Genomic DNA, 57381 nt, shown 5'->3' with positions numbered 1-57381 from the left:
CGCGGCCGTCGACAGAAATATCGCATCGGAGGCGAGCGTGTCGAACGGGCGCGCAGGCGAGGGCACGCCGATCAGATCGGGCGTGATCCGGCTCGCCTTGAAGACGTCGATGCCGAGAATGGGCAGTGCACCGTTGCGGCCGGGCACCGCGACGTCGAGCGCGAGCACGGGACTCGCCAGCGCCACCCCCGGTTCGTTGGCCAGCTGCGGATAAAGGGACTCGTCGATGAAAGGCTGCGCGCCGCGCACTTGCAGATCCGCTTGGCCGGACAGACTGCGCGCGGCCGCGGAGAATTCATTGAAGGCCGCGCTGTTGATCAATTGCACCGCATAGCCGAGCGCGACGCCGAGCGCGATCGTCGCGATTGCGACGAGTGCGCGTCCGCGATGGCTGCGCCATTCCGCGGCCAGTAGCCAGCGCGCGAGAACGCGATATCCGGGCGCGCGCGGCAGCGGCTGAAGGTCAGCGGCCATCGTCGGTCGAGCGGGCCGCGGCGTGCGCGATGTTCGCGGCTTTATCGCGCGCGGCATGCAATCCGCCGTCGCTCAGGATCAACACGCGGTCGGCCACGGCTGCCGCGGCTTCCGAATGCGTGACCATGATGGTCGCCGCGCCCGTCGCCTTGCTTTGCGCGCGGAACAGGCCGAGCACGTCGTGCGCGGTCGCGGGATCGAGGTTGCCGGTTGGTTCGTCGGCGAGAAGCAGCGTCGGACGATGCACGAGTGCGCGTGCAATGGCTACGCGCTGCAATTCGCCACCGGAGAGATCGCGCGGAAAATCGTCGCCGCGTCCGCCGAGGCCGACCGCCGCGAGCATGTCGAGCGCGGCGGCCGTCGGTAGATCATTGAGCAGCAGTGGCAGCGCGACGTTCTGCGCGAGCGTCAGATGCGGCAGCACATGAAACGCCTGGAATACGAAGCCGAGCTTCTGGCGGCGCAGACGCGTCGCGGCGTTATCGTCGAGTTGCTCGACCGGGCGTCCGTCGATCAGCACACTGCCGCTATCGGCGCGGTCGAGTCCGGCGATCAGGTTGAGCAAGGTCGACTTGCCGACGCCTGAGTCGCCCATGATCGCAACGAACTCTCCCGCAGCGAGTGTGAAGTCGAGCTGCGCGAGCACGATGCGGCCGATGCCGTACCGCTTGCTGAGGCCGCGGCATTCGAGTGCGGGTACTACGTCGTCGTCACGAAGCGCCATGCGAGGAGGTCCGGAAAAGGGGCCGGGCGAGGGGAGCTGGCCAGGCGAAATGAGTGTGCCTTGCCGCGCGAATTTGCGCAGCAGCTACCCGCGCCGTAACGCTGTTGTTCGTAAGGTAAATGGAAGATTCGCGCGCCTCGGTGGAACAAATTCAAAGCATCTTCATCTGAGGCGCTCAGCACGGTTGCCCCTGTTCGCCGGTCAATTTAGACCGCCACCACAAAAAAATTTTTTATCGTCGAACAGGGCAAATTCTTGTTCAAATGCGGGTCGTCGCCACTGGTCGAAAAGGACCGTCCAGCACGATCCGTTCCAGCCGAACCGGCCCCACAAACAGGCGATGTCTAAAAGCGGTCAACCTCCGGGTAATTGCGAGCTTTTGCAGCCAAATCATCCCGGCCCGCCAAGCCGTTTGTAGTCATGTGCAAACGCACATTTTGATGCGTTTTGCAAGCGTCCACGTCGCAACAATCTAATCCGAAGGGATTTCGCGGCTGCTGCGATGCAAAATTATTCTTATCTTGGTAATCTCCCACCCTCGGTCGGTCGGCTGCGGGTAAACGTGTAGCGGGAAACCCCTCCACGCGTCAATTTCAGCGCACTCCAACTTACATTTCTATTTCAATGCCTGCTGTTTTGGCGGCATTGACGCAGCGTTTTGTACTTCAAGTTTTGACAGAGCACATGCCATTGCCTCTCCTAAGTCTTCTCATCTGGATCCCAATAGTCGCCGGCTTCGTGGTTCTGCGCGCCGGGTCCGACGCGGCGCGTAATCGCACGCGCTGGCTCGCGCTGATCGGCGCGGTGGCGGGTTTCTTGCCGGTGATTCCGGTCGTGGCGAATTTCCGCAACGACGTGACCTCGATGCAGTTCGTCGAGAACGTCCGCTGGTCGCCGACGTTCGATATCGCATGGCATGTGGGAATCGACGGGATTTCGCTGTGGCTCGTCGCGCTGACCGCGCTGACGACGATCATCATCGTGATCGCGTCATGGGAGTCGATCACGCAGCGCACCGCGCAGTACTACGGCGCGTTCCTGATGCTGTCGGGTTTCATGCAGGGCGTGTTCACGTCGCTCGACGGCATGATGTTCTTCGTTGCATTCGAGGCGACGCTGATCCCGCTGTACCTGCTGATCGGCACGTACGGTCACAAGAACCGCACGTATGCGGCGGTGAAGTTCTTCTTCGTGTCGTTCCTCGGCTCGCTGATGATGCTGATGTCGCTGCTCTATCTGTACAGCCAGACGCACAGCTTCGACCTCGCCGTGTGGCGCGAAGCGCATCTCGACATGGTGCCGCAGACGCTGATCTTCCTCGGCTTCCTCGCCGCGTTCGGTGTGAAGGTGCCGATGTGGCCGCTGCACACGTGGCTGCCCGACGTGCACCTCGACGGCCCGACCGGCGCCGCGGTGATGATCGGCATGCTGAAGATCGGCGGCTACGGTCTACTGCGTTTCGCGCTGCCGATCGCACCGCAAGCGAGCCACTTCTTTGCGCCGATGATGATCACGCTGTCGCTCGTCGCGGTGATCTATTCGAGCCTGCTCGCACTCGTCCAAACCGACATGCGCCGCCTGCTCGCGTATTCGACGGTCGCGCATATGGGCCTCGTCACGCTTGGTCTGTTCGTCTTCAACCGCTTCGGTCAGGCCGGCGCAATCGTGCAGATGATCTCCTATGGCGTGGTGTCCGGCGCGATGCTGTTGTGCACCGGCATGCTGTACGACCGCACGAAGAGCGCATCGATCGCCGAATACGGCGGCGTCGCGAACACGATGCCGCGCTTTGCCGGTTTCGTGATGCTGTTCTCGATGGCCAACATCGGTCTGCCGGGCACGTCGGGTTTCGTCGGCGAATTCATGGTGCTGATGGGCGCGATCCGCTTCAACTTTTGGATCGGCGCGATCGCCGCGACCACGCTGATCCTGAGCGCGGCCTACACGCTGTGGATGTACAAGCGCGTGATCTTCGGCGCGATCGCCAATGCGCGCGTTGCGAATCTGAAGGACCTCGGCAAGCGCGAGTTCGCGCTGCTCGGTGCGTTGGCGCTGCTCGTGCTCGCGATCGGACTTAATCCGAAGCCGTTTACCGATGCGATCGATCCGTCGGTCGGCACGCTGCTCGCGCAATCGGAACGCTCGGCGCTGCCTTCTGACAACGTGCCGGCCGAAGCTGGCGAGCATCTGCAGGCGGCGGTGCCCGGACCGGCACCCGTCGCCACGCACAATCCGGGTTAAAAGAACAGAGCGCAAGAACCGTTGTCGCATCCGCGCGTCAGGATGCGGCGACGCTTTTGCGCTTTTGCGCGTCGCTATCAACCCCTTTATGAATGCATGCACGGTGGAGTACTGCGAACCCGCCGCGCGCCCAGCGGTTTTCCAGCGCTTATTTGAAGGGGCTCTTGCGATGCGTCAACTTTTCGATGCTTCGTTTTGAAGCGTCGCAAACGACGCTGGTGAATAGGGTGTGCGGGGAAATGCGGCAACGTGTCGCACTGCGGCGCGCTGCAATAGATCGTTGCAAATTCGAGTGTTTATTAGCATTCGATGCCCCCCTATTATGCGAGCGCTTATTACTGGAGAGCCGTCGAATGACGTTCGTTGAAGTCAAAAAAACGAGGCAGTGGATATGAAAGGACGGGCGCTGGGAAGGCCGGCAAGTTTCGTTTCCGCCAGCCTCATGTTGCTGCTTTCGGGTTGCAGCAACCTCGATATTCTGAATCCGAAGGGGAGTGTGGGACTGGCGGAGCGTGATCTGATCGCGACTTCGGTGTGGGCCATGCTGATTGTCGTGGTGCCAGTCATTCTGATGACACTGTTTTTCGCGTGGCGTTATCGCGCGTCGAATAGAAACGCCGAATACAAACCGGGGTGGACGCATTCCACCGCGATCGAAGTCGTCGTCTGGACGATTCCGGCGCTGATCATTTTGTTCCTCGCCGTGTTGACGTGGAAGAGCACGCATGAGCTCGATCCGTATCGTCCGCTCGAGTCGGAGGTCAAGCCGATCAACGTCGAAGTCGTCGCGCTGGACTGGAAGTGGCTGTTCATCTATCCGGACCTCGGTATCGCGTCGGTGAACCAGCTCGCGATCCCGGTGGGCACGCCGGTGAACTTCCGGATCACGTCGGACACGGTGATGAACTCTTTCTTCATCCCGCAATTGGGCGGCCAGATCTACGCGATGGCAGGTATGCAGACGCGCCTGCACCTGATCGCCGATCACGCCGGCGACTACGCGGGCCTCGCGGCGAACTTCAGCGGCAAGGGCTTCTCGGACATGAAGTTCCGTACGCTCGCCTCGTCGCCTGAAGAGTTCAACGCCTGGGTCGAGAAGGTGCGCGCTTCGTCGGACCGCCTCGACATGGACCGCTATCACGCGGTATCGGAACCGAGCGAAAAGGACCCTGTGCGGTACTTCTCGACCGTCGATCCGAAGCTCTTCAACAACATCATTGCCAAATACAACAACGGCAACGTCATCGACAACATGAAAGACGCCAACTGTGCGCCTAAGGGGTAACTCATGTTCGGAAAACTCACTCTCGATGCGATTCCGTATCACGAGCCCATCATCGTCACGGCGGGCGCCGGCATGGCCCTCGCCGCATTGGCGGTGCTCGGCGGAATCACGTATTTCGGCAAATGGCGCTACCTGTGGAGCGAATGGCTGACGTCCGTCGACCATAAGAAGATCGGTGTCATGTACATCGTCGTTGCGTTCATCATGCTGCTGCGCGGCTTTGCCGACGCAATCATGATGCGTATGCAGCTGGCGCTGTCGTACCTGAGCCCAGGTTATTTGCCGCCGCATCACTACGACCAGATCTTCACCGCGCACGGCGTCATCATGATCTTCTTCATGGCGATGACGTTCATGATCGGTTTGATGAACATCATCGTGCCGCTACAGATCGGCGCGCGCGACGTCGCTTTCCCGTTCATCAACTCGCTGAGCTTCTGGCTGACGGCAGTCAGCGCGATTTTGATCAACATTTCGCTGGTGGTTGGTGAATTCGCACAGACGGGCTGGCTCGCTTATCCGCCGTTGTCGGAATTGCAGTTCAGTCCGGGTGTCGGCGTCGACTACTACCTGTGGAGTCTGCAGATCTCCGGTGTCGGCACGTTGCTGACCGGTGTGAACTTCTTCGTGACGATCGTGAAGATGCGCGCTCCGGGCATGTCGTGGATGAAGATGCCGGTATTCACGTGGACCTCGTTGTGCGCGAACGTGCTGATCATGGCGTCGTTCCCGATCCTGACCGTCACGCTCGCGCTGCTCGGTCTCGACCGTTACCTCGGCATGCACTTCTTCACGAACGAAGCCGGCGGCAACGCGATGCTGTACCTGAACCTGATCTGGGCCTGGGGTCACCCCGAGGTGTACATCCTGGTCCTGCCGGCGTTCGGTATCTTCTCGGAAGTCGTCGCGACCTTCGCGAAGAAGCCGCTGTTCGGCTACAAGACGATGGTCTGGGCGACTTGCGCGATCATGGTGCTGTCGTTCCTCGTGTGGCTGCATCACTTCTTCACGATGGGCTCGGGCGCGGACGTGAACGCGTTCTTCGGCATCGCGACGATGGTGATCTCGATTCCGACCGGCGTTAAGGTGTTCAACTGGCTGTTCACGATCTACAAGGGCCGTCTGCAATTCACGACTCCGGTTCTGTGGACGATCGGCTTCATCATCACGTTCACGATCGGCGGTATGACCGGCGTGATGCTGGCGATCCCAGGCGCGGACTTCATGCTGCACAACAGCCTGTTCCTGATCGCTCACTTCCACAACGTGATTATCGGTGGCGTGCTGTTCGGCTATCTGGCCGGCTTCAACTACTGGTTCCCGAAGGCGTTCGGCTTCAAGCTGAACGAGAAGCTCGGCAAGGCCGCGTTCTGGTTCTGGCAGATCGGTTTTTGGGTCGCATTCACGCCGCTGTACGTGCTCGGCTTCATGGGCGCGACTCGTCGTCTGAACCACTACGACAACCCGGACTGGCATCCGTGGATGATCATCGCCGCATTCGGCGCGGTGCTGATCGCAATCGGTATCGCTTGCCAGCTGCTGCAACTGGTCGTCAGCATCCGCGATCGCAACAAGATGGAAAACCGCGACCTCACGGGCGATCCGTGGGACGGTCATACGCTGGAATGGGCGACGAGCTCGCCGCCGCCGGTTTATAACTTCGCGCACATCCCGGATGTCCGCTCGCTCGACGCGTTCAGCGAAATGAAGTCGCGCAAGGGCGGTGTCAAAGTGCCGGCGTATCGCGACATTCACATGCCGTCGAATACGTCCGCGGGTCTGCTGGTGGGGCTGTTCTCGCTGGTGCTCGGATTTGCAGCCGTGTGGCACATCTGGTGGCTTGCGATCGTTGGCCTGGTTGGCACCGTGCTCACCGTGATCGTCTACAGCTTCATGGACAACGACGGCTATTACATTCCGGCGGACACTGTCGCGCTGATTGAAGAGAAACGCAACGGCGGTGCTGGCGCCGTGGCCGGTGTCGGCGCAGGCGTCGGCAAGCAGGTCGCGCTGGAGGTGGACTGATGTTACAGAAGACTATTGCGGTTGAGCCGCATCTCGCGCCGGACCACGTGCCGTCGCACTCGGTGTTCGGCTTTTGGGTGTACCTGATGACCGACTGCATCATCTTCGCGGCACTGTTCGCAGTGTTCGCGGTGATGAGCCAGCAGTTCGCGGGCGGTCCTACCGGTAAGGAGCTGTTCGAGATTCCCGGCGTCGCGCTCGAAACGACGATGCTGCTGCTCTCGAGTATCACCTACGGCTTCGCGATGCTCGGCGCGCACAAGAACCGCAAGGGCGTGCTGCTCGGCTGGCTCGGCGTGACTTTCCTGCTGGGTCTCTCGTTCCTCGTGCTGGAATTGCGCGAGTTCTCGCACATGATCGCCGAAGGCGCGGGTCCGAGCCGCAGCGCGTTCCTGTCGTCGTTCTTCACGCTGGTCGGCACGCACGGTCTGCACGTGACGTTCGGCCTGATCTGGATGGTGGTGCTGGCGCTGCAGGTGCTGCGTCATCGCGACCTGACCGAACGCGACATGATCCGTCTGACGTGCCTGAGCCTTTTCTGGCACTTCCTCGACGTCGTGTGGATCGGCGTTTTCACCTTTGTCTATCTTGCGAGCGTGATCTAAATGGACCATAGCCATAGCGCCCATGGCGCACACTCGGAAGGCGGTCACGGCAGCTTCGGCAGCTATATGACGGGCTTCGTGCTCTCCGTCATTCTGACCGTCGCGGCATTTGCGATCGTGATGACCGGCACGTTGACGGGCCAGAGCGCGTTGTTCGCGATCGCGGGCCTCGCGGTCGTGCAGATCCTCGTGCATCTGGTGTTCTTCCTGCATATGAACGCGTCGTCGTCGCAGCGCTGGAATGTGACGGCGTTTGTGTTCACTGCGTTGACCGCGGTTATCGTGGTCGGCGGAACGTTGTGGGTGATGCATAACGTCAGTATGAACATGATGTCGCGCTAAGCGGATAATGCTTTAGCGTTAGCTTCGATAAAAAGCCCCGCAAGATTGCGATCTTGCGGGGCTTTTGCTTTGATGGCGGCATGACGAGAGAGAACCCAAAACCTTATGCGACAGACATATCAGACGAAGAATGGGGCTTCGTCTGTAACGTGACAATGTTATTGAGTGGACGATTGGTTTGTCCGATCAGCGAGAAAACGTAACGTTCCAATTCTTTGAGACGCTTGAGGTCGCGCAGCCTATCGATACAGTCGACTTGATTTTCAATCATGGTTTGCCGACGCGGTTTCGCGACACTCGCATGTGCGGTGAAATCGGCGATCTCGCTCCACTCAACGGGACAGGCTCCTGGTAACCGGCCTGAGCCGCAGACGGTTGCACCGGTATGCGTTTGTCTGGGTAGTATTGCAGTGATCGATTTTGCTCAGTGGCTTTCGATGCGCTGAAAAGGCCCGGTGTGTCGAGCTCGAGTTATCCCCGCAAGTGCACGATACCCCCGACACCCACCCGCAACCCCTCGAAACCAAGGACCCCCCATGCCCCACCTCAAACCCCTCGAATACGCCGACGCATCCCCCGAAGTCCGCGCCGTCTACGACGACATCAAAGCGACTCGCCAGGTCGACGACGTGAACAACTTCTGGAAGTACATCGCGCAGCATCCGCCGACCCTCGCGCGCACGTGGGACAGCCTGAAGGAAGTGATGGCGCCCGGCGCGCTCGATCCACTCGTCAAGGAACTGCTGTACGTCGCGGTCAGCGTGACGAACAACTGCGGCTATTGCGTCGCGAGCCACACGGCGGCCGCGCGGCGCGCCGGCATGACCGACGAGATGTTCGGCGAGTTGCAGGCGATCGTCGGAATGGCTAACGAGACGAACCGGCTCGCGGTCGGCTATCGCGTGCCGATCGATCCGGCCTTCGAATAAGAGCATGAAGCGCACGTTGCGGCCCGATCGTACCGACCCGGCCCGCAACGCATGCATGCTTGCGCCGTTGCGCGCAGCGGCGCGAGGCCTCGTGCTTACAGCGGCACGACCTTGATCGGCTCCGGATGGCAGACCGGGGTATAGACCGGCTCGCAGCCGTAGTGCACCGGATGGCAGGGATTGTAGGAGGGCGGGTTGTAGGAGGACGGCCCGCGAACCGGCGGTTTTTCGCCGTAACACGAAGGCGGGTATTCCGGCGAGTGGCACGAGTGGCCGCCGCGTACGGACTGTGCAGCTACGTGGTCGAGGTCGTCGCAGCGCGACAGGTCGGCAAGGGTCAAGTTGGACATGATGAATCTCCGGCAACGTTGGATGGGTAGCGAGCGCCCAAATGCTTTACGCTCGGGCGTTCCTGTTGCACGCACCATGCCATGCGGCGGGATTCAACGTCTGTACTGGCGCGAGCGCTGATCGACTGCCTCCGCGCAGTCGGTAACTGATCGTCGTTGGCCAACTTGCGGCAGGCCGGTGTCGTTCAGCCGCCAACACGTCGGCCGATCAGCGCTTGCTCCATCCGGCGAGCAACGCGGGTAGCTCGGCCATCTCCCTGAACACGTGCACCGCGCCCGCGCCATGCAGCGCGGTCGCGCTGCTGTGGCCGAGGTGCGTCGGGCAATAGCCGAATACCGTCGCACCGGCCGCGACGCCCGCGGTTGCGCCCGTCACCGTATCCTCGACTACCGCGCAGCGTGCCGGGTCGACGCCGAGTGCCGCGGCCGCGGCGAGATAGACGTCGGGAAACGGCTTGCTGCGCGGCATTTCGTGTCCGCTGAAGATGCGTCCTTCGAAGCAGTCGAGGAGGCCGGCCTTCACGAGCTGCAATTCGATCTTGATGCGATCCGCGCCCGACGCCACCGCAATGCGTCCGTTCAACGTTCGGTGCAGCGCGTGTACCGCGAAAGACGCGCCGTCGATCGCACGCAACTCCCTGTCGAGCGCCGCGTTGCGACGCGCGCGGAACTGCGCCAGCCACTCGGCCGTGATGGCAAAGCCGGTGTGCGCTTCGATCAGTTCGGCTTCGTCCTTGACCATCTTGCCGACGAAAATGCGCATCGTCTCTTCGACGCTCATATGCCAGCCGAGCTCGCCGAGCATTTCGGTGAGCACGCGATTCGTGATGGGTTCGGAATCGACGAGCACGCCGTCGCAGTCGAAGAGCACGGCGTCGAAAGGAAAATCGGCCATCGGGGAGGGTATGGATAGAGTTTGCTAAACCGGCAAGGATACCCCACCGGCTCGCGGGCCGCAGCGCGATGGCCGCCCGTCACGCGCGCGCAGTCATTCCCTGTACCCGTCGCTCAGCGTCTGCAGGAACGCGATGATGTCCCGAATGTCCTGGTCGTTCAGCGCGGGTTGATCGCCGAACTTGCGGTCGAACGGCGCGTCGGCGACATCGATGTTCGCGTGATACCGCGGCGGCAGATCGTCGTACTTGATCACCTTGCCCGACGCATCGCGTGGATAGATCTTGTCCGGCGCCGTGTCGCGCAGATTGTAGAAGTCCATCACGTGCTTCAGGTCGTGATACACGCCGTTGTGAAAGAACACCTTGCGTTCGGCGACGTTGCGCAGCGTCGGCGTGAGGAACATGCCACAGTACTGGGTCTGCTTCGCGAGGTCGTCGCGAAACGGTCCGCATATCCCCATGTCGAAGAACTTCGGGTCCTTGTTGATCGGAATCGCCGGATTGCGCGGCACACCCAATGCCTCGTATTGCGTATCGGTGAAGAGCGGCGGGAGGCCATCGCGGCTCGGCTGGCTCAGGTGGCAGCCCGCGCAATTCGCCTTGTTCTTATCGTTGAACAGTTGCAGACCGTGCAGTTCGGCATGCGTGAGCCGCGCCCTGCCTTCGAGCCAGTAGTCGTACTTGCTCGTGAACGCATGAAACGACGGATCTTCGATCTGATAGCGCCCCACCGCGAACATCGCTTCGGAAATCAGCAGGCTCGGGTTGTTCACGATGCCAGCTCCGAAGATCCGTTTGAACTGATCGAGGTAGCGCGTTTGCAGCAGCTTTCGCGCGACGTCGGCTTCGCTCGCGTTGGCCATCTCGACCGGATTCGTCAGCGGGCCGATTGCCTGGTTCTGCAACGTATCGGCGCGGCCGTCCCAGAACAGGCCGCCTTGCGGCACCATCGCCGGCGTCTTGGGCGCGGCGAGCGCGGTCTTCTGCGCGCGTTGCATGCCGGCGGCCTGCGAGGCGAGCTGCGTCATGTCGACGGGAACGTCGGTATCGCCCTGATCGGGGCCGATGCTGAACGGCGCCTGCCGGTACAGATATGCGAGCGATGGGGGTGGACGATAGCCGGCCTGGTCAAGATGCAAGCCGCCCCTCTGCACCGGCAACGCGTTATCCGGTCCATACGAATGCTGCGGCGAGTGACATGTCGCGCACGACTGCCGACCCGACGCGGACAGCGTCTTGTCGAAGAAGATCTGTTTGCCGAGCACCGCAACCGCACTGAGCGGCGCTTGCCGCGGACGCATCAGATGCACCGGATGCGGATTCGCACCGGTGATCTCCTCGACGATTTCGCCTACCGCCGGCGGCATCCACTCCGGATACACGAGTGCGTACGCGGAGAACGCGGCAAAGCCGAGCACGACAGTCGCTACGCTTCCCGCGAACAGCCGCAGCCACGCGCGGCGAGTGCTCGCGGAGTCCAGCAGCGGCGCTGGTGCAAATGCGTCTGACGGTCGGTTCATGACGTTGACGAATAGATCGAACGGATACTAAACAGCGACTTACACGTCAGCGGCACCCGCTCAAGTCGACGGCGGCGAAGACAGCTTCGTGCCGAGGTTTTCGTCGAGAAACAACGGCGCGGTGTTGCCCGTACCCGAGAAATTGAACATGTTCATGATGCTGCCGGCCGTCGCATCGAAAGAGCCGCCGCCGAGGCGCTGGCCGCCGAGCCAGTTGTCCTCGATGAAGCGCACCACCGACGCCTGCGTGATCGGCGTGTCGTCGACGAAGTTGACCTTCGCCCACGGCGACACGACGATGAATGGCGTGCGCGTCCCCGGCCCGCAGCGGCCGTTCACCACGTCGCCGTTGACGCCTTGCGGCTGTACCGCGCCCGCGGCCGTGCACTGGCCCGCCGCGCTGAGGTTGTCGCTGCCGGCCACCGTCGCGCCGCCCGCCGATTGCGGACTCGTCGAGTCGAACGACGCGCTCGTCGGCGCCTTGTAGCGGTGGTCGTACCAGCCGTCCGAATCGTCGTAGGCAATGATCACCGCGGTGTTCTTCCAGTCAGGCTGCTGTTCGAGGAAGTTGATCACCTTCGTGACGAACGCCTGCTCGTCGATCGGGTCGGAATTGCCCGGGTGGCCGTCGCCGATGGCCGGCGCCTTCAGGAAGTTGACCGACGGGTAGTTGCCGGCCTTCACCGCGGTGAAGAAATCGTCGGTGTCGTACTGGTGATGCACCGGGGTCGCGGAGTTATCGAGCGGATCGGTCGCACCGATCGCCGCCGTCGACGACGGCCGCGTATGCGCGAGGTTCGCCGTACTCGCGTAGTACTGGAACCACGCGTGGTGCTGCACGTAGTCGGCCTTGCTCGCGTTGAGCACCTGCGAGAACGTCGAACGCGCGCAGCCGGTCGTGCCGTTCGGGTTGACGGTCTGCAGATTGAAGCCGCCCATGAAGCCGCCCCACGTGATGTTCTTCGCGTTCAGCAGGTCGCCGATGTTCCTGTTCTTCGACGACATCGCGCCGGTCACCTTGCTGCCCGCCGCGATCGTGCAGGCGTCGCCGGTCGGGTCGAGATCGCCGATCATCGTGTTGCCGCCGGCCGAGTCGGGGATCGCGTTGGCCGACGTGCCGCCCGTCAGGATCACGCCGTTGTTCTGGCCGGACACGACTGCGAGTGCGCCGGGCGTCGACGGTCCGTAGGTATCCGTATACGCGTTCTGGTTCATCGCGAAGTTTTGCGCGTAGTTCCACATCGCGGTGACCGTGTTGCCGTCGAAGTAGCCGAGCACCTGGCCTTTCGTCGCGAACGCGCCGGTGCTGCCGGCGATCGTCGTGCCGGCCGCCGTGAACAGCGGGAACGAATCCATCGCGCCGTTGTTATACGCGAGCTGCTCGGCCGCGTACGCGTGATTCTGGCTCGACGTATTCGCCTGCGAGCGATCGAGGCGGAACGGCAGCAGGTCCGCGGCCGGCAGCCCGAGACCCGCGATCGCCACCGTGCCGACCGTGCGGCCCGCCGTGTTCGGCGAGCTCGCCAGCGCGTTCGGGTTCGATGTCAGCAGATTGTTGCTGCTGAGGTTGTTGACCGTCGGCGTGCCCGCGGCCGCGGTGAATTGCGGTTCGCCGACCGGGTTGGCCGCTTGCGGATAGGTGCCGAAGTAGTGATCGAACGACACGTTCTCGCCGAAAATCACGACGACATGCTTGATCGGCGTCGCGGTCGTCAGCGAGTCCTGCGCGGACACCGGGGCGGCCGGCGACGATGCGCCCGTGGTCGACGCCGCGGGCGTGCTGACGCTGTTGTTGCCGCAGCCGGCGAGCATCAGCATCGCAGCGAACGGAATGGGTAACAAAGCTCTACGGAACATGTGACTGACTCCAGATTCGACCTTCGCCGCGGAATATGGGTAGAAATGCCGTTGCTGTTACTGTTGTTGCCGCAATCAGGCTGCCGACGATTTCAGCAGTCCGCGATTAAAGATTCGAGTCGCGGACATTACGCCGGCTATCGGTTCCCATTCATCTCCCTGACTTCCGGTTCGCGCCGCGCTAATCGTGAAGCGCTTTCTTCCCGCCGCACTTTTTTGCACGCAGAGCGACGGATTTCCCCCAATTGACCCGTTGAAGCAGAAACGGGGCCACGCTGTCTCCGGCTCTTTTCGGTCCTATGGGAGAAAACGACATGATCTCTAACCGCATGAGTCGCCTGCTCGGTTCCACGCTGAGCGCCGCGCTGTGCTGTGCGGCCACGCTGACGGCCACACCCGCCTTCGCGCAAGTGGTGATCGCGCCAATGGCGCCGCCGCCGCCTCACGTCGAAGTCGTGCCCGCGCCGCGGGACGGCTACGTATGGGATCAGGGCCGCTGGCGCTGGCAGCATGGCCGCTATGTGTGGGCGCCGGGCCACTGGCAGCCGGTGCGCGTCGGCTATCGCTGGGTGCCCGGCCATTGGGCGCAACGTGGGCCGCACTGGCGCTGGATCGAAGGACATTGGGCTTGAGCGAGGCTTGCGATGAAAACACTCGTGATGATTCTGCTGGCGGCCTCGCTCGCCGGCTGTGTGGTCTATCCGGCACGTCCGGCCTATTACCGTCCGGCGGTCGTCGTATATTGACCGCGTACGTGATACCAGGCCGGATAGCGGCGTAGCGGCAGCAAAACCATAACAACACGACAGCTGAAGGAGCGGCGGCAAGTGAACGACGTTGATCCCGTGATGCGGCCCGCACGCGAACGCGCGCGCGTGACGTCGCGACGGAGCCGCACGCCTTGAGCGACGCGCCGCCCGATCCGGACGCCGAGCTGATCGCGCGGGTGGGCCGCGAGGAGCCGGGCGCGGTCCGCTCGCTGGTCGCGCGCAAGCTGCCGCGGCTGCTCGCGCTCGCCACGCGCATGCTCGGTGATCGCATGGAAGCGGAGGATGTCGCGCAGGAGGTCTTCGTGCGAATCTGGAAACAGGCGGCTCGCTGGCGCGAAGGCGAAGCGAAATTCGACACGTGGATGCATCGGGTCGCGCTCAATCTTTGCTACGACCGTTTGCGCGGCCAGCGCGAAGACCCGAGCGACGAACTGCCCGACACGGCCGATCCCGCCGCGCCACCCGACGCGCGGCTCGAAGCACGCGCCGACCACGCGCGCGTGCGCGCGGCGCTCGCCGCGCTGCCGGCGCGACAGCGCGAAGCGCTCGTGCTGAGCTATTACCAGGAAATGTCGAACGTCGACGCTGCCGCCTTGATGGGCGTCAGCGTCGATGCGCTGGAGAGTCTGCTGAGCCGCGCGCGCCGCGGTTTGCGCGCTCAACTGGCCGGCAGCGGCCTTAGCAAGGACAAGTCATGACGCCCGAAAGATTCCAACAGATCGTTGCAGCGTACGGCGCCGACGCGCGTCGCTGGCCGGAGCGCGAACGCGCGGCCGCGCTGCAGTGGGCGCGCGCGCATCGCGACGAAGCCGACGCGGCGTTGAGCGATGCGGCCGGCCTCGACGCATGGCTCGCCGCGGACTGGATCGAGCCGCCGAGCCTCGAACTGCAGCGTCGCATCATCGATGGCGCGCCAGCGCGACGCCCGGCCGCGCGCTGGCGTTTTTGGTGGTCGGGCGCGGCGGTGGCAGGCGTCGGGCTGCTAGGGGGCGTGGCTGGCGCGCTCGCGGTGTCGTTCTTCGTGCTGACCGAGAACGCGCCGGTCGTGCATGAATCCTCGTATCTGACTTCGAGCTTCGGCGGCAGCTCCGCCGATTGGAGCGGCGAATGAACGGGCGCTCGTGGAAATTTGCGCTGCTGGGCTCCGCGGTGCTCAACGTGTTCCTGCTCGGCGCGATCGCCGGCGGCGCGTATCAGTGGTTCGCCGCGCACGGTGCGAATCAGCCGGTGGCGCCGGACCAGCGCGCGTTGCGGTTCGCCGCCGAGCCGCTGTCGGCGCAGCAGCGGCAGGCGTTTATCGACGGCCTGAAGAACGCGCGGCGCGACGGTCGCCAGTATGCGCGTGACGCTCGCGAAGGGCGTCGCGAGGTATTGCGGTTGCTCGCCGCGCCGCAGTTCGATCGCGCCGCGCTCGATGCCGCGCTCGCGCGTACCCGCGCGGCCGACAGCAATCTGCGCGCGATGGTCGAAGCGAGCGTCGCCGATTTCGCGGCGACGCTGACGCCCGAGGAGCGCGTCAAATTCGCCGAGAGCTTGAAGCTGCGCGGGCAATGGCGCGAAGCGCAGCCCGCTCCGAACACGAAGAAGCCGGAGGCGAATGGCGCATCCGGCGAATAGAAAAATGCGTGCGGTGGCGACGGATTTTCGTGTGTCGGCCGTTTAACGGACATGCAGGCGTGTTACCTGCCGACGAGGATCGTATGGCCCACTCACCGAATCTGAATGCCGCGGCGATCGCACTGAACCGCTTCGGCCTCGGCGCGCGCGCCGACGATACGCCGCCAGCCGATCCGAAGGGATGGCTGCTCGCGCAGTTCGAGCAGTATCAGCCGCGGCCGGACGCGTGGGCGAACCAGCCCGATTCAATCGCGTTGTCGACGCAGCTCGTGCAGCAGCGCATGCAGATCGAGCAGCAGGCGAAACAGAAGGCGGGCGAAGAATCCAACTCGAACCAGAGTGCGAACAACCGCGCGACCAACATCGCCAGCAACGCGGCAGCAGCCAGCCAGACCGACGCGCAAGCTGCAAAGCAATCCGAGCGAAAGGCGTTTCGCGTCGAAATACTCGACATGTATCGCTCATCGGTGAATGCGCGAGTCGCCAGCGCGCTGAGCACTCAGACGCCATTTATCGAACGCCTCGTGCATTTCTGGGCGAACCACTTTGCGGTATCGGCGGAAAAGCCCGGCGTCGCGGCGCTCGCCGGGTCGTTCGAAGCGGAGGCGATTCGCCCTCACGTGCTGGGCCGTTTCGAGGACATGCTGGTCGCCGTCGAGCGTCATCCGGCCATGCAGCTGTTCCTCGATCAGACGCGCTCGGTTGGTCCCGACAGCATGGCCGCGCTGCGCGCCGCGCAACGCAATCCGGACAACAGACGCGGACTCAACGAGAACCTCGCGCGCGAGATCATGGAACTGCATACCCTCGGCGTGCGCAGCGGCTATAGCCAGGACGACGTGACCGAATTCGCGCGTGCGCTGACCGGCTGGAGTCTCGTCGGCAATCCGGGCAACGGCGGCGCCAATCCAAACCGGCGCACGCAGGAGCCAGGCGGCGAACCCGGCAGCTTCGTGTTTCGCCAGGCGCTGCACGAACCGGGCTCGCGCACGATCATGGGACGCCGCTACGACGAAGCCGGCGAACAGCAGGCGCTCGCGATCCTGCACGACCTCGCGCACGCGCCGGCCACCGCGCAGCATATCGGCACGAAGCTCGCGCGCCATTTCGTCGCCGATAATCCGCCGGCTGGCGTGAGCGCTCGTCTGGCCGATGCGTTCGCTCGCAGCGACGGCGATCTGCCGACCGTCTATCGCGCGTTGATCGATACACCGCAAGCGTGGTCGCCGGGCGCGGTGAAGTTCAAGACTCCGTGGGAGTGGACCATTTCGTCGATGCGCGGACTCGGCTGGCACGACCTCGGTAATCTGCAGAGCGCGCCGATCCTGACGCAGCTAGGCCAGCCGGTGTGGCGGCCGGGTTCGCCCGCCGGCTACGACGATATCGCCGCGAGCTGGGCCGCGCCCGATGCGCTCGTGCGCCGCGTCGAAGTCGCGCAACGTTTCGCTTCGCGCGTGGGTGACCGGCTCGATGCGCGCTCGCTCGGCCAGACCTTGCTGGCTGGCTCGCTCAGCGAGCCGACGGCCACGGCGGTATCGCGCGCGGAAAGCGCGTCGACGGCGATAGCGCTGCTGCTCGTATCGCCCGATTTTCAACGGAGGTGAACGCCATGCTGTCACGCCGCCAGTTTCTGAGCGTCGCCGCCGTCGGTGCCGGCGCACTGCTCGTGTCGCCGCGAATTGCGTTCGCGCATGTCGCGACCGACCGCCGCTTCGTGTTCGTGATCCAGCGTGGCGCGGCCGATGGCCTGAACATCGTCGTGCCTTACGCGGACCCCGCGTATGCGAGTTTGCGCGGACCGCTCGCAATCGATGCGTCGAACGCGCCGCATCTGGACGGCACGTTCGCGCTGCATCCGGCGCTCGCGCAAATGGCGAAGCTGTACGCGCAACGCGAGGCGCTGTTCGTGCACGCGGTCGCTTCGCCGTATCGCGACCGCTCGCATTTCGACGGACAGAATGTGCTGGAAACCGGCGGCACATCGCCGTATCAGACAAAGGATGGTTGGCTCAACCGGCTCGCCGCGCAATTGCCCGCGACCCGCGAGAACGCGATCGCGTTCGCGCTGACCGTGCCGATGGCGCTGCGCGGTCCCGCTTCGGTGACGTCGTATGCGCCGTCGGCGTTGCCGCAGGCGCCCGATGATCTGCTCGCGCGCGTGTCGCAGCTGTACGAGCAGGACGCGCAGTTGCGTCCGCTGTGGGAATCGGCGATGGCGGCGCGCGGCGTCGCGGGCGATGCCGGCGCACGTCAGGACCCGGCGAGCCTCGGCAAGCTCGCGGCGAGTTTTCTGGCGCGCGACGACGGTCCGCGTATCGCGATGATCGAGACCGGCGGGTGGGATACGCACAGCGCGCAGAATGCGCGGCTCGCGAATCAGCTGAAGGCGCTCGACACGATGCTCGCGGCGTTGCGCGACGGCATGGGACCATCGTGGAGCAAGACCACGGTGCTGGTCGCGACGGAGTTCGGCCGGACCGCGGCCGCGAACGGCACGGGCGGCACCGATCACGGCACCGGATCTGTCGCGATGGTGCTGGGCGGCTCGGTGCAGGGCGGTCGCGTGATAGCGGATTGGCCGGGGCTCGCGCCGCATCAGCTGTATCAGTCGCGTGACCTGAGGCCGACCACCTCGCTCGATGCGTTGATCGCTGGCGCCGCGAGTGAGAGCCTCGGGCTCGATCCGGAACGCACGGCAGCGGCGCTGTTTGGCCGGACGGTGGCGGGCAAACCGATGACGGGCGTCGTACGGGCGTGACGCGTGGATGGTCGGCGCGGCAAGCGAACTTATTGCGCTCAATCCGGAGCGCACCGCGGCCGCGCTATTCGGCCGGAGGATCGCGGCGCTCGGCCGACTCCAACGCGCAGTGAGACCTCAACGCGCGCAGACGGACGCTTCGCCTTGATTCGCCGCGACCTGATGCGTCGCCTGCACCGAGCGCTCGCCGACGCGATGATAGCGGCGGCCGTAGTAGATCAGCGCATCGCCCGCGTCCTGCGTTCGCGTGGCCTTCACCGCGCAGAAGAACACCGTGTGCGTGCCGACGACTGGGGATTAGCGGGAGACACCGCACGCGTCGCAGGTTCGCGGCGCTCCCGTTCGCGAGTCGGATGCCGACGCTCAGCTTCCACCACCTCCGCGGGACGGGAAATTCAGCGTGAGCTTATTGGTCACCGAGGTCACGCCTGGCACGCCTTTCGCCACGTCGGCAGCCTGCTGGATCATGCCGCTTTCAGGCACCGAGCCGGTCAGCGTCACCGCGCCGCCGCGCGCCCGCACGAACACGTTCGAGACGTTGAAGCCCTGCGCTCTCGCGAGCGCGCGCCGCACGTCGCGGCCGAGCTTGCGATCCGCCGCACGCGTCGATTGGGTGGTCGTGGCCGGCGCGGCTGCCGTGGCGGCAGGCGCCTGCGCGTCGCTTGCCTGCGCGTAGGCGCTGGATGCGGTTGCCACGCACAATGCAACTCCGAGCATCTTCAAAAGATTGACTGTTTTCACGGTTTCACCATCCTCGAAAAGTTGATGTCGCTTCCTTGCATGTTAGAAACGTCGCGCTTTTTGTCGAGCTGGTCCCGACTCTGGGAAGTGCCTGTCTTGTAGAGGAGTGGCGGTTTGGGCGCTTCCGGCGCGGTTAAACGATACTCCTGGCGGGGCTGGCATGCCAAAAAACCGTACCGCGGGGAGGTGCGACCAGCTATAAGCGCGGGCGGCTGGCGGCCAGTTTGTCCCAGAACGACGGGGGCAACGAAATCCTCGAGTCTCCTTTACCGGCATCTCCGCGGGAAAACTCGACGGACGGACCGAGATAGCGGGGCGGCGAATACGGATTCAGCGAGTATCGCAGGCCCGTTGACCAAAAAAGATCGGGGACAGGCGTGCTGAAAGTGCGCTGTGCAAGCAGCCTCCCGCTCTTTGCATCGAATAGTCGGCCGACATATTCAGGGCTCCCGCTGCGGCCCGGAGTCCATCGCAACAGGCAAAGCTCTGCTCTGTATATGCCGTCGACAGGTGCCGAATGACGACACTCGAGTCCATGCGGAGTATGGTCGAAGAGCCCAAAATAAAGCCCTGCGCTAAGACCAGCCAATAATGCAGCACGCTTAAGGATGCGCTTCATAGGTAGAGCACGATCGGCGGGAAAAGCGGAACGTAGCGACGGTCCGAGTAGATGATGAAATCGCCGCCACGCTGATGTCTGATTGCCCACTGCCGGAAGTCGCTGTTATGGATTGGGTAGTAAACCTGTCCTTTGATAACTGGATCGCCAAGCGTCACCGGCGACTCCACGTAGGGAATATAACGAGACGTGGCCGCCACGCCATCAAGTGGCATCACGATAACACCGTTGCTGCTCCAATGCCCCAGATATTGGGACCGCTCCCCGGGCTCATCGGTAAACGTGAAGTTGTCTTTTATGTACACCCATGCGCCAGTTACTTCGGCAGTCGTCCTTCGCGTGCCAAACGGCTCCCTTGACAGTCGAACATGACCTATAGCGGCATAGATTACGAACGATCCAAGCGCGGCGGTCAAATCGTCGGGGACACCTGATCGCGTAGTATCCGCCATTAGCTTCAGTTTGATTTTTTCCGCAAACGTACCGTCAACTTCGACGTGTTGAAATTGAAAAAACTGATGCAGATGCTGGGGATCATCCCGACAGATATGGTGCGTAGATAGCTCACTACTATGCCTGTAGAAACGGAGCTTCTTGTGAAGCACTTGAAGTGCCGCTGGTGAGCGTATTGCATCGTTGACCAGGAAGTCGTATTTCCGTTTGGCGCGAGCGAACTTCAGTACCCAGTCCATCTTTATCGTGGTTGTATCGTACATGTCAGGTGGGTATGGCTTGCCCTCCTGATTGATTTCTTTGAGCTCGTCGCTGGGTACTGCGGAGTAGTTCAATCGGCCGGCAAACCATCGTTCCATCAACTTCGCTCCGATAGGCATCATTTCTTTGCGCAGAGCGTTCGGAATCTCCTGGATATCGAATGGCGGTACCGTCTTTTTCGGGGCGACGATCTTCGTCGCTTCGGACGGTTTGGACGGCACAGGTGTGTTCAACCATGTTCTGAAACGGGAAACCGAATCGGCGACCTTGAGAAGATCGTTGATCATTTTTACGGTTGGATCAGGTTTGGGAGACTTGGCTGGGCGAGGCACGGCATTCGATTTCGCGACTGGCGAGGCCGGAAACGGCGGCGGTGCCTTGTCCGTCGAAAGCGAGACCTCATGCACGATCCGAGCCCCGTCTTGCTTCTTCCAACGCCAAAACAGCTTGTCGATCTTGTAGTAAGAGTATTTGTCGTCGTGGTTCATGGGTGCTTACGGCTCTTAAGCATAAGTGAATGGAACCGGATCGCCTCAAACGTTCGAATTCGACCATTGGGAATTGAGCATGGCCGTGACGTTTCCGGTCCGCGCCACTATTGTTCGCGAGTCAGTCCGCGGCAAAATGCGGAGAAATCTGAAAGTGAGGCCGCAAGGGCACGCCGCTGCCCCGATACCAGGGCCAGGTGGCCTGCTGAGCGGACTCTGGTGCGGCATCCCGGAACATCTCGACCACTCCCACGGCTCGCATCATCGGCACCAGGCGGCCGTTTCACGGCAAAGGAATTTCGCCCACGGATATCCGTCGACGAACCGACGAACGCACCCGACGACCGTTACAGCGCGCATCCCGCCATTTGCCTGTAAGCTTCCGTGACGGGTTCGCGCCAAGGCTGCGCGACCCGCTTTGGTGCTTCACGATTCGCAGACGGACTCGCACGTTATTGCCAATTTTTTTGGGAGATATCAGTTATGAAGAGCTTCGCCATTAAACGAATCATGCTTGGGGTTTCGGCTGTCGCACTGGTGGCCGGCACCATTCCGCTCGCGGTCGCACAGGGCTCGACGGATGCCGCGGCCCAGCAAGGCGCGACGACCACCACTCCCAAGCCAACGAAGGCCGAGCGCAAGGCAGAGCGCAAACAGGCTCGCGCGAAAAAGAACGCCGAACTGAAGAAACTCGAAGACGCGGGCTACCAGCCGGCGCAGAACGATCCGAACTATCCGGACAAGCTGCAGGCGGCGCAGAAGAAGGCCGGCGTCGGTGCGCCGGCAAGCCAGTAACGGACAAGCGGACAAGCCCACGCCCGGCGCGGTAATCAGCGCCGATGAGACGCCGGGCGGCTTCGGTCAGGCTTTGCCGTCAGCAACGCGATCCGCGGGGAACGTGATCATGGCAACGAAGCATGAAGTGAAACGCTACAAGGCGAATCTCGCCGACGAACTGCACAGCGCCGCCCTGTACGAGACGCTCGCGCGCGTCGAGAAAGACGAGACCCGCAAGCAGGTCTATCAGGATCTCGCGCAATCGGAACACAGTCACGCGCAAGTGTGGGCCGACAAGCTCCGAGCCAACGGCATCGAACCGAAAGGCCGCGGTCATGCGATCAAGACGCGTTTGATGAAGGGGCTCGTGCGCGTATGCGGCGCGGACTTCGTGCTGCCTACTCTGGCCGCCGCCGAATACGCGGACCGCAACAAATATCGAGGCCAACGCGACGCAGGCCACATGTCCGCCGACGAGCATCACCACGCGGCGGTCGTGCAGACGCTCGCGAGCACCAGCAATACCGACCTGTCGCCCGGCGCGCGCATCGCCGCGGCCGAGTCGTGGCACAAGGGCGCCGCATCGGGCAACGATCTGCGCGCGGCCGTCCTCGGCGCGAACGATGGCCTCGTGTCGAACTTCTGCCTGATCATGGGCGTCGCCGGCGCGGGCACCGGCAACAAGGCGATCCTGTTGACCGGCCTCGCCGGGCTGATCGCCGGTGCCTGTTCGATGGCGCTCGGCGAATGGCTGTCGGTCACCAATGCCCGCGAACTCGCGAGCACGCAGATCGCCAAGGAAGCCGAGGAGATCGAGGAACAGCCCGAAGCGGAGGAGCACGAGCTTGCGCTCATCTACCGCGCGAAAGGACTCGACGCGAACGAGGCGAAACGCGTCGCCGCGCAGATGATGCGCGACAAGGACAAGGCGCTCGACACCCTCACACGCGAGGAACTCGGTCTCGACCCGGCGGAACTGGGCGGCAATCCGTGGTCGGCGGCGGGCGTGTCGTTCTGTCTGTTCTCGCTGGGCGCGATTTTTCCGGTGATGCCTTTTCTGTGGTCGCACGGCGTCAGCGCGATCGTGCAGTGCGTCGTGCTGAGCATGCTGGCGCTGGCGTCGATCGGCGTGTTCACGTCGCTGTTCAACGGCCGCAGCGCGGGGTTTTCGGCGCTGCGCCAGATCATCATCGGGCTGATCGCGGCGGGATTTACGTTCGGCGTCGGACGTTTGCTGGGTGTGTCGATTTCCTGAGCGGTTCAGCTCCCACGCACCGTCTCGCCCCTGCCGCCGTCCGGGAGCAGCTTTTGCTCTGTCGCGACATCCTCCGCGCGCGGGCCAACCCGCGCCAATCCCTTCTCCCACAAGGCTTTCGCCGCCGAGTCGAGCGCTCACGGCGCGGCCGGGTGTCGCATTTCCTCATGTGCTTGTCGGAATTAGTCGGCTAACCGCACTTTTTTCTGGCAACTATGTAGGCACAGCGCGGGCGACGTCCGCAAGCGAGGAGAGCATTCGATGAATTCCCCCAAGGTCGTGGTCGAAGGGCTGTGCAAGGTGTTCGGCACCAACCCTAAACAGGCGCTCGCAATGCTGGCCAGCGGCGCCACCAAAGAGGAGGTGTTTGCCCGCACCGGTCAGATCGTCGGCGTGCACAACGCGTCGTTCGAGGTTCGCGAGGGCGAGATCTTCGTGCTGATGGGACTGTCCGGCTCCGGCAAGTCGACGCTGATTCGCCTGATCAATCGGCTCGTCGAGCCCAGCGCCGGCAAGGTGCTGATCGACGGCCGCGATGTCGCGAGCGTGCCGCGCGCGGAGCTGACGGCGCTACGCCGCAAGGACATGAGCATGGTGTTCCAGTCCTTCGCGCTGATGCCGCAGCGCACCGTGCTGTCCAACGCGGCGTTCGGCCTCGAGGTCGCGGGCGTCGGCCGCAAGGAGCGGGAGGCGCGGGCGCTGACGGTGCTCGAACAGGTCGGCCTCGCGCCGTTCGCGCAGAAGCTGCCCGCCGAGCTGTCGGGCGGCATGCAGCAGCGCGTCGGGCTCGCGCGCGCGCTCACGGTCAACCCGTCGCTGATGATCATGGACGAGGCGTTCTCCGCGCTCGATCCGCTCAAGCGCAAGGAAATGCAGAACGTGCTGCTCGATCTGCAGCGCGAGCAGCAGCGCACGATCCTGTTCGTATCGCACGATCTGGAGGAGGCAATGCGCATCGGCACGCGCATCGCGATCATGGAAGGCGGCCGCGTCGTGCAGATCGGCACGCCGCAGGAAATCATCAAGAATCCGGCCGACGACTACGTGCGCGCGTTCTTCGAAGGCATCGACACGAGCCGCTATCTGACGGCCGGCGATCTGATGCAGACCGACGACGTGCCGCTGATGCACGCGCCGCAGATCGACGCGTCGAGCGTCGCCGCGACGCTGAACGGCAGCGCCGACTACGCGTTCGTGCTCGACAGCGAGCGCAGGATACGCGGCTTCGTGTGCCGCGACGCGACGGGCAGCGTGTCGCCGCAGCTCAACCAGATCGAATGCATCCATCGCAGCACGCCGCTCAACGACGTGGTCGAGCGCGTGGTGGCGAGCCGCGCGCCGCTGCCGGTCGTCGAAGCGGACGGTTCCTACTGCGGCTCGGTCAACAAGACGAACGTGCTGAGCGTTCTCACGCATCATCGAGGTTCCCATGTCTGAAATCATTCCGCTTGGCGCCTGGGTCGATCACGGCGTTCACTACCTGCTCGATCATGATGCGAAGACCTTCGACACGATTGGCAAGGTCATCGAGAGCTTCGCCGCGGCGGTCGAGCACAGCTTGCAGGCCGTGCCGATGTGGGCGCTGATGGCGTTCTTCGTCGGCATCGGCTTGTGGCGCGTCGGCTGGCGCTTCGCGGTGTTCACGCTGGCCGCGCTGCTGTTGATCTACGGCACCGGCTTCTGGGACCAGATGGTGATCACGCTCGGCCTCACGCTGTCGTCGACGGTGATCAGTCTCGTGCTCGGCGTGCCGCTCGGTATCTGGATGGCGAAGAGCCGCACCGTCGAAATGATCGTGCGCCCGGTGCTCGATCTGATGCAGACGATGCCCGCGTTCGTCTACCTGATTCCGGCCGCGATGCTGTTCGGCCTCGGCCGCGTGCCCGGCATCCTGTCGACGGTGATCTTCGCGATGCCGCCCGCGGTGCGTCTGACCGCGCTCGGCATCAAGCACGTGAATCACGAGATCGTCGAAGCGGGGCAGGCGTTCGGCTGCACGCCGTGGCAACTGCTCTACAAGGTGCAGTTTCCGAACGCGCTGCCGTCGATCATGACGGGTGTGAACCAGACCATCATGATGGCGCTGTCGATGGTGATCATCGCGTCGATGGTCGGCGCGGGCGGCCTCGGCAACGACGTACTCGCGAGCATCCAGCGGCTCGATATCGGGCTCGGCTTCGAAAGCGGCATGTCGGTCGTGATGCTGGCGATCATTCTGGACCGCATCACCGAGAGCTTCGGCCGGGCGCCGGGCAAGGCACGCGCACCGTTGTTCGCCGGGCTGCGCCAGGCGATGAAAGTGCGCCGGGAACCGGCGGCGCAACACGGCTGATGGTCTGATCCGATACGTCCATGAAGCGCGACGCAATCGCCACCACCGAAGAAGCCGATGCGCGGCTGTCCGCCGTCGCGCACGTCGGCTTCCTGACGCTGCCGAACTTCTCGATGATCGCGTTCACCAGTGCGGTCGAGGTGCTGCGCATGGCGAACTACGTGGGCCGCGCACAGCACTACCGGTGGTCGGTAGTCACACCGGATGGCGAGCCGGCGCGCGCGAGCAACGGCATCACGGTGAAGCCGACCACCACGCTCGCCGAGTCCGGCATGCCGGACCTGCTGTTCGTGTGCGCCGGCTGGCACGTGCGCGAGTATGTGAACGACGAGGTGATCGCGCTGCTGCGCGACGCGGGCGCGCGCGGCGTGCCGCTCGGCGGCATCTGCACGGGCCCGTATGCGCTGCTCGCGGCCGGGCTGCTCGACGGCTATCGGGCGACCGTGCATTGGGAGGACATGTCGCCGTTGCACCAGCGCTATCCGCACGTGCATTTCGACGACGAGCTGTTCGTGATCGACCGCGATCGGCTCACCTGCACCGGCGGCACCGCGCCGCTCGATCTGATGCTGCATCTGGTGGGCATGCGGCTCGGGCCCGCGGTGGCCGCGCAGGTGTCCGAGCAGTTCATCGTCGAGCGGATTCGCGGTTCGACCGATTGCCAGCATATTCCGGTCGATGCGCGGGTCGGCCTGTCGCGCGCCGAACTGATCGAAGTGGTGCGGCTGATGGAAGCGAACATCGAGGAGCCGCTATCGCTCGATGAACTCGCGCGGCTCGTGAACCTGTCGCAGCGTCATTTGCAGAGGATGTTCAAGCTGTTCCTGAACGTGTCGCCGACGCATTACTACCTGAGCCTGCGGCTGCGCCGCGCGCGCGATCTGCTGCGCAATACCGATGCATCCATCGCACGTGTGACCACGGTGTGCGGTTTTCATTCGCCGTGTCATTTCAGCAAGGCGTATCGCGCGCAGTTCGGGCATGCGCCGAGCGTCGAGCGGCGCATGCCGGAGTAGCGCAGGCCGCGTCAATTCAGATCGCCTGCGCGCGCCCAGGAAACGTTTCGTCGTAGCACGAGCCGTCGTCGACTTGTTGCGCCGTGCCGCGCTGCTCGCGATACATCATCGGCGGCACGCCGAACTGTTTGCGAAATTCCCGCCCCAGGTGCGACGCGTCCGAAAAGCCGCAGCTCGACGCGATATCGGCGACGGTCTTGTCCGAACTCGTCAGCAGCCACGCGGCGGTGCGCAGCCGCACCTGCTTCGCGTAGGCCTGCGGCGCCTTGCCGGTCTGCGCCTTGAACAGCCGTTCCAATTGACGCGGCGACAGATCGAGCTTGCCCGCCAGTTCGTCGAGCGACAGCGCGCGGCCCACGTGCTGCTCCATCAGCAGGATCGCGCGCTTGACCTTCGGATGCGAGGCCGGCGCAAGACCGGGCGGATGCGGCTGCGGCGCGTTGCCTTTCTGCAGATCGTCGACGAGCAGGATGCGCAGCGCCTTCTGCACCGTCGCCGTTTCGAAGTGGCGCAGCAGGATCGCGGCGGCGACGTCGATCGACGCGCGCCCGCCCGAACACGTGATGCGCCGCCGGTCGATCACGAAGAGGCGGTCGGCGACCAGCATCTGTTCGTCGACCGACGGAAAGCGCTCGATGAAATCCCAGTAGTGAAACCAGCTCACGCAGATCCGATGGCCGTCGAGCACGCCCGCGCGCATCAGCGAGAACACGCCGGTGCACATGCCGACCAGCGTCGCGTCGCGCGCGGCGGCGCGGCGGATGAACGCGAGCGTCGCCTCGCTGGCGGCCGGCCCCGAGTGCAGCAGTCCGCCGACCACCACCACGTAATCGAACTTTTCCGCGGTCTCGAAGGTTTCCCACGGCGTGATCTGGATGCCACAACTCGCGCGCACCGGAGCAAGGGTTTCCCCGATCACGCTCCACGAACAGCGCACCGGCTTGCTGAAGTCGCCTTCGTCGGCGGACAGGCGCAGCAGATCGACGAAACCCGAGAACGCGGTCAGCGTGAAGTTGGGCAGCAGGATGATGCCGAAGCGGATGCGCTGCTTCGTGGCTGTGTCGAGTGAGGAAGGGGCAAGCGTTTCAGCGGAATTCATGCGCGCGGCGGTCGGTGAAATGAACTGTGAAAGAGGGACGAACGTTGACCGAAAAGGGTATAGGCAAGCATAGCACCACGGACCTTCAGCATTGCCTGCCGCCATCGGGCCGCCTTTCGCTAATGCGTCGCAAGTCATCGCAAATCCGCCGGAAGGCCCGCCTGACGGGTCGTTTGACGACGCCATCCCATTGCGATGCCGTTTTTATTCTATCGATCGGGCCTGCCGTGCGGTGCAATAGACGCACTTTCCATCCGGGCGCATCAGTCGAGTCACAGCGCTTCCGGCGATCGCAACTCGCAGGACACAACGCACAAGGCAAGCCATGAACGTCAGCGTCTTCGATCTGTTCAAGATCGGCATCGGTCCATCGAGCTCACACACGGTCGGGCCGATGATCGCCGCATGCCGCTTCGCATCGCATGTCGAGGACGCGAATCTGCTCGGCTTCGTGCGGCGCGTCAGAGCCGAGCTGTTCGGCTCGCTCGGCGCGACCGGCAAGGGCCACGGCACCGATAAGGCGGTGCTGCTCGGCCTCGAAGGCAATCTGCCCGACCAGATCGATCCCGACCTGATCGAGCCGAGGCTGCGGGCGATCCGCGAAACCAAGCAGCTCGTGCTGCTCGGCAAGCATCCGGTCGCGTTCGACGAGCGCGAGCATGTCGGCTTCTACCGCAAGCTGATGCCGGGCGCACCGGGCTCGGGCGTCGTGCATCCGAACGGCATGCGTTTCCAGGCCTTCGACGAGAACGGCCAGTTGCTGGTCGAGAAAGAGTATTTCTCGATCGGCGGCGGCTTCGTCGTCAATCGCGACGGCGATCGCGTGAACGGACGTCGCGCGACTGCGGAGGTGCTGTATCCGTTTCGCACCGGCGACGATCTGATGCGCGTGTGCCGCGAAAGCGGCCTGTCGATCGCCGAAGTAACGTTGCGCAACGAATGCGCGACCCGGCCCGAACAGGAAGTGCGCGAAGGCCTGCTGGCGATCTGGCGAACGATGGCCGCGTGTGTCGAACGCGGCTGCAAGGTGCGCGGCGAACTGCCCGGCCCGATGCACGTGAAGCGTCGCGCGGCCGAACTGTGCGAGCGCTTGCGCGCACGCTCGGAGGAATCGCTGCGCGACCCGCTGTCGATGCTCGATTGGGTCAACCTGTACGCGATGGCCGTCAACGAGGAAAACGCCGCGGGCGGCCGGGTCGTCACGGCGCCGACCAATGGCGCGGCCGGCGTGATCCCGGCGGTGCTGCACTACTACGTGAAGTTCATGCATGCGGCGAACGACGCCGGCATCGTCGAGTTCCTGCTGACCGCCGCGGCGATCGGCATCATCTACAAGGAAACCGCGTCGATCTCCGGCGCCGAAGTGGGCTGCCAGGGCGAAGTGGGCGTGGCCTGCTCGATGGCCGCCGCGGCCCTCGCGGCCGTGATGGGCGGCACGCCCGCACAGGTCGAGAACGCCGCCGAAATCGGCATGGAACACAACCTCGGCATGACGTGCGACCCGGTCGGCGGGCTCGTGCAGATTCCGTGCATCGAGCGCAACGCGATGGGCGCGATCAAGGCGATCAACGCGGCGCGCATCGCGATGAAGGGCGACGGCAAGCACGTGGTGTCGCTCGACAGCGTGATCCGCACGATGCGCGAAACCGGCGCCGACATGAAGACGAAATACAAGGAGACGTCGCGCGGCGGGCTGGCCGTGAACGTCATCGAGTGTTGAACCGCTACCGCTACACCGTATCTGCAAAACCGCAAAGGACCCACGATGAGCCGCTATTCGATATTCAGCCTGCTGCGCAACGGGATGTCGTATCACGAAAACTGGGAGCGGCAATGGCGCAGCCCCGAGCCTAAACGTGAGTACGACGTCGTGATCGTCGGCGGTGGCGGGCATGGTCTCGCGACCGCGTACTACCTCGCGAAGGAACACGGCGTGCGCAACGTCGCGGTGCTCGAGAAGGGCTGGATCGGCGGCGGCAATACCGCGCGCAATACGACGATCGTCCGCTCGAACTACCTGTGGGACGAATCCGCCGGGCTCTACGAGAAGGCGATGAAGCTGTGGGAAGGGCTCTCGCAGGATCTGAACTACAACGTGATGTTCAGCCAGCGCGGCGTGATGAATCTCGCGCATACGCTGCAGGACGTGCGCGACACCGAACGCCGCGTCAACGCGAACCGGTTGAACGGCGTCGACGCCGAATTTCTCACGCCCGCGCAGATCAAGGAACTCGAGCCGACCATCAATCTGAACAGCCGCTACCCGGTGCTCGGCGCCTCGATCCAGCGGCGCGGCGGCGTGGCCCGGCACGATGCGGTGGCCTGGGGCTTCGCGCGCGGCGCGGATCAGGCCGGCGTCGATATCGTGCAGAACTGCCAGGTGGTCGGCATTCGCCGCAACGGCAGCCAGGTGACGGGCGTCGATACGACCAAGGGCTTCATCAAGGCGAAGAAGGTCGCGGTGGTCACGGCCGGCAACACTTCGACGCTCGCCGATATGGCCGGCGTGCGCCTGCCGCTCGAAAGCCATCCGTTGCAGGCGCTGGTGTCGGAGCCGATCAAGCCGGTGGTCAACACGGTCGTGATGTCGAACGCGGTGCATGCGTACATCAGCCAGTCCGACAAGGGCGATCTCGTGATCGGCGCGGGCGTCGATCAGTACACCGGGTTTGGGCAGCGCGGCAGCTTCCACATCATCGAGGGCACGCTCGAGGCGATCGTCGAAATGTTCCCGGTGTTTTCTCGCGTGCGGATGAACCGGCAGTGGGGCGGCATCGTCGATGTGTCGCCGGACGCGTGCCCAATCATCAGCAAGACCGATGTGAAGGGGCTGTATTTCAACTGCGGCTGGGGGACGGGCGGCTTCAAGGCGACGCCCGGTTCGGGATGGGTCTTTGCGCACACGATCGCGAAGGACGAACCGCATCCGTTGAACGCGCCGTTTTCGCTGGACCGGTTCTATACCGGTCATCTGATCGATGAGCACGGCGCTGCTGCCGTAGCCCACTAGTCGACGAGGAGACACAGATGTTGCTGATCGAATGCCCGTGGTGCGGTCCCCGCGCCGAAACCGAATTCTCCTGCGGCGGCGAGGCGGACATCGCCCGCCCGCTCGACACCGAATCGCTGACCGACAAGGAATGGGGCGACTACCTGTTCATGCGCAAGAACCCGCGCGGCGTGCATCGCGAGCAATGGTTCCATACGCAGGGTTGCCGCCGCTGGTTCAAGGCGCAGCGCGACACCGTCAGTTATGCGTTCCAGGGCTATCAGACGTTCGAGCGTCCGTTGCTGGCGCTGGACGCTAGCGATCCACAGGCAGCCAACGCACAGGTAAAGGCGAAGGCACAAGAGGGCAAAGCATCATGAGCCAGAAAGACCGACTCCCAACCGGCGGCCGCATCAACCGCGCGATCGCGCTCAGCTTCACGTTCAACGGCGTCGAATACCAGGGCTATCAGGGCGATACGCTCGCGTCCGCATTGCTCGCCAACGGCATGCACTTCGTCGCGCGCAGCTGGAAATATCATCGGCCGCGCGGCATCGTGACCGCGGGCGTCGAGGAGCCGAACGCGGTCGTGCAACTGGAGACCGGCGCCTACACGGTGCCGAACGCGCGCGCCACCGAGGTCGAGTTGTACCAGGGCCTCGTCGCGAGCAGCGTGAACGCGAAGCCGAGCATCGAGAAGGACCGCATGGCGATCAACCAGAAGATCGCGCGCTTCATTCCGGCGGGCTTCTACTACAAGACCTTCATGTGGCCGCGCAAACTCTGGCCGAAGTACGAGGAAGCGATCCGCGACGCGGCCGGCCTCGGCACCGCGCCGAAACAGCGCGACGCGGACCGCTACGACAAGTGCTTCGCGCATTGCGACGTGCTGGTGGTCGGCGGCGGCCCGACCGGGCTCGCGGCCGCGCACGCGGCGGCGTTGTCCGGCGCGCGGGTGACGCTCGTCGACGATCAGCCCGAACTCGGCGGCTCGCTGCTGTCGTGTGGCGCGGAGATCGACGGCAAGCCCGCGCTGCAGTGGGTGCAGAAGATCGAAGACGAATTGCGGCAATTGCCCGACGTGAAGATCCTGAGCCGCAGCACCGCGTTCGGCTATCAGGACCACAATCTCGTTACGGTCACGCAGCGACTGACCGATCATCTGCCCGTGTCGCAACGCAAGGGCACGCGCGAACTGCTGTGGAAGATCCGCGCGAAACGCGTGATTCTGGCGACCGGCGCGCATGAACGGCCGATCGTGTTCGGCAACAACGATCTGCCTGGCGTGATGCTCGCGTCGGCGGTGTCGACCTATCTGCATCGCTATGCGGTGCTGCCGGGTCGCAACGCGGTCGTGTTCACCAACAACGACGACGGCTATCAATGCGCGCTCGATCTGAAAGCGGCCGGCGCGCAGGTGAGCGTCATCGATCCGCGCGCCGGTGAATCGAAGGGCACGCTGCCCGCGCTCGCGCGCCGCCACGGCATCAAGGTGCTGAACGGCACGGTCGTCACGGCGGCGCACGGCAAGCTGCGCGTCGCGTCGGTGTCGATCGCGTCGTATGCGAAAGGTCAGATCACCGCTCAACAGGGCCAACTGCCATGCGATCTGCTCGCGACGTCGGGCGGCTGGAGCCCGGTGCTGCATCTGTTCGCGCAGTCGGGCGGCAAGGCCCACTGGCATGACGACAAGGCCTGCTTCGTGCCGGGCAAGGCGGTCCAGCCGGAGACCAGCGTCGGCGCCTGCGCGGGCGACTTCACGCTCGGCCAGGGCATCCGTTTCGCGGTCGATGCCGGCGTCGAAGCGGCGCGCGCGGCCGGGCACATCGTCGCGCGGCCCAAGCCGGTGCAGGTCGCCGAGCTGAGCGAAACGAAGCTGGAGCCGCTGTGGCTCGTCGGCGGACGCGAACTGGCCACGCGCGGACCCAAGCAGTTCGTCGATTTCCAGAACGACGTCTCGGCCGCCGATATCTTCCTCGCCGCGCGTGAAGGCTTCGAATCGGTCGAACACGTGAAGCGCTACACCGCGATGGGCTTCGGCACCGACCAGGGCAAGCTCGGCAACATCAACGGCATGGCGATTCTCGCGCAGGCGCTCGGCAAGACCATTCCCGAGACCGGCACCACGACATTCCGGCCGAACTACACGCCAGTCACGTTCGGCACGTTTGCCGGCCGCGAACTGGGCGAATTGCTCGATCCGGTGCGCAAGACCGCGATCCATGAATGGCACGTCGAACATGGCGCGGCGTTCGAGGACGTCGGCAACTGGAAGCGGCCGTGGTTCTACCCGAAGAAAGGCGAGGACCTGCACGCGGCGGTTGCGCGCGAGTCGCTCGCGGTGCGCACGAGCGTCGGCATTCTCGATGCGTCGACGCTCGGCAAGATCGACATTCAGGGCCCGGACTCCGCAAAGCTGCTGAACTGGGTGTACACGAACCCGTGGACCAAACTCGAAGTCGGCAAGTGCCGCTACGGCCTGATGCTCGACGAAAACGGCATGATCTTCGACGACGGCGTGACCGTGCGTCTCGCCGATCAGCACTACATGATGACGACCACCACCGGCGGCGCGGCGCGTGTACTCACGTGGCTCGAACGCTGGCTGCAAACCGAATGGCCCGACCTGCGTGTGCGGCTCGCATCGGTCACCGATCACTGGGCGACGTTCGCGGTGGTCGGACCGCAGAGCCGCAAGGTGCTGCAAAAGGTTTGCGAGGACATCGACTTCGCGAATGCGGCGTTCCCGTTCATGACGTATCGCGAAGGCACGGTCGCGGGTGCGGCGGCGCGTGTGATGCGCATCAGCTTCTCCGGCGAACTCGCTTATGAAGTCAACGTGCCGGCCAACGTCGGACGCGCGGTGTGGGAAGCGTTGATGGCCGCGGGCGAGGAGTTCAATATCACGCCGTACGGCACCGAGACGATGCACGTGCTGCGCGCGGAGAAGGGCTACATCATCGTCGGCCAGGATACCGACGGTTCGATGACGCCGCACGACCTCGGCATGGGCGGGCTCGTCGCGAAGTCGAAAGACTTTCTCGGCAAGCGCTCGCTCTCCCGCTCGGACACCGCGAAGGCGGGCCGCAAGCAACTGGTCGGGCTGCTATCGGAGGATGCGTCGTTCGTGATCCCCGAGGGCTCGCAGATCGTCGCCGGTCCTTTCCAGGGCGAGACCGCGCCGATGCTCGGGCATGTCACGTCGAGCTATTACAGCCCGATTTTGCGGCGCTCGATCGCGATGGCGGTCGTCAAGGGCGGTCTCGACAAGATCGGCACGACCGTCACCATTCCGCTCGCGAGCGGCAAACAGATCGCGGCGAAAATCGCGAGTCCGGTGTTCTACGACAGCGAAGGAGCACGTCAACATGTGGAATGAAACAGGCGGAACGGTATCGGTCGTGGACCGTACGATCGGGCGGCAGAACGGCGCGTGGCAGGAGTCGCCGCTCGTCGGTGTGGATGGCCTGCTGAAACAGCATCAGGCCAGCGCGACTGCCGCGTTCCGGCTCGGCGAGCGGCCGTTTCTCGAACTCGTGAACGTGCGCGGCGATACGCGCGACGCGGCGTTCATCCGTGCGGTGGAACAGGTGATCGGCTGCAAGCCGCCGGAGAAGGCGAACACCGTCGCGCGCGGCAACGGCTACGACATGGTGTGGCTCGGCCCGGACGAATGGCTCGTGCGTTCGGAGACCGCGCATGATGCGACCCGCACGGCGCCGTTGCTGGCGTTGCTCGGCGCGGCGTTCGCGGGCGTGTTCGCCTCGGCGGTCGACGTCGGCAGCGGCTATACCGTGCTCGAAATCAAGGGCACCCGGACGCGCGACGTGCTCGCGCGCGGCTGTCCGCTCGATCTGCATCCGAAACTATTCGGCGTGGGGCAGTGCGCGCAGAGCCATTATTTCAAGGCGTCGATCACGTTGCTGCCCACCGGCGCCGACAGTTTCGACATCGTCGTGCGCCGCAGCTTCGCCGATTACTTCGTCAGGATCATGCTCGACGCCGCCGAGCCGTTGATGTCCTGAGTGGTTGATACACGGCGGGCGGTGTGTGTTCAGGCACCGTCCGCCGCTTTCTTCGCTTCTTCCTCATCTTTCGCCATGACGTCGACACGTGTCGCCACCGCGCGTCTTACGGCGCTTGCGTGCGATGAGCGCGATGCCGGCGCCGCGCTCGCGCTGCTCGATCAGAGTATCGCGCTGCGTCATCGGCGCATTGCGCTGATCCGCTATCTGCTCGCGCGGGAGCTGGGCGCGCCGCTCGAAGCGCGGCATCACGCGTACGTCGAAAAAATCGCGGCCCGTCTGAGCGCGGATGCGCTCGCGCGCATCGCCAGTGCCGCGCGTGCGCGACTGCGGAGTTAGACACACGGCGTCTCAGTGCTTGCCGCCATCCAGCGCAGAGAGGATTTGATGCGCGGCGCTCACGCGTGCCTCGTTCGGAAAATTGCGGTTCGCGAGCATCACGATCCCGAGGCGCTTTTGCGGCACGAACGCGACATACGCGCCGAAGCCGTTGGTCGATCCGGTCTTGTTGATCCAGACATTTTGCTGCGGCGGCAGCGGCGGTTCGATTGCGGTCGACGGCGTTCCATTGAGAACCATCTGCAGCGAATTGCCGGCCAGCAAGGTCGGCAATTCGACCGGATACGGGTACTGCTCCCAGATCAGATCCTGAGTCAGCACGCCGGCCTGGAAGTAGCCGGTATGCGTATCCGTGATCGCACGCTGGAACTGGCTGTCGAGCGGAATCAGGTTCATGTTCGCCTGCACGAAGCGCAGCATGTCGGCGGCGGTCGACTTGACGCCGTACGCTTCGGCGGAAATCACGCCGCCCGTCATGCGGATCGGCGCACCGTCTTTCGCATAGCCCTGCGCGTAGTCCGGCATTTTCGCGGCGGGGACGTCGATGTAAGTGCTCTTCATGCCGAGCGCCGGAAACACGCGTTGCTGCATCAGGGCGGTGAAGTCCTGCCCCATGGTCTTCGCGGTGATCAGGCCCAGCGTGCCGATGCCGGGATTCGAGTAGGTGCGGAACGTGCCGGGCGGATGAGCGGGCTGCCAGTCGTGGAAGTACTGCAGCAATTGCGTGTCGTTATGGATGTCGTCGGGCACCTGGAGCGGCAGACCGCCGGGCGTGTGCGTGCCGAGGTTCAGCAGGCTGACTTTGCCGAACGGCCGGCCGCGCAGCGTCGGCAGATAGCGCTCCGTGCCGTCCGCCAACGACAGCTTGCCGTCGAGCTGCGCGTACGACGCGAGCGTCGCCGTGAAGGTCTTGCTGACCGAGCCGAGTTCGAACAGCGTGTCGCGCGTGACCGGCTTGCCGGTTTGGGTCGATGCGACGCCGTAGTTGTACACGTAGGGCTTGCCGTCGTCGATCACGCCGACCGCCATGCCGGCGATATGGTACTTCGCCATCAGCGGCCGGATCGCCGCATCGACGGTGGCTTGGAGTTGCGCGGCGGCGGGCTCGGCCGCGTGAGCGGCGGGTGAGATCGCGCACAGCGTGAACAGCGCGAACGTCGCGGTTGTTATCAGTTTGAGCGCTCGGGTCTTCATTGCAAACGGGTCCTCGGTCGGGGAGTGTGAGTCGGCGGATCGGCGATTCGGCTGAGGCAGCACTATCGGGCTTTTGCGAAACGCTGGCAAACGAGGATATGTTGCGCGGGGATAAAGAAAAAGTTGTGGGCCGCAACGCGAGCGATGCCGGCGTTGTCGGTTGTGGCCAAACGCGTGTCGGGTTCGGCACAGGTGCCGCCGCGGACGGCCGCTACGCTGGTGAAACGGCGCGCCATGCAGCGTGCGGGCGCGCCGCTCACGAACATGGAGACGAGACAATGAGCAGCAATCGCGGCGTCGTGTATCTGGGGCAGGGCAAGGTCGAAGTGCAGTCGATCGACTATCCGAAGATGGTCGATCCACGCGGCCGTTCGATCGGCCATGGCGTAATCCTGAAGGTGGTGAGCACGAATATCTGCGGCTCCGATCAGCACATGGTGCGTGGCCGCACGACCGCCGAGGTCGGCCTGGTACTCGGGCACGAGATTACCGGCGAAGTGATCGAGGTAGGGCGCGACGTCGAAACGCTGAGCGTCGGCGATCTGGTGTCGGTGCCGTTCAACGTGGCCTGCGGACGCTGCCCGACCTGCAAGGCGCAGCATACCGGCGTGTGCCTGAATGTGAATCCGTCGCGCGCGGGCGGCGCGTATGGCTATGTCGACATGGGCGGATGGATAGGCGGCCAGGCCGAATACGTGCTGGTGCCTTACGCGGACTTCAACCTGCTGAAATTCCCGGACCGCGCGCAGGCGATGGCGAAGATCCGCGACCTGACCTGCCTGTCCGACATTCTGCCGACCGGCTATCACGGCGCGGTGATGGCCGGCGTGAAGCCCGGCGCGACTGTCTATATCGCGGGCGCGGGACCGGTCGGCATGGCGGCGGCCGCGTCCGCGCGCCTGCTGGGCGCAGCGTGCACGATCGTCGGCGACATGAACGAAGCGCGCCTCGCGCATGCGCGCAAGATGGGCTTCCAGACCATCAATCTGTCGAAGGACGCGACGCTCGGCGAACAGATCGAGCAGATCCTCGGCAAGCCCGAAGTGGATTGCGCGGTGGACTGCGTCGGCTTCGAAGCGCACGGTCATGGCAGCAGCGGCTCACACGAGGAAGCCCCGGCCACGGTGCTCAATTCGCTGATGGAAATCACCCGCGCGGCCGGCGCGATCGGCATTCCCGGCCTCTACGTGACCGATGATCCGGGCTCGACCGATGCCGCCGCACGAAAGGGCAGCCTCAGTTTGCGTTTCGGCCTGGGCTGGGCCAAGTCGCATTCGTTCCACACCGGGCAGACGCCGGTCATGAAGTACAACCGCAATCTGATGCAGGCGATCCTGTGGGATCGTTTGCCGATCGCCGATATCGTCAACGTGACGGTGGTATCGCTCGACGATGCGCCCGAGGGCTACCGGCAATTCGACGGCGGGGCGCCGAAGAAGTTTGTGATCGACCCGCATGGGCTTTTGAAGGCGGCTTGAGGTTCGCTAGCCGCGAGCGTGCCGCGACAGCGCTGGGTGGGCTGCTGGTCCACGCAGCGCGTCGTCTTTATGCATGCGCTGAACGGAGACACCGTTCAGCGCGTATTTTCATCGATCAAGCCGCCAGCACGGGCGCACTGGACAGCGAGGGCACCTGGCTGCGGCGTTCGCGCGTCGGCGCGGTGCCGAACGCATCGCGGTAGCTCTTCGAGAAGTGGCAAGCCGACTGGAAGCCGCACGCCATCGTGATGTTCATGATCGACATGTCGGTCTGCAACAGCAGCTCGCGTGCGCGCCGCAGGCGCAGCGTCAGGTAGTAATGCGTCGGCGTCATGCCCAGGTGCTCGCGGAACAGCCGTTGCAACTGCCGTTGCGACATGCCGGCGAGCCGCGCGAGCTCCTCGCGCGACAGCGGCTCCTCGATGTTGTTCTCCATCAGCGAGATCACCTCGAACAGCGACTTGTTGGCCGAGCCGAGCCGCGCGACCAGCGGCATCTTTTGCTGCGCGCTGGTGTCGCGCACGTGTTCGACGATGAACTGCTCGGCGATCTGCGTGACGCGCGCGGTACCGACGCGCGGCGAAATCAGATTCAGCATCATGTCGAGCGGCGCGACGCCGCCGGTGCAGGTCACCCGATCCCGATCGATCACGAACAGCTCTTTCAGAAAGCGCGTGTCGGGAAACTCCTCCTTCAGCGCCGACATGTTTTCCCAATGAATCGCGCACGCATAACCGGCCAGCAGACCGGCGCGCGCGAGCGCATAGGTGCCCGTGCACAGACTGCCCAGCACGCAGCCCATGCGCACGAAACGGCGCAGCGCGGACAGATGCTCGGCGGTGGTGGAGCGCTGCACGTCGATGCCGCCGACCACGAACACGATATCGGGTTGCCCGACGCATTCGACCGGACCGGTATCGACGGAAAGCCCGTTGCTCGCCATGACCGGCCCGCCGGCCGGACTCACGATCGACCAGCGGTAAAGCGTCTGGCCCGTCAGGTAGTTCGCCATGCGTAGCACTTCGATCGCGTTGGTGAACGCGATCATCGTGAAGTTGGGAACCGGCATAAATGCGAAATGCGACAACGATGCCGTGCGATCGGTGGACATGGGAACGGGGAATCCTGATGTAATTTTCGCGTCGCCGTGGGGAAGGCGACTATCTCAATTCTGAGTAGCAGGGCAACTACCATGCCATCAGGCTAAACCCTTGGATGCTCCGCACAAAGCCTGGAATGGCTAAGCAATCCACTGATGAAATCGCTTCCAGGCGGCACCAGAACGGCGCCGCGACGGCATACGGCGCACCCGAACGGCGCAGCAAGTCTGCGTTGTAGTGCAGCCCCACGCGGGCGGACTGCGCCGACTTGTCGAAAAAGGACGCGCATGGCGGAAAAGGCAAAGAACGCGTCTGAATTCGTAAATCGACGCGCGGGCCGACCGTCAAGAATAGATCCAAGGCAAAGCGGCGGCGCGACCCCGCCGGCAACCCGCAACGGCCTCCCCGTCAACGTTCTTACGGACCTTCCATGTCGAACCCGAATCCCTTCTTCGAAGACTCGCTACCGGCGCGCGATCCGGCAGTGCGCGGCGCCATTCTGAAAGAGCTCGAGCGTCAGCAGTCGCAAGTCGAGCTGATCGCGTCGGAAAACATCGTGTCGCGCGCGGTGCTCGACGCGCAGGGCTCGGTGCTGACCAACAAGTACGCGGAAGGGTACCCGGGCAAGCGCTACTACGGCGGCTGCGAATACGTCGACGAGATCGAGACGCTAGCGCTCGATCGTATCAAGCGGCTTTTCGACGCGAAGTTCGCCAACGTGCAGCCGCATTCCGGTGCGCAGGCGAACGGCGCGGTGATGCTCGCCCTGACGAAGCCGGGCGATACGGTGCTCGGCATGTCGCTGGACGCGGGCGGGCATCTGACGCACGGCGCGAAGCCCGCGTTGTCGGGCAAGTGGTTCAACGCGGTGCAGTACGGCGTGCGGCGCGACACGATGCTGATCGACTACGAGCAGATCGACGAACTAGCGCAACAGCACAAACCGACGCTGCTGATCGCTGGCTTCTCCGCCTATCCGCGCGCGCTCGACTTCGCACGGCTGCGCGCGATCGCCGACGGCGTCGGTGCGAAGCTGATGGTGGACATGGCGCATATCGCGGGCGTGATCGCGGCCGGCCGTCATGACAATCCGGTCCCGCATGCGCACGTGGTCACGTCGACCACCCACAAGACCTTGCGCGGTCCGCGCGGCGGCTTCGTGTTGACCAACGACGAAGAGATCGCGAAGAAGATCAACTCCGCCGTGTTCCCCGGCTTGCAGGGCGGCCCGCTGATGCACGTGATCGCCGGCAAGGCGGTCGCGTTCGGCGAGGCGCTGCAGCCGGGCTTCAAAACCTACATCGACAGCGTGCTCGCGAACGCGCGGGCGCTCGGCGACGTGCTGAAAGCGGGCGGCGTCGATCTGGTGACGGGCGGCACCGACAACCATCTGCTGCTGGTCGATCTGCGGCCGAAGGGGCTCAAGGGCAATCAGGTCGAGCAGGCGCTGGAGCGCGCAGGCATCACCTGCAACAAGAACGGCATTCCGTTCGACACGGAGAAGCCGACGGTCACGTCCGGCATTCGCCTCGGCACGCCGGCGGGCACGACGCGCGGCTTCGGCGTCAGCGAGTTTCGCGACGTCGGGCGTCTGATCGTCGAGGTGCTCGATGCGCTGCGGGCGTCCCCCGAAGGCGACGCCGCCACCGAACAACGCGTGCGCCGCGAGATTTTCGCGCTGTGCGACCGCTTCCCCATTTACTGATTACGCGCGGAGCAAACGATGAGTCAATTGCACGAAAACAGCATCATCATCGACGGGCTGAACATTTCGAAGTTCGAGCGCTCGGTGTTCGAAGACATGCGCAAAGGCGGCGTCACCGCCGTGAACTGCACGGTGTCGGTCTGGGAAAGCTTTCAGAAGACCGTCGACAACATCGCCGAAATGAAGCAGCAGATCCGCCAGTACAGCGAGATCCTCACGCTGGTGCGCACCACCGACGACATTTTCCGCGCGAAGAAAGAGAACAAGACCGGCATCATCTTCGGCTTCCAGAACGCGCATGCGTTCGAGGACAACCTCGGCTATATCGAAGCGTTCAAGGATCTCGGCGTCAACGTGGTGCAGCTTTGCTACAACACGCAGAACCTCGTCGGTACCGGCTGCTACGAGCGCGACGGCGGTCTGTCGGGTTACGGGCGCGAAGTGATTCAGGAGATGAACCGCGTCGGCATCATGGTCGATCTGTCGCATGTGGGCGGCAAGACTTCGTCGGAGGCGATCGCGGCGTCGAAGAAGCCGGTCTGCTATTCGCATTGCTGCCCGTCCGGGCTCAAGGAGCACCCGCGCAACAAGACCGACGAGCAACTGAAGGAGATCGCCGATGCGGGCGGCTTCGTCGGCGTGACGATGTTCGCGCCGTTCCTGAAGCGCGGCCCCGATGCGACCGTCGAAGACTACATCGAGGCGATCGACTACGTGGTGAATCTGATCGGCGAGGACCAGGTAGGAATCGGCACGGACTTCACACAGGGCTACAGCACCGAGTTCTTCGACTGGATCACGCACGACAAGGGCCGTTATCGCCAGTTGACGAACTTCGGCAAGGTCGTGAATCCGGAAGGCATTCGCACGATCGGCGAGTTTCCGAACCTGACCGCCGCGATGGAACGCGCCGGCTGGAGCGAGACGCGCATCCGCAAGATCATGGGCGAGAACTGGGTACGGGTGTTCGGCGAAGTCTGGAAGGTGTGAGCCTTTTTACAGCGGATAGAAACGGAGTTCCCCACATGCAACCTCAACTGCCCATCGATGTGAATCCGGACACCGGCGTCTGGACCACGGACGCGCTGCCGATGCTCTACGTGCCGCGTCATTTCTTCACCAACAACCACGTCGCCGTCGAGGAAGCGCTCGGCCGCGACACGTACGCCGAGATTCTCTACAAGGCCGGCTACAAGTCCGCCTATTTCTGGTGCGAGAAGGAAGCGAAACAGCACGGCCTCACCGGCATGGCGGTATTCGAGCACTACCTGAACCGTCTGTCGCAGCGCGGCTGGGGCCTGTTCAGGATCATCGAAGCCGATCCGGCGAACTCGCATGCGCGGATCGAACTGCGGCACTCGTCGTTCGTGCTCGCGCAACCGGGCAAGACCGGCAAGCTCTGCTACATGTTCGCCGGCTGGTTCGCGGGCGCGATGGACTGGGTCAACGACACCGTGCCCGACGGCGCGCGCAAGGGTCCGCCGTCGCAATCGAAAGAAGCACGCTGTGCGGCGGAAGGACACGAACACTGCGTGTTCGAAGTGTCGCCGCTGGCATCAATCTAATCCGAGCATTCCGAGGTCGACCGCGATGCGTTACCCGAACCTTTTCAAGCCGCTCACGTTGAACAAGCTGACGCTTCGCAATCGCATCGTCAGTACCGCGCACGCGGAGGTCTATGCGGAACCGGGCGGTCTGCCCGGCGACCGTTATATCCGCTACTACGAGGAAAAGGCCAAGGGCGGCGTCGGACTCGCCGTGTGCGGCGGGTCGAGCCCGGTGTCGATCGACAGCCCGCAAGGCTGGTGGAAGTCGGTGAATCTCGCGACCGACAAGATCGTCGATCCGCTCGCACGGCTCGCCGAAGCGATGCACACGCATGGCGCGAAGATCATGATTCAGGCCACGCACATGGGACGCCGTTCGGCGTTTCACGGCGAGCACTGGCCGCATCTGATGTCGCCGTCCGGTGTGCGCGAGCCGGTGCATCGCGGCAATGCGAAGATCATCGAGGTCGAGGAGATTCGCCGCATCATCGGCGACTTCGCGGCGGCGGCGAAGCGCGTGAAGGATGCGGGCATGGACGGCATCGAAATCTCGGCCGCGCACCAGCATCTGATCGATCAGTTCTGGAGCCCCCGCACCAACTTCCGTACCGACGAATGGGGCGGCTCGCTCGAAAACCGGCTGCGTTTCGGCGTCGAAGTGTTGCAGGCGGTGCGCGCCGCGGTGGGCGCCGACTTCTGCGTCGGCCTGCGCATGTGCGGCGACGAATTCCATGAAGACGGGCTCGATCACGAACAGCTGAAGGAAATCGCCCAGGCAATGAGCGAGAGCGGCCTGATCGACTATCTCGGCGTGATCGGTTCGGGCGCCGACACCCATAACACGCTCGCCAACTGCATGCCGCCGATGGCGCTGCCGCCCGAGCCGTTCGTGCATCTGGCGGCCGGCATCAAGCAGGTCGTCAAGGTGCCGGTGATGCACGCGCAAAGCATTCGCGACGCGGGCCAGGCCGAGCGGCTGCTGGCGAGCGGCATGGTCGATCTGGTCGGCATGACGCGCGCGCAGATCGCCGATCCGCATATGGTCATCAAGATCCGCGATGGCCGCGAGGACGAAATCAAGCAGTGCGTCGGCGCGAACTACTGCATCGACCGTCAGTACAACGGGCTCGACGTGCTGTGCGTGCAAAACGCCGCGACCTCACGCGAAGCGACGATGCCGCACGTGATCGTGAAGTCGCGCGGGCCGAAGCGCAAGGTCGTCGTGGTCGGCGCGGGACCGGCGGGGCTCGAAGCGGCGCGCGTCGCGAAGTCGCGCGGTCACGACGTGGTGCTGTTCGAGAAGAACGATCACGTGGGCGGCCAGATCATGCTGGCGGCGAAAGCGCCGCAGCGCGAGCAGATGGCGGGCATCGTGCGCTGGTTCGACATGGAGACGAAGCGCCTCGGCGTGGACCGCCGCCTCGGTGTCGCCGCCGATGAGCGGACCATCATGGCCGAGAAGCCCGACATCGTCGTGCTCGCCACCGGCGGTTCGGCGTTCACGTCGCAGGTCGCGGCATGGGGTGTCGACGCGGGGCTCGCGGTCAGTTCGTGGGACGTGCTGGCCGGCAAGGTCGAGCCGGGCAAAAACGTGCTCGTGTACGACGGCGTCAGCACGCATGCGGGCGCGGGCGTCGCTGATTTCATCGCGAGCCGTGGCGGGAACGTGGAGATCGTCACGCCCGACGTGAAGGTTGCCGACGACGTCGGCGGCACCACGTTCCCGATCTTCTATCGCCGGCTGTACGCACAAGGCGTGATCCATACGCCCAATTACTGGCTCGACAAGGTGTATGAGGAGGACGGCAAGAAGATCGCCGTGATCCGCAACGAGTACACCGAGGAGCAGGAAGAACGCGCGGTCGATCAGGTGGTGATCGAAAACGGCAGTACGCCGAACGACCAGCTTTACTGGAAGCTGAAGCCTGAATCGCTCAATCGCGGCCAGGTCGACGTGCACAAGCTGTTCGCGTCCGAACCGCAGCCGTGTCTGGACGAAGAACTCGGCAACGGCCGCTTCCTGCTGTTCCGGGTCGGCGACTGCATCTCGATGCACAACATTCACGGCGCGATCTACGACGCGCTGCGCCTTTGCAAGGATTTCTGACGATGAGCCCCGTGTTTGTCATCACCGTCCTGCTGTGGGTGTCGGTGGCCGGTCTCGCGTTCGCGCTGGCACGCCGCGCCGCCTACTGGCGCGAGGGCCGCGCGACCGTCGCGGGCGCCTACGGCTGGGCCAATCTGCTCGCGATCCCGAAGCGCTACTTCGTCGACCTGCATCATGTGGTTGCGCGCGATCCGTACATCGCCCGCACGCACGTTGCGACGGCGGGCGGAGCGATCCTCGCGATGGCGCTCGTGTTCGTCAACTACGGCTTCGCGATCTACTCGCCGTGGCTCGACAAGCTGATCTTCGTCGCCGCGCTGGCGATGCTGATCGGCACGGTGTTCGTCTGGCGCCGCCGGCATGGCGCGAAAGCAGTGCCGGCGCGGCTCTCGCGGGGACCGTGGGATCAGTTGCCGTTGCTGCTGGGTTCGTTCGCGCTCGGTCTCGCCTTGTTCATCGCATTGCCCGCGACGGCGATGTCTGGTGCTCTTGCTGTGATCGTCGCGCTGCTGATCGCGGCGGGCGCGTTCACGATGACGTTCGGCGCGGCGCGCGGCGGTCCGATGAAGCATGCGTTGGCCGGGTTGCTCCACCTCGCGTTTCATCCGCGTCAGGAGCGCTTTGCCGATGCGGCCGCGGCGCGTAACGCTCCCGACGCGGTGCCGCCCACGGCATTGAAAATGCCGCTGCTCGACGCGAAGGAATACGGGGTCGGCAAGCCGGTCGAATTCCGCTGGAACCAGTTGCTGAGCTTCGATGCCTGCGTGCAATGCGGTAAATGCGAAGCGGCGTGCCCCGCGTTCGCGGCGGGACAGCCGTTGAACCCGAAGAAGCTGATTCAGGATCTGGTGACCGGCATGGTCGGCGGCACCGACGCGCAGTACGCGGGCAGCCCGACGCCCGGCATTCCGGTCGGCAAGCATGGGGGCGCGCCGGGCAAGCCGCTGATCTCGTCGCTGATCGAAGCCGACACGCTGTGGTCGTGCACGACCTGCCGCGCCTGCGTGCAGGAGTGCCCGATGCTGATCGAGCACGTCGACGCGATCGTGGACATGCGCCGCAACCAGACGCTCGTCGAGGGCAGCGTGCCGGGCAAAGGGCCGGCGACGCTCGCGAATCTGCGCGAGACCGGCAGCAGCAACGGCTACGACATCGGTGCGCGTTACGACTGGGCCGTCGATCTGCAGGTGCAGGTCGCGCAGCCTGGCCGTCATATGGACGTGCTGCTGATCGCCGGCGAAGGCGCGTTCGACATGCGCTATCAGCGCACGCTGCGCGCGCTGGTCAAGGTGCTGAACCGCGCCGGCGTCGATTACGCGGTGCTGGGCGGCGTCGAAACCGATACCGGCGACACAGCGCGGCGTCTGGGCGACGAAGCGACGTTCCAGCAACTGGCTCGTACGCTGATCGGCACGCTCTCGCAGTACTCGTTCGCGCGCATCGTCACCGCCGATCCGCATGTGCTGCATAGCCTGCGCAACGAGTATCGCGCGCTCGGCGGCTTCTACCAGGTGCAGCATCACACGGCGCTGATCGACGAACTGATCGCGAGCGGCAAGCTGTCGCCGCGCGCGGCCGCCGCCGTGACGGAGCGCAACATCACGTATCACGACCCGTGCTATCTGGGCCGTTACAACGGTGAGACGGAAGCGCCGCGCCGTGTGCTGAAGAGCATCGGCATCAAGGTGGTCGAGATGGAGCGGCACGGGATGCGCGGACGCTGCTGCGGTGGCGGCGGTGGCGCACCGTTGACCGATATTCCCGGCAAACGGCGGATTCCCGATATCCGTATCGATGACGCGCGCGCGAGCGGCGCGGAGATCGTCGCGGTCGGCTGCCCGAATTGCACGGCGATGCTCGAAGGGGTAGTGGGGCCGCGCCCGGAAGTGCTGGACGTGGCCGAACTGGTCGCCGCGGCGCTGGAGTAACGCGATGATGAATACGCTCAAACGAATCGATCCGCGCCGGCCGTTCACGGTGACGGCACACGGACTCAAGCGCATCACGCTCGGCGCAATTGGCGTGACGGCTGCCGGCGGCAGTGCGTCGTTAGCTGATGCGCGTCATGCCGCGCATCGCGAGCAGCCGAAGCCGCGCCGCACGACGGCCACGCCGCACCATGTGCTGCTGGTAGCGGCGCACGCGGATCGCGGCGCGCTCGATGAACATGCGCGGCAAACGCTCGCCGCCGCGGCGCTGATCGCGGACTTGCAAACCGAAGTCGCGCTGCTGGTGTTCGGCGAATTTACCGGCGATGCCGCCGCGCTCGGCGCCGACAAACTGATCGAATTGCCGATGTTCGATCGCCGCACGTACGCGCCGGACGATGAGCTGAATGCGCTGGCGGCCTGCGTCGCCGCATACGCGCCGGCCCATGTCTTCCTGCCCGACAACGCGACCGGCGACGGCGACCTGGGCCGCCGTTATGCGTCGGTGGCCGATGCGAGCGTCGCGACGCACGTCGTCGAGATCGATGCGGCGCACGTGTCCACCTATATCCGCGCGAATACGGCGCTAGCCAGCCGCGCGCTGCCCGAAGTCGTGCTGCTCGCGCCGAATGCGGTCGACCCGAAGCTGCCGTTCGTCGGCGCGGGCGAACGGGTCGCGTGGCGCTTCGACCGGGAAGCGGATCGCCCGCTCGTGCAACGCGCAATACGCGATCTCGGCATCGACGAAATCGACGCAGCGCAGGTCGCGTTGGAAGAAGCGGACTTCATCGTATCTGCGGGCAATGGCGTGAGCGACGTAGCCGCGTTCGAGCGGCTCGCGACGACCCTCGGCGCGGCGATCGGCGCGAGCCGGGTCGCCGTCGACGACGGCAAGTTCACGCGCGACAAGCAGATCGGCGCGACCGGCAAGACCGTCGAGGCGAGCGTGTATATCGCGTTCGGTATCTCCGGCGCTGTGCAGCATCTTCAGGGCATCAAGGATTGCCGCCATGTGATCGCGGTGAACCTCGACGCGAGCGCGCCGATCGCCAAGCGCGCGAATCTGACCGTGATCGCGGACGCGCAGGAAACCATCGCGGCGCTCAACGAAGCGGCGGCCGCGGCGCGCGGCGCGCGTGCGACGTCGGCCGCACTGCTGCAACCGGGCAAGCTTGCCGAAGGAGTGCTCGCATGAAGATCGCCGTATTGGTTTCAATCGGACGTCATCCGGTTAGCGGCGTCGCGCGCTACAGCCGCAACGATGCGGCGGCGTTGGCGCTGGCGCTGTCGCTCGCGAGAACGCATGGCGCGACGCTCGACGTGCTGCATGCGGGCGATCCGTCGAACGCCGCACTGAACGAATATCTGGCGCTCGGCGCGCGTTCGGTCGAAGTGCTGGAGATGCCACCCGACGCCGATCCGGCGCCGCAACTCGCCGCGCGTTTGCGTGGCTACGAACTGGTTCTCACCGGCACGCGCGCCGAAGGCGGCTTCGATAGCGGCATGCTGCCGTATCGCGTCGCGCATGCGCTGGCGGTACCGCTCGTCGGCGCCGCCGTGGATCTGGCTGTGCGCGACGGTTGTGCGCAAGTCCGGCAGTTCATGCCGAAGGGCCTGCGACGGCGCGTCGAAGTGCGACTGCCCGCGTTGATCGCCGTGCATCCGCTCGCGAACGCCGCGACCTCGTACGCGTATGCGCGGCTGCGCGAAGGCAGGATCGAGCGCACCGCCGCGGTCGGCGGCGCCGCGCCGCACGGCACCACTCCCGAACAGTCCGCATGGACGATCGGCCCCGCCTCGAAACCGGTGCGACTCGCCGCCGCCGAAAAGCGCTCGGGCCATGCCCGCATGCTGTCGGCGACGACGACCGAGAGCCGCGGCGGCAGCGTCGTAATTGAAGGGAGTTCCGTCGAAAAAGCACAAGTGATCCTCGCGTATTTGCGCGAGCATCAACTGGTGGATTACTGAACTGAATTCCGGCTCGGGCCAGCATGCGACCAGGAGGGCCTGGCGCGGCGCCAGACGTGACACGCAACGGAGCACACAATGAAAGTTTCCGCAGACGTTCGCGCAATGATCGAACGCCGCAAGCAGAATTACACGCTGGAAGCGCCGTTCTATACGAGCGAAGAAATATTCGCGCTCGATCTCGACGCGATTTTCCGCCAGCACTGGATTCAGGTCGCGGTCGAGCCTGACGTGCCCGAGCCGGGCGACTATGTGACGGTCGAGATCGGCAACGACTCGATCCTGATCGTGCGCGACGACGACATGCAGGTGCGCGCGTTTCATAACGTCTGCCGCCATCGCGGCGCGCGTCTGTGCAATACCGGCAAGGGCTCGCTCGGCAATATCGTCTGTCCGTATCACAGCTGGACGTATAGCCTCAATGGCGACCTGATGTTCGCCGAGCACATGGGCGAACAGTTCGACCGCTGCAAACATAGCCTGAAGGCGGTGCATGTCGAAAATCTCGCCGGGCTGATTTTCATCTGTCTCGCCGAGCAGCCGCCCGCCGATTTTTCAGTGATGCGCGCCGCGATGGAGCCGTATCTGTTGCCGCACGATCTGGCCGGCTGCAAGATCGCCGCGTCGATCGACATCATCGAAGAGGGCAACTGGAAGCTGACGATGGAGAACAATCGCGAGTGCTATCACTGCGTCGCGAACCATCCGGAGCTGACCATCTCGCTGTACGAATACGGTTTCGGTTATCAGCGCACGCCGGCGAACGAAGAGGGCATGGCCGCGTTCGAGGCGACGGTCGCGCGCCGCACCGCGCAGTGGGAGGCGATGCAGTTGCCATCGGCGGAAATCGAGCGGCTCGCCGATCTGGTCACCGGGTTTCGCACGCAACGTCTGCCGCTCGATCGCGACGGCGAATCGCAGACGCTCGACGCGAAGGTCGCCTCGAAGAAACTGCTCGGCGGTTTCAAGGAGGCCGACCTCGGCGGCCTGTCGTTCTGGACCCAGCCGAATTCGTGGCATCACTTCATGAGCGACCATATCGTCAGTTTCTCGGTGATTCCGCTGTCGGCCGGCAAGACGCTGGTGCGCACCAAATGGCTCGTGCACAAGGACGCGCGCGAAGGCATCGATTACGACGTCGACAATCTGACCGCCGTGTGGCGAGCGACCAACGACCAGGATCGCGCGCTCGTCGAATATTCGCAGCGCGGCGCGACGAGCAGCGCGTATGAGCCGGGTCCGTATTCGCCGTTCACCGAAGGACTCGTCGAAAAGTTCTGCGAATGGTATATCGGCCGTCTCGCGGATTACGACGCGAACCCGCGAGCAGCGCACGACGAGAAAGTCGTGTCGTTCGCGCGCTGAGTGCAACACCGCAATGACGAGCGGGGGGACAACCATGATGCGCGATCAGGCCATGTTTCAAGCGGACATCGAGCAGACTTCACAGAATCCAGCCGGCGCGCTGAGCCGTGTGACGCAGCCGCGCTTCTGGGACGCGCTGCCGGCGCGCTGGAGCAGTGATTCCGACGACACGCTGGAGTGCTGCCAGGTCCGCAGCGAAACGCACGACGTGAAGAGCTTCTTCTTCCGCGCGCCATCCGGCCGGGCGTTCGTGTTCGAGCCGGGGCAATTCATCACGCTGGAGCTGGAGATCGACGGCGAGCGGATCAATCGCTGCTATACGATCTCGTCGCCGCCCACGCGACCGCATACGATTTCGATCACCGTCAAGCGCGTGCCGGGCGGCCCGGTGTCCAACTGGCTGCACGACCATCTGCATGCGGGCATGCAGGTACGGGTGCTGGGGCCTGCCGGCGAATTCACCTGCGCGCGGCATCCGGCGCGCAAGTTCCTGTTTTTGTCGGCGGGCTCGGGCATCACGCCGCTGATGTCGATGAGCCGTACGCATCATGAACTCGGCGAGGACAGCGATATCGTCTTCGTGCATAGCGCGCGCACGCCGGACGACATCATCTTCGCGCGCGAACTCGATCTGATCGCCGCAAATCAGGCGCATTTCCGCACCGCGTTCGTCTGCGAGCGCGTGGGCGCGCGCACCAATTGGCCCGGCATCACCGGCTTTCTGACGCTGCCGCTGCTGAAACTGATTGCGCCGGATTTTCAGGAGCGCGAAATCTTCACCTGCGGCCCCGCGCCTTATATGCAGGCGGTGCGCAATCTGCTCGACGAAGGCGGCTTCGATCGCCGGCACTATCACGAGGAAAGCTTCTCGTTCGAGACCGTCAGCGAGGTGGCCGCGCCATTGGCCGAAGCGCATGCCGCCGACGAGCTGCGCGATGCGCCGGCGCCAGTCGAAACCGAAACGCGCTACAAGGTGAGCTTTACGCGCAGTCATCGCGAGATCGAGTGCGGCGCTGGCCAGCACGTGCTCGAAGCGGCGAAGCAGGCGGGCGTGCGGCTGCCGGCGTCGTGCACGCAAGGCATGTGCGGCACCTGCAAGGTCAAGCTCGTGTCGGGCGAAGTGGCGATGAAGCACGCAGGCGGTATCCGTCAGCGCGAGATCGATCAGGGCATGGTGCTGCTGTGCTGTAGCAAGCCGCTGAGCGATCTCGTCGTCGACAAGTAATACGACTGATAACACCACAAGAAACAGCAAACACTGCGCGGATGTGCGTGGAAGTCGCATGCGGACAACTGCATGTCGCAAAACAACACTACCTGGCAATTCTGGCTGGCGATTCTAAATGCGCGATCTGCGGTTCGATGGCAAACGCGTCAATTGGCAAATGTATCAACGGGAGAACGTCGATGAGACTGATCGGAAAGATAGTGGTGGCAAGCGCGTTGGGGGTGATGCTGGCGGCGGTCAGTGCGGGCGTGTCGGCCGATTCGAAGCCGACCATCAAGATCGGTTACGTGGAGGGCTGGGACGATAGCGTTGCGACGTCGAACGTGGCCGCCGAGGTGATCCAAAAACGCCTCGGTTATCAGGTGCAACTGGTGCCGGTGGCGGCCGGTGTGATGTGGCAGGGCGTGGCGCGCGGCGATCTCGACGCGACGCTGTCCGCGTGGCTGCCGGTCACGCACGGCGCGTACTGGAACAACTTCAAGGACAAGGTGGTCGACCTCGGGGCGAACTTCAACGACGCGAAGATCGGGCTGATCGTGCCGGACAACGTGGACGTGAAGAGCGTCGGCGATCTGCAGGCGAAGAAGGCGGAATTCGGCGCGCGCATCGTCGGCATCGACGCTGGAGCTGGCGTGATGCAGAAAACCAGCGAGGCGATCAAGGCCTATGGGCTCGACTATCAGCTGATGCCGAGTTCCGGCAGCGCGATGACCGCCGAACTGGCGCGCTCGGAGGCGGCCAGCAAGCCGATCATCGTGACCGGCTGGAAGCCGCACTGGATGTTCGCGAAGTACAAGCTGAAATTCCTCGACGATCCGAAGAAGGTGTTCGGTGAAGCGGAGCACGTCGATACGGTGGTGAATCCCGAGCTCGAGAAAAAAGCGCCGACGGTGGTCGCGTTCCTGAAGAAGTTCCAATGGAAGCCGGGCGAGATCGACACGGTGATGCTGGCCACGCAGAATGGTGAAAAGCCGACTGCGGCGGCCGACGCGTGGATCAGCGCGCATTCGGACCGCGTGGATAGCTGGGTGAAGTAAGTCGGCAAGCGCCGGCTCGGCCTGATGAAAACGCCGCTTTTCAGCGGCGTTTTTCTGTTTACCGCAGCACGACGGTGCGCTCGCCGTTGATGAACACGCGCCTCTCCACGAACGCCTTCACCGCGCGCGCGAGCGTGATGCATTCGACGTCGCGTCCGGACGTCAGCAGCCGTTCGGGGCTGTACGAATGATCGACCGGTTCGACTCCCTGCTCGATGATCGGACCTTCGTCGAGATCGTCGGTAACGAAATGGGCGGTGGCGCCGATCACCTTGACGCCGCGCGCATGGGCCTGATGATACGGTTTCGCCCCCTTGAACCCCGGCAGGAACGAATGATGGATATTGATCGCGCGCCCGGCGAGCGCGCGGCTCGTTTCGGCGGACAGGATCTGCATGTAGCGCGCGAGAATCAGCAGCTCGGCGCCGGACGAGTCGAACAGCTCGAGCAGTTGCGCTTCCTGTTGCGGCTTCGTGTCGGCGGTGATCGGCAGATGACGGAACGGCAGGCCGTGCTGCCGCGCGAGCGGTTCGAGATCGCGATGATTCGAGCCGATGCCGACGATGTCCATTTTCAGCTCGCCCATGCGCCAGCGAAACAGCAGATCGGCGAGGCAGTGTTCGAGCTTCGACACCATGATCATGACCTTCGGCCGGACCGACAGATCGTGGATCGCCCACGTCATCCGGAAGCGTTCGGCGATCGGCGCGAATTCCTGCTTCAGCGTGGCGATCTGCAACGCGTCGTCGCGATCGACGTGGTGAAACACACAGCGCACGAAAAAGCGCTCGCTGAGTTCGTCGTCGAAAACGGTGAGTTCGTCGACATAGCAACGATGCCGTTCGAGAAAGCCGGCGACGGCGGCAACCTGGCCCGCCGCGCTCGGACACGCGACGGTAAGGACCCTTTGAGCAGGACGGGAAATGGCGGACATGAGCTCTCCACATTGACGATCAGCCGCGGCCGCGGGGCGCGGCGCGCATCGTCGCAGTAGAGCAAATCGGGCGATCGCGGGGATAGAAGCTAACCGCCGTTGCGCTGGAATGGGAACGCCAGGAGGATCTGCCGCGCTAGTCCGCGGGGTCCGCAGCGAGCCTTCGCTTCAGCGTATCGATCAATGCGCGCACTTTCGCCGGCGGGTGACTCGTCGGCGGAAACACGGCCTGGATGCTCGCCGGCGCGGTTGCCCATTCGGGCAGCAGCCGGATCAGCCGTCCCGCCGCGACGTCGTCCGCGATCGAAAAATCCGTCAGCAGACCGATGCCGCCGCCCGCGAGCGTCGCCGCGCGGCAGGCATCGGCCGTGTTGACACGCAGAGCGGACTCACAGCGCACGCTCGCGGTTCTACCGTCGGCGTGGCGCAGATCGAGCGTCAACGGATGCGGCAGCACCGACAACGCGCAATAGGGCAGAGTCTCCAAAGCGGCCGGCGTATTCGGCACGCCCCACGTGTGCAGGAACTCGGGACTCGCGACGAGCCACTTGACGAAGCTGCCGAGCTTCACCGCGCGATAGTTCGAATCCGCGAGACGACCAAGCCGGATCGCGACGTCGATGCCATCGGCAATCAGATCGACGTAGCGGTCACTGCTCAGCAGCTCGACGTCGAGTTGCGCGTGGGTGCGGCGCAATTCGACCAGCGCGGGCGTGACGACGAGCGCGCCGTAGTCGTTCGGCGCACTGACGCGCAGCGTGCCGCGCACCGGCGACGTTTCTCCGCCGAGCGCGTTCAACGCGTCCTCGGTGGCGCGCAGTATCTTCACGCTCGCCTCGTAGAACGTGCGGCCCGCCTCGGTGACGCCGAGCCGCCGCGTGGTGCGCACCAGCAGGCTCGCGCCGACCTCAGCCTCGAGCCGCTGCATGTGCGTGCTGACCATCGTCTTCGCGAGTCCGAGCCGCGTCGCGGCGGCGCTCAGCGAGCCCGCGTCGATGACCGCGACGAAGATCGCGAGGCGGTTCAGGTTCACGTTGCGCACATCGGCCATGATCGATTGTCCATTCTCGCTTGACTGTGTTTCCCGGATTATCGGGCTTCCGCGCGGTAGTGCCTACGCCCTATGCTGGGCGTGTCATTCAACCTCTCCGGAGACCTCCATGTCCGCCACCCGACCCGCCCAGCCTATCAAGCTGTATACGACACGGCTGTCAGGCCACGGTCATCGCGTGAAGCTGTTTCTGTCGCTGCTCGATCTGCCGTTCGAGGTGATCGTGTTGGACATGAAAGCGGGCGAGAACCGCAAGCCCGCGTACCTCGCGCTGAACCCGTTCGGTCAGGTGCCGACGATTCAGGACGGCGACCTGACGCTGTTCGACTCGAACGCGATTCTCGTTTATCTGGCGAAGCGCTATGGCGACGCGTCGTGGCTGCCCAACGATCCAATCGGCGCCGCAGCGGTGCAGCGCTGGCTGTCGCTCGCGGCAGGCCAGATCGCATACGGGCCGTGCGCGGCGCGGCTCGTTACCGTATTCGGCGCGCCGCTCGACCACGAGCGTGCTAAGCAGATCGCCGTCAAGCTGTTCGACGTGATCGACGAGGAGCTTGCCGGCAAGCCGTTCGTGGCTGGCACCCACGTCACGATCGCCGATATCGCCGCGCACACGTATATCGCTCACGCACCCGAAGGCGGCGTGTCGTTGCAGCCGTATCCGAACATTCGTGCGTGGCTGGGTCGCGTGGAAGCATTGCCGCGTTTCATCGCGATGCCGTCGACGAAGGCGGGTTTGCTGGCGGCGTGATACGCGTTCAGAGCCGCTTCAGATCTTGCAAGGGAGTCAGATCATGTCCGAGTTCGTTCCGCTCAATAACTGGGGAGCCGACGTGTCGCCGTTTCATGCCGGCGAGCAGGATGCGCAGCAGCGCGCGGGTGTGCGCGACGTGGCGGAGTCGATGGGGCGTCGGGGCATTCGCCGTTTCATGCCGGAGCAGCATCGCGAGTTCTTTGCCGCGCAGCCGTTGCTCGTGATCGGCGGCGTCGATGCGAGCGGTCAGCCGTGGGCGACGCTACGCGCGAGTTCGCCGGGCTTCGTCACGTCACCGGATGCGCGCACGCTGCGCATCGAAGGCGGCGCATTGGCTGGCGATCCGCTCGCCGCGGCGTGGCGCGAAGGGGCGCAGCTCGGCGCGCTGGGCATCGAGCCGCGCACGCGGCGCCGCAACCGGGTGAATGGCGTCGTACGGTCCGTGCAGGGCGACGCGTTGCAGGTCGAAGTCACGCAGAGTTTCGGCAATTGCCCGAAGTACATCCAGAGCCGTACGCCGTCTTTCATCGAGCGGGACCCGGCCGCGACGGGCGTGCAGCCCGAGATCTCCACCCACCTGGACAGTGCCGACCGCGAATTGCTCGCGAGCGCGGACACGTTCTTTATCGCCAGTGCGAATCTGAGCGAGGAAGCGGGGGTGGGGAAGGGTGTAGACGTTTCGCATCGCGGCGGCGCACCGGGCTTCGTGCGCGTGGACGACGCAAACACGCTGACCACGCCCGACTACAGCGGCAACCGCTTCTTCAACACGATAGGCAACCTCGTGCACGATCCGCGCGCGGGCCTGCTGTTCATCGACTTCGCAACCGGCGATCTGCTTTATCTGGCGGTGCGAGCGGAGATCGTCTGGGACGGCGACGAACTCGCGGCATTTGCGGGCGCGCAGCGGCTCGTGCGGTTCCATGTGGACGAAGTCCGGCGCAGCCGCGGCGCGTTGCCGTTCCAATGGTCGCAGGTCGAATTCGCGCCGCAGTTTTTGCCAAAGGTTCGAGAAAGCGCCTGAGCCGATGCGAACGCGCGTGCGTTAGCGTGGTGCGGCCGCCGTTTTAGTGTGCATTTCGGCCGAGCCGGTAAGACACGCCGAGTCTGGTGGCCAGTTGCCATACATAGACCCGCGAGTAAGAGATGCCGAACTGACGGCTTATCAGCTCGCGCATGCGCGCATTGCTCCAGCCATCGGAGTCGAACCCATAGTCGCGCGGCGAGGCCCTCAGCGCCTCGGCCAACCAGTCCAGATCCGCCACCGCGAGTGCGGAATGGCGCCCGCCGACGCTCATGTTTCTGAGCGCGTCGAGCCCGCCTTGCTCCAATAGCTTGCGGTATCGCTCGACGGTCGTCTTTGCCATTCCCATCTGTTTCGCGACCTCGGCCGCAGCGATGCCGTCGAGCAGTTTCTTGCCCGCCGTGAGACGTCGTGCGACGGTCGGTAAATCGTCATTCGGTCGATGCATTGAAGAACTCCGCCGTTGGGTCGCTGACCGGACTGCAATCGGTTGCTGGTGTAGACAGAGAAGAGGGCACGCCCACTTACAGATAATCGAAAAGTCGCCCGCTGTGTCTAAAAGAATAAAAAATCAATCGCGTCTTTCCTCTGATAGAAAACGACGTAATCGTCGAGTAAGACGTCCGCACTATCTTTTTCTTTCTACAACCGTAAAGATCTTCCTTGCGATTGAATTTCACGTTTGCTAACCTGATTGAACTGATTTAAAGAAAAGATCAATCTGGCTGGGCTCGCGCCGATAGCCGCCAAATACCGCCAAGCCGCACAGAGCTTGGCGTCTGGGGCTTGATAGTGGGCGCGGCAGGTCGGAAGACAGAATCGTTTGAATGCGTGGATTTCTGTTTTGCGAATGCAATTCGAATGCATTTTTCGATGCAGGGTCGCATTCGCTTGAAATCTGCGAAAAATGGGTTCTGAAGATTGAAAACCGTTTCGCGGCGCTTTTCCAGGCGGACTATAGGAAAACGGGACATTCGCGCAGAGTATCGCTGTGAATCCCGACTCCGGTAACCATCTGCTTAATTTGACTGCGTCGCTCAATACCCGGAAATACTTTCCCCCGGGCACTTTCTGACTCGATACGCATAAAACGATCAAAGGTGACAGCAGCGCTCTCATCGGTGCCATTGGGCACTGCAAGCAGGTGGTAAGGAGAATGACATGAACACTGATAGGACCCGCGATATTGCCGCGATGCTATTGCGTGCCGCCAGGCGCAAGAGACTCGTGTCTTATCAGGAACTGCACGCTCTTTTCGGTCGCGACGAACCGTTGCAAAGCCGTTATCGCGCGTTGGCGGACGCGGCGCGCTCGCTGAGCGATTGCGCGTCGCTCGACTACGGCTGCCTGATGAGCCTTGATAACGGCCTGCCGGGGGATGACTTCTTTAATCGTTTCAGGCACGACAGGCCGGGTGAATACGAAAAGGTGATGGGCTTCGGATCGGCGGGACGCTCGACGACCAAGAAACGACTGATTGCGGATGCCGAGCGTCTACGGGTGTTCGAACATGCATCGAAGACCGAGGCAAACGGCAACGCGGCGAACGCGTTGTGTCCGTGCGCCGCGTCGAAATGCACGTAGCGCATGCGCAGTCTTCTGGCGCGAGGAGACGCTCGCCGGGCGGGAGAAAATGCGAAACGTCTCTGAGCCACAAGCCAATAGACAACGATAAAAAATCCGCTTGAGCTGCGATAGCGGTATTCGCGTTAGCTGGAAAGCTTATTCCTCAAGGGCACAAAGAAAGATTTAGCAATTGTCTAATTGCGGCATATCGCGCGCATGGAAGCACCCGATCCGAGTGGAGGGTCGTAATTCGTGAAGGATCTGATTGAGGGCGCGGAAAGTTGACATTGAATTGTCGAGCCAGCTTTGTTGACGATCACTGAATCGTCCAGCATCCGGGCGTCGATTGCGGTACGACGGAGACTCGCGCTTTGGACAGCTCGCTATCGTGATTGGGCATCGTCGGTGTCCCGTGGTGGCTGTCTTCGACAAATACGGCATTTGACATAATATAAATTATCAACAAAAATTCGAATTTGGAGATGTGGGGGCTTTTTAGTAATGTCCGATTCTGGCTCATTAGAAATGTCCGATTCGCACCCTCAGGGCGCACGCTGTCGCGAAGCGTCACCAGGGGTGAATCATGAACGGGCGTGGACTGATCACGG

General features: G+C 63.9%; 52 protein-coding genes and 2 pseudogenes (1 of these 54 only partly in view). 37 read left to right on the top strand and 17 right to left on the bottom strand.

Annotated elements, in window-relative coordinates; translation table 11 throughout:
• Nucleotides 1-474 carry the 5' end (the start) of an FtsX-like permease family protein gene (locus tag VSR82_RS35445; protein WP_429455443.1) on the bottom strand. The gene continues 2106 nt to the left of window position 1, outside the view, so the window shows 474 of its 2580 coding nt (coding positions 1-474); the start codon lies at nucleotides 472-474; the stop codon falls past the left edge of the window.
• Nucleotides 464-1198 (bottom strand): ABC transporter ATP-binding protein, encoded by a 735-nt coding sequence (locus VSR82_RS35440; protein ID WP_368583522.1) that lies wholly within the window; start codon nucleotides 1196-1198, stop codon nucleotides 464-466. Before VSR82_RS35440 ends, VSR82_RS35445 begins: the two co-directional genes overlap by 11 nt.
• A 684-nt stretch (nucleotides 1199-1882) precedes the next feature.
• On the opposite strand from VSR82_RS35440, the gene VSR82_RS35435 reads away from it, so the two are divergent.
• From VSR82_RS35435 to VSR82_RS35410, 6 genes are all read left to right on the top strand, one after another.
• The gene (locus tag VSR82_RS35435; protein ID WP_368583523.1) at nucleotides 1883-3439 is read left to right on the top strand and encodes an NADH-quinone oxidoreductase subunit M; all 1557 of its coding nucleotides are present in this window, start codon (nucleotides 1883-1885) and stop codon (nucleotides 3437-3439) included.
• 391 nt (nucleotides 3440-3830) lie between these two features.
• Complete coding sequence (cyoA, locus tag VSR82_RS35430; RefSeq protein WP_429455444.1) at nucleotides 3831-4724, top strand: ubiquinol oxidase subunit II; 894 nt, start codon at nucleotides 3831-3833, stop codon at nucleotides 4722-4724.
• A 3-nt stretch (nucleotides 4725-4727) separates the two neighbouring features.
• Nucleotides 4728-6749 (top strand): cytochrome o ubiquinol oxidase subunit I, encoded by a 2022-nt coding sequence (cyoB, locus tag VSR82_RS35425; protein WP_410851118.1) that lies wholly within the window; start codon nucleotides 4728-4730, stop codon nucleotides 6747-6749.
• The gene (cyoC, locus tag VSR82_RS35420) at nucleotides 6749-7354 is read left to right on the top strand and encodes a cytochrome o ubiquinol oxidase subunit III (protein WP_368583526.1); all 606 of its coding nucleotides are present in this window, start codon (nucleotides 6749-6751) and stop codon (nucleotides 7352-7354) included. The genes cyoB and cyoC overlap by 1 nt, the downstream gene beginning before the upstream one ends.
• On the top strand, nucleotides 7355-7696 hold the full coding sequence (gene cyoD / locus VSR82_RS35415; protein WP_018437951.1) for a cytochrome o ubiquinol oxidase subunit IV: 342 nt from the start codon (nucleotides 7355-7357) through the stop codon (nucleotides 7694-7696). It begins immediately after the preceding gene.
• Between the two features lie 536 nt (nucleotides 7697-8232).
• Nucleotides 8233-8625 carry a carboxymuconolactone decarboxylase family protein gene (locus tag VSR82_RS35410; RefSeq protein WP_368583527.1) on the top strand — a complete coding sequence of 131 codons (393 nt, stop codon included), beginning with the start codon at nucleotides 8233-8235 and terminating at the stop codon, nucleotides 8623-8625.
• Nucleotides 8626-8720: 95 nt separating this feature from the next.
• Here the strand turns inward: VSR82_RS35410 and VSR82_RS35405 are convergent, their stop codons facing one another.
• From VSR82_RS35405 to VSR82_RS35390, 4 genes are all read right to left on the bottom strand, one after another.
• A complete protein-coding gene (locus VSR82_RS35405; RefSeq protein WP_429455445.1) occupies nucleotides 8721-8975 on the bottom strand; it encodes a hypothetical protein in 255 nt (84 codons plus the stop codon).
• Nucleotides 8976-9183: 208 nt separating this feature from the next.
• Complete coding sequence (locus VSR82_RS35400; RefSeq protein ID WP_429455446.1) at nucleotides 9184-9870, bottom strand: HAD family hydrolase; 687 nt, start codon at nucleotides 9868-9870, stop codon at nucleotides 9184-9186.
• A 93-nt stretch (nucleotides 9871-9963) separates the two neighbouring features.
• Nucleotides 9964-11391: a cytochrome-c peroxidase gene (locus VSR82_RS35395; protein WP_429455447.1), complete on the bottom strand. Its 1428-nt coding sequence runs from the start codon at nucleotides 11389-11391 to the stop codon at nucleotides 9964-9966.
• A gap of 60 nt (nucleotides 11392-11451) precedes the next feature.
• Complete coding sequence (locus VSR82_RS35390) at nucleotides 11452-13248, bottom strand: alkaline phosphatase family protein (protein WP_429455448.1); 1797 nt, start codon at nucleotides 13246-13248, stop codon at nucleotides 11452-11454.
• 314 nt (nucleotides 13249-13562) lie between these two features.
• Between VSR82_RS35390 and VSR82_RS35385 the strand changes: the two genes are divergently transcribed.
• The 6 genes and pseudogenes from VSR82_RS35385 (at nucleotide 13563) to VSR82_RS35360 (ending at nucleotide 18393) form a co-directional block, all read left to right on the top strand.
• The gene (locus tag VSR82_RS35385; RefSeq protein WP_498858516.1) at nucleotides 13563-13880 is read left to right on the top strand and encodes a YXWGXW repeat-containing protein; all 318 of its coding nucleotides are present in this window, start codon (nucleotides 13563-13565) and stop codon (nucleotides 13878-13880) included.
• Between the two features lie 239 nt (nucleotides 13881-14119).
• A pseudogene (locus VSR82_RS35380) lies at nucleotides 14120-14716 on the top strand (RNA polymerase sigma factor); the annotation flags it as partial.
• Entirely contained in the window at nucleotides 14713-15129 is a 417-nt protein-coding gene (locus VSR82_RS35375) for a hypothetical protein (RefSeq protein ID WP_429455450.1), read from the top strand. The pseudogene VSR82_RS35380 and the gene VSR82_RS35375, both read left to right, overlap by 4 nt.
• Entirely contained in the window at nucleotides 15126-15635 is a 510-nt protein-coding gene (locus VSR82_RS35370) for a periplasmic heavy metal sensor (RefSeq protein WP_368583534.1), read from the top strand. The genes VSR82_RS35375 and VSR82_RS35370 overlap by 4 nt, the downstream gene beginning before the upstream one ends.
• An 83-nt stretch (nucleotides 15636-15718) precedes the next feature.
• Entirely contained in the window at nucleotides 15719-17239 is a 1521-nt protein-coding gene (locus VSR82_RS35365; RefSeq protein WP_368583535.1) for a DUF1800 domain-containing protein, read from the top strand.
• Nucleotides 17240-17244: 5 nt separating this feature from the next.
• Nucleotides 17245-18393: a DUF1501 domain-containing protein gene (locus VSR82_RS35360; RefSeq protein ID WP_429455451.1), complete on the top strand. Its 1149-nt coding sequence runs from the start codon at nucleotides 17245-17247 to the stop codon at nucleotides 18391-18393.
• Nucleotides 18394-18510: 117 nt separating this feature from the next.
• Here the strand turns inward: VSR82_RS35360 and VSR82_RS35355 are convergent, their stop codons facing one another.
• From VSR82_RS35355 to VSR82_RS35345, 3 genes are all read right to left on the bottom strand, one after another.
• Entirely contained in the window at nucleotides 18511-18651 is a 141-nt protein-coding gene (locus VSR82_RS35355) for a hypothetical protein (RefSeq protein ID WP_410851111.1), read from the bottom strand.
• 105 nt (nucleotides 18652-18756) lie between these two features.
• Nucleotides 18757-19134, bottom strand: coding sequence for a BON domain-containing protein (locus VSR82_RS35350; protein ID WP_429455452.1), 378 nt, complete (start codon nucleotides 19132-19134; stop codon nucleotides 18757-18759).
• Nucleotides 19135-19749: 615 nt separating this feature from the next.
• Entirely contained in the window at nucleotides 19750-20955 is a 1206-nt protein-coding gene (locus VSR82_RS35345) for a DUF6402 family protein (protein ID WP_429455453.1), read from the bottom strand.
• A gap of 483 nt (nucleotides 20956-21438) precedes the next feature.
• On the opposite strand from VSR82_RS35345, the gene VSR82_RS35340 reads away from it, so the two are divergent.
• From VSR82_RS35340 to VSR82_RS35320, 5 genes are all read left to right on the top strand, one after another.
• Nucleotides 21439-21750, top strand: coding sequence for a hypothetical protein (locus VSR82_RS35340; protein WP_026229180.1), 312 nt, complete (start codon nucleotides 21439-21441; stop codon nucleotides 21748-21750).
• A gap of 109 nt (nucleotides 21751-21859) precedes the next feature.
• Complete coding sequence (locus tag VSR82_RS35335; RefSeq protein WP_410851108.1) at nucleotides 21860-22987, top strand: VIT1/CCC1 transporter family protein; 1128 nt, start codon at nucleotides 21860-21862, stop codon at nucleotides 22985-22987.
• A 261-nt stretch (nucleotides 22988-23248) separates the two neighbouring features.
• Nucleotides 23249-24424, top strand: coding sequence for a quaternary amine ABC transporter ATP-binding protein (locus VSR82_RS35330; protein ID WP_184128054.1), 1176 nt, complete (start codon nucleotides 23249-23251; stop codon nucleotides 24422-24424).
• Nucleotides 24417-25319, top strand: coding sequence for a choline ABC transporter permease subunit (choW, locus tag VSR82_RS35325; RefSeq protein ID WP_368583540.1), 903 nt, complete (start codon nucleotides 24417-24419; stop codon nucleotides 25317-25319). The genes VSR82_RS35330 and choW overlap by 8 nt, the downstream gene beginning before the upstream one ends.
• A gap of 20 nt (nucleotides 25320-25339) precedes the next feature.
• A complete protein-coding gene (locus tag VSR82_RS35320) occupies nucleotides 25340-26335 on the top strand; it encodes a GlxA family transcriptional regulator (RefSeq protein ID WP_368583541.1) in 996 nt (331 codons plus the stop codon).
• A 16-nt stretch (nucleotides 26336-26351) separates the two neighbouring features.
• On the opposite strand, the gene VSR82_RS35315 is transcribed toward VSR82_RS35320, so the two are convergent.
• On the bottom strand, nucleotides 26352-27434 hold the full coding sequence (locus VSR82_RS35315; protein WP_368583542.1) for a GlxA family transcriptional regulator: 1083 nt from the start codon (nucleotides 27432-27434) through the stop codon (nucleotides 26352-26354).
• 325 nt (nucleotides 27435-27759) lie between these two features.
• Here VSR82_RS35315 and VSR82_RS35310 point away from each other — a divergent pair, with 325 nt between their 5' ends.
• From VSR82_RS35310 to VSR82_RS35285, 6 genes are all read left to right on the top strand, one after another.
• A complete protein-coding gene (locus VSR82_RS35310; protein ID WP_429455454.1) occupies nucleotides 27760-29154 on the top strand; it encodes an L-serine ammonia-lyase in 1395 nt (464 codons plus the stop codon).
• Nucleotides 29155-29199: 45 nt separating this feature from the next.
• Nucleotides 29200-30444, top strand: a complete 1245-nt coding sequence (locus VSR82_RS35305) for a sarcosine oxidase subunit beta family protein (RefSeq protein ID WP_013091654.1) — start codon at nucleotides 29200-29202, stop codon at nucleotides 30442-30444.
• Nucleotides 30445-30461: 17 nt separating this feature from the next.
• The gene (locus VSR82_RS35300; RefSeq protein ID WP_368583544.1) at nucleotides 30462-30803 is read left to right on the top strand and encodes a sarcosine oxidase subunit delta; all 342 of its coding nucleotides are present in this window, start codon (nucleotides 30462-30464) and stop codon (nucleotides 30801-30803) included.
• Nucleotides 30800-33802 (top strand): sarcosine oxidase subunit alpha family protein, encoded by a 3003-nt coding sequence (locus VSR82_RS35295; protein WP_498858515.1) that lies wholly within the window; start codon nucleotides 30800-30802, stop codon nucleotides 33800-33802. The genes VSR82_RS35300 and VSR82_RS35295 overlap by 4 nt, the downstream gene beginning before the upstream one ends.
• Nucleotides 33792-34448: a sarcosine oxidase subunit gamma gene (locus tag VSR82_RS35290; protein ID WP_429455456.1), complete on the top strand. Its 657-nt coding sequence runs from the start codon at nucleotides 33792-33794 to the stop codon at nucleotides 34446-34448. Before VSR82_RS35295 ends, VSR82_RS35290 begins: the two co-directional genes overlap by 11 nt.
• A gap of 75 nt (nucleotides 34449-34523) precedes the next feature.
• Nucleotides 34524-34787 carry a hypothetical protein gene (locus tag VSR82_RS35285; RefSeq protein ID WP_368583547.1) on the top strand — a complete coding sequence of 88 codons (264 nt, stop codon included), beginning with the start codon at nucleotides 34524-34526 and terminating at the stop codon, nucleotides 34785-34787.
• Between the two features lie 12 nt (nucleotides 34788-34799).
• Here VSR82_RS35285 and ampC read toward each other — a convergent pair whose 3' ends face one another.
• Nucleotides 34800-35981, bottom strand: a complete 1182-nt coding sequence (ampC, locus tag VSR82_RS35280) for a class C beta-lactamase (protein WP_429455457.1) — start codon at nucleotides 35979-35981, stop codon at nucleotides 34800-34802.
• 278 nt (nucleotides 35982-36259) lie between these two features.
• Between ampC and fdhA the strand changes: the two genes are divergently transcribed.
• Complete coding sequence (gene fdhA / locus VSR82_RS35275) at nucleotides 36260-37459, top strand: formaldehyde dehydrogenase, glutathione-independent (RefSeq protein ID WP_368583549.1); 1200 nt, start codon at nucleotides 36260-36262, stop codon at nucleotides 37457-37459.
• 115 nt (nucleotides 37460-37574) lie between these two features.
• Here fdhA and VSR82_RS35270 read toward each other — a convergent pair whose 3' ends face one another.
• Both VSR82_RS35270 and VSR82_RS35265 read right to left on the bottom strand, forming a co-directional pair.
• A complete protein-coding gene (locus VSR82_RS35270; RefSeq protein WP_429455458.1) occupies nucleotides 37575-38570 on the bottom strand; it encodes a GlxA family transcriptional regulator in 996 nt (331 codons plus the stop codon).
• A 76-nt stretch (nucleotides 38571-38646) separates the two neighbouring features.
• Nucleotides 38647-38907: a hypothetical protein gene (locus tag VSR82_RS35265; RefSeq protein WP_429455459.1), complete on the bottom strand. Its 261-nt coding sequence runs from the start codon at nucleotides 38905-38907 to the stop codon at nucleotides 38647-38649.
• A gap of 82 nt (nucleotides 38908-38989) precedes the next feature.
• Between VSR82_RS35265 and VSR82_RS35260 the strand changes: the two genes are divergently transcribed.
• From VSR82_RS35260 to VSR82_RS35215, 10 genes are all read left to right on the top strand, one after another.
• Nucleotides 38990-40264 carry a serine hydroxymethyltransferase gene (locus VSR82_RS35260; protein WP_410851101.1) on the top strand — a complete coding sequence of 425 codons (1275 nt, stop codon included), beginning with the start codon at nucleotides 38990-38992 and terminating at the stop codon, nucleotides 40262-40264.
• A gap of 18 nt (nucleotides 40265-40282) precedes the next feature.
• The gene (locus VSR82_RS35255; protein WP_429455460.1) at nucleotides 40283-41254 is read left to right on the top strand and encodes a dipeptidase; all 972 of its coding nucleotides are present in this window, start codon (nucleotides 40283-40285) and stop codon (nucleotides 41252-41254) included.
• A gap of 35 nt (nucleotides 41255-41289) precedes the next feature.
• The gene (locus VSR82_RS35250; protein ID WP_410851099.1) at nucleotides 41290-41829 is read left to right on the top strand and encodes a DUF5943 domain-containing protein; all 540 of its coding nucleotides are present in this window, start codon (nucleotides 41290-41292) and stop codon (nucleotides 41827-41829) included.
• Between the two features lie 25 nt (nucleotides 41830-41854).
• Nucleotides 41855-43918, top strand: a complete 2064-nt coding sequence (locus tag VSR82_RS35245) for an oxidoreductase (protein ID WP_410851098.1) — start codon at nucleotides 41855-41857, stop codon at nucleotides 43916-43918.
• 2 nt (nucleotides 43919-43920) lie between these two features.
• A complete protein-coding gene (locus VSR82_RS35240; RefSeq protein ID WP_429455461.1) occupies nucleotides 43921-45846 on the top strand; it encodes a (Fe-S)-binding protein in 1926 nt (641 codons plus the stop codon).
• 7 nt (nucleotides 45847-45853) lie between these two features.
• Nucleotides 45854-47041 (top strand): electron transfer flavoprotein subunit alpha/FixB family protein, encoded by a 1188-nt coding sequence (locus VSR82_RS35235; RefSeq protein WP_429455462.1) that lies wholly within the window; start codon nucleotides 45854-45856, stop codon nucleotides 47039-47041.
• Nucleotides 47038-47814, top strand: a complete 777-nt coding sequence (locus tag VSR82_RS35230) for an electron transfer flavoprotein subunit beta/FixA family protein (RefSeq protein ID WP_429455463.1) — start codon at nucleotides 47038-47040, stop codon at nucleotides 47812-47814. Before VSR82_RS35235 ends, VSR82_RS35230 begins: the two co-directional genes overlap by 4 nt.
• A 78-nt stretch (nucleotides 47815-47892) precedes the next feature.
• Nucleotides 47893-49179, top strand: coding sequence for an aromatic ring-hydroxylating oxygenase subunit alpha (locus tag VSR82_RS35225; RefSeq protein WP_410851095.1), 1287 nt, complete (start codon nucleotides 47893-47895; stop codon nucleotides 49177-49179).
• 34 nt (nucleotides 49180-49213) lie between these two features.
• Nucleotides 49214-50404: an FAD-binding oxidoreductase gene (locus VSR82_RS35220; protein WP_429455464.1), complete on the top strand. Its 1191-nt coding sequence runs from the start codon at nucleotides 49214-49216 to the stop codon at nucleotides 50402-50404.
• Between the two features lie 182 nt (nucleotides 50405-50586).
• Nucleotides 50587-51444, top strand: a complete 858-nt coding sequence (locus tag VSR82_RS35215; protein WP_368583560.1) for a glycine betaine ABC transporter substrate-binding protein — start codon at nucleotides 50587-50589, stop codon at nucleotides 51442-51444.
• Nucleotides 51445-51502: 58 nt separating this feature from the next.
• On the opposite strand, the gene purU is transcribed toward VSR82_RS35215, so the two are convergent.
• Nucleotides 51503-52378, bottom strand: coding sequence for a formyltetrahydrofolate deformylase (gene purU / locus VSR82_RS35210; RefSeq protein ID WP_429455465.1), 876 nt, complete (start codon nucleotides 52376-52378; stop codon nucleotides 51503-51505).
• Between the two features lie 136 nt (nucleotides 52379-52514).
• Nucleotides 52515-53429: a LysR family transcriptional regulator gene (locus VSR82_RS35205; protein WP_429455466.1), complete on the bottom strand. Its 915-nt coding sequence runs from the start codon at nucleotides 53427-53429 to the stop codon at nucleotides 52515-52517.
• 109 nt (nucleotides 53430-53538) lie between these two features.
• Between VSR82_RS35205 and VSR82_RS35200 the strand changes: the two genes are divergently transcribed.
• A complete protein-coding gene (locus VSR82_RS35200) occupies nucleotides 53539-54180 on the top strand; it encodes a glutathione S-transferase family protein (protein ID WP_429455467.1) in 642 nt (213 codons plus the stop codon).
• Between the two features lie 43 nt (nucleotides 54181-54223).
• Nucleotides 54224-55180 (top strand): annotated as a pseudogene (locus tag VSR82_RS35195) (pyridoxamine 5'-phosphate oxidase family protein); the annotation flags it as partial.
• 70 nt (nucleotides 55181-55250) lie between these two features.
• Here the strand turns inward: VSR82_RS35195 and VSR82_RS35190 are convergent.
• Nucleotides 55251-55655, bottom strand: a complete 405-nt coding sequence (locus VSR82_RS35190) for a helix-turn-helix domain-containing protein (protein ID WP_176105912.1) — start codon at nucleotides 55653-55655, stop codon at nucleotides 55251-55253.
• A 713-nt stretch (nucleotides 55656-56368) separates the two neighbouring features.
• Between VSR82_RS35190 and VSR82_RS35185 the strand changes: the two genes are divergently transcribed.
• Nucleotides 56369-56791, top strand: coding sequence for a hypothetical protein (locus tag VSR82_RS35185; RefSeq protein ID WP_368583564.1), 423 nt, complete (start codon nucleotides 56369-56371; stop codon nucleotides 56789-56791).
• Between the two features lie 298 nt (nucleotides 56792-57089).
• Here the strand turns inward: VSR82_RS35185 and VSR82_RS35180 are convergent.
• On the bottom strand, nucleotides 57090-57381 hold a 292-nt coding region (locus VSR82_RS35180; protein ID WP_498858514.1), incomplete at its 5' end, for a hypothetical protein.

It is taken from the genome of Burkholderia sp. JPY481, from assembly GCF_038900515.1.
Lineage (GTDB): Bacteria > Pseudomonadota > Gammaproteobacteria > Burkholderiales > Burkholderiaceae > Paraburkholderia > Paraburkholderia youngii.
Note: the sequence above shows the minus strand (reverse complement) of the source record. Positions and strands in the feature narration are given on the sequence as shown.

Coding starts and splice junctions, on each gene's coding strand:
- VSR82_RS35370 (WP_368583534.1), top strand. CDS start 15,126: ATGAACGGGCGCTCGTGGAAATTTGCGCTGCTGGGCTCCGCGGTGCTC.
- VSR82_RS35440 (WP_368583522.1), bottom strand. CDS start 1,198: ATGGCGCTTCGTGACGACGACGTAGTACCCGCACTCGAATGCCGCGGC.
- VSR82_RS35255 (WP_429455460.1), top strand. CDS start 40,283: ATGAGTCAATTGCACGAAAACAGCATCATCATCGACGGGCTGAACATT.
- VSR82_RS35400 (WP_429455446.1), bottom strand. CDS start 9,870: ATGGCCGATTTTCCTTTCGACGCCGTGCTCTTCGACTGCGACGGCGTG.
- VSR82_RS35260 (WP_410851101.1), top strand. CDS start 38,990: ATGTCGAACCCGAATCCCTTCTTCGAAGACTCGCTACCGGCGCGCGAT.
- cyoD (WP_018437951.1), top strand. CDS start 7,355: ATGGACCATAGCCATAGCGCCCATGGCGCACACTCGGAAGGCGGTCAC.
- ampC (WP_429455457.1), bottom strand. CDS start 35,981: ATGAAGACCCGAGCGCTCAAACTGATAACAACCGCGACGTTCGCGCTG.
- VSR82_RS35220 (WP_429455464.1), top strand. CDS start 49,214: ATGATGCGCGATCAGGCCATGTTTCAAGCGGACATCGAGCAGACTTCA.
- VSR82_RS35240 (WP_429455461.1), top strand. CDS start 43,921: ATGAGCCCCGTGTTTGTCATCACCGTCCTGCTGTGGGTGTCGGTGGCC.
- VSR82_RS35235 (WP_429455462.1), top strand. CDS start 45,854: ATGAATACGCTCAAACGAATCGATCCGCGCCGGCCGTTCACGGTGACG.
- VSR82_RS35335 (WP_410851108.1), top strand. CDS start 21,860: ATGGCAACGAAGCATGAAGTGAAACGCTACAAGGCGAATCTCGCCGAC.
- VSR82_RS35320 (WP_368583541.1), top strand. CDS start 25,340: ATGAAGCGCGACGCAATCGCCACCACCGAAGAAGCCGATGCGCGGCTG.
- VSR82_RS35225 (WP_410851095.1), top strand. CDS start 47,893: ATGAAAGTTTCCGCAGACGTTCGCGCAATGATCGAACGCCGCAAGCAG.
- fdhA (WP_368583549.1), top strand. CDS start 36,260: ATGAGCAGCAATCGCGGCGTCGTGTATCTGGGGCAGGGCAAGGTCGAA.
- VSR82_RS35245 (WP_410851098.1), top strand. CDS start 41,855: ATGCGTTACCCGAACCTTTTCAAGCCGCTCACGTTGAACAAGCTGACG.
- VSR82_RS35345 (WP_429455453.1), bottom strand. CDS start 20,955: ATGAACCACGACGACAAATACTCTTACTACAAGATCGACAAGCTGTTT.
- cyoA (WP_429455444.1), top strand. CDS start 3,831: ATGAAAGGACGGGCGCTGGGAAGGCCGGCAAGTTTCGTTTCCGCCAGC.
- VSR82_RS35295 (WP_498858515.1), top strand. CDS start 30,800: ATGAGCCAGAAAGACCGACTCCCAACCGGCGGCCGCATCAACCGCGCG.
- VSR82_RS35340 (WP_026229180.1), top strand. CDS start 21,439: ATGAAGAGCTTCGCCATTAAACGAATCATGCTTGGGGTTTCGGCTGTC.
- VSR82_RS35285 (WP_368583547.1), top strand. CDS start 34,524: ATGACGTCGACACGTGTCGCCACCGCGCGTCTTACGGCGCTTGCGTGC.
- purU (WP_429455465.1), bottom strand. CDS start 52,378: ATGTCCGCCATTTCCCGTCCTGCTCAAAGGGTCCTTACCGTCGCGTGT.
- VSR82_RS35330 (WP_184128054.1), top strand. CDS start 23,249: ATGAATTCCCCCAAGGTCGTGGTCGAAGGGCTGTGCAAGGTGTTCGGC.
- VSR82_RS35290 (WP_429455456.1), top strand. CDS start 33,792: ATGTGGAATGAAACAGGCGGAACGGTATCGGTCGTGGACCGTACGATC.
- VSR82_RS35205 (WP_429455466.1), bottom strand. CDS start 53,429: ATGGCCGATGTGCGCAACGTGAACCTGAACCGCCTCGCGATCTTCGTC.
- VSR82_RS35385 (WP_498858516.1), top strand. CDS start 13,563: ATGATCTCTAACCGCATGAGTCGCCTGCTCGGTTCCACGCTGAGCGCC.
- VSR82_RS35435 (WP_368583523.1), top strand. CDS start 1,883: ATGCCATTGCCTCTCCTAAGTCTTCTCATCTGGATCCCAATAGTCGCC.
- VSR82_RS35185 (WP_368583564.1), top strand. CDS start 56,369: ATGAACACTGATAGGACCCGCGATATTGCCGCGATGCTATTGCGTGCC.
- VSR82_RS35230 (WP_429455463.1), top strand. CDS start 47,038: ATGAAGATCGCCGTATTGGTTTCAATCGGACGTCATCCGGTTAGCGGC.
- VSR82_RS35315 (WP_368583542.1), bottom strand. CDS start 27,434: ATGAATTCCGCTGAAACGCTTGCCCCTTCCTCACTCGACACAGCCACG.
- choW (WP_368583540.1), top strand. CDS start 24,417: ATGTCTGAAATCATTCCGCTTGGCGCCTGGGTCGATCACGGCGTTCAC.
- VSR82_RS35300 (WP_368583544.1), top strand. CDS start 30,462: ATGTTGCTGATCGAATGCCCGTGGTGCGGTCCCCGCGCCGAAACCGAA.
- VSR82_RS35270 (WP_429455458.1), bottom strand. CDS start 38,570: ATGTCCACCGATCGCACGGCATCGTTGTCGCATTTCGCATTTATGCCG.
- VSR82_RS35405 (WP_429455445.1), bottom strand. CDS start 8,975: ATGTCCAACTTGACCCTTGCCGACCTGTCGCGCTGCGACGACCTCGAC.
- VSR82_RS35190 (WP_176105912.1), bottom strand. CDS start 55,655: ATGCATCGACCGAATGACGATTTACCGACCGTCGCACGACGTCTCACG.
- VSR82_RS35215 (WP_368583560.1), top strand. CDS start 50,587: ATGAGACTGATCGGAAAGATAGTGGTGGCAAGCGCGTTGGGGGTGATG.
- VSR82_RS35310 (WP_429455454.1), top strand. CDS start 27,760: ATGAACGTCAGCGTCTTCGATCTGTTCAAGATCGGCATCGGTCCATCG.
- VSR82_RS35390 (WP_429455448.1), bottom strand. CDS start 13,248: ATGTTCCGTAGAGCTTTGTTACCCATTCCGTTCGCTGCGATGCTGATG.
- VSR82_RS35200 (WP_429455467.1), top strand. CDS start 53,539: ATGTCCGCCACCCGACCCGCCCAGCCTATCAAGCTGTATACGACACGG.
- cyoC (WP_368583526.1), top strand. CDS start 6,749: ATGTTACAGAAGACTATTGCGGTTGAGCCGCATCTCGCGCCGGACCAC.
- VSR82_RS35410 (WP_368583527.1), top strand. CDS start 8,233: ATGCCCCACCTCAAACCCCTCGAATACGCCGACGCATCCCCCGAAGTC.
- VSR82_RS35250 (WP_410851099.1), top strand. CDS start 41,290: ATGCAACCTCAACTGCCCATCGATGTGAATCCGGACACCGGCGTCTGG.
- VSR82_RS35395 (WP_429455447.1), bottom strand. CDS start 11,391: ATGAACCGACCGTCAGACGCATTTGCACCAGCGCCGCTGCTGGACTCC.
- VSR82_RS35360 (WP_429455451.1), top strand. CDS start 17,245: ATGCTGTCACGCCGCCAGTTTCTGAGCGTCGCCGCCGTCGGTGCCGGC.
- VSR82_RS35365 (WP_368583535.1), top strand. CDS start 15,719: ATGGCCCACTCACCGAATCTGAATGCCGCGGCGATCGCACTGAACCGC.
- VSR82_RS35375 (WP_429455450.1), top strand. CDS start 14,713: ATGACGCCCGAAAGATTCCAACAGATCGTTGCAGCGTACGGCGCCGAC.
- cyoB (WP_410851118.1), top strand. CDS start 4,728: ATGTTCGGAAAACTCACTCTCGATGCGATTCCGTATCACGAGCCCATC.
- VSR82_RS35305 (WP_013091654.1), top strand. CDS start 29,200: ATGAGCCGCTATTCGATATTCAGCCTGCTGCGCAACGGGATGTCGTAT.